The following is a 55,861-nucleotide window of genomic DNA, read 5'->3' as shown; positions in this document are numbered from 1 at the left end:
CATCGGGCAACATCGCGGCCGACCAGGTCGCCAAGGCCACCGACGACCACACGCTGGGCGTCGTCATCAACGGCAACCTGACCTCCGCCAAGCTGCTCTACCCCAAGCTGCCTTACGACCCGGCGAAAGATTTCACGCCCATCTCGCTGCTGGCCACCGCGCCGCTGGTGCTGGTGGCGCCCGTGGGCGAACCCGGCGGTGCCGACTTCTTCGCGGCCGCGCGCCAGGGCGGCAGCCGCTGGAACTACGGCTCGGTCGGCAACGGCTCGGTCGCCCACCTGGGCATGGAGCTGCTCAAAAGCCGCGTACCCGGCCTGACGCCCGTGCATGTGCCTTTTGCCGGCAATCCGCAGGTGGTCACCGCCATGCTGGGCGGGCAGATCCAGATGGCGCTGATCCCGCCCGGCGTGGCCATGCCGCATGTGCGCGCGGGCAAGCTTAAGGCCATAGGCCTGGCCGGCGGGCGTTCCTCGCTGGTGCCGGAAGTGCCGCCGCTGGCCGATGCCGGCGTCGCCAGCGTGAACCTTGAAGTCTGGACGGCACTGATCGGCCCGGCGAATCTCTCCAAGGCCGCGCAGGCGCGGCTGGCGCAGGAAGTGCCGCGCATCATCCGCGACGCCGACACGCGGCAAAAACTGTTCAACCAGGGCTGGCAGGCCGTGGGCACCTCGCCCGACGGCCTCAAAAGCCGCGTGAAGGAAGAAGCCGCCATCCTCGGCGGCATCATCCAGTCGCGTGGTATCAAACTTGAGTAAATGATGCCCCCACGTTCGCTCACTGCGTGTAGCTCTCTGCCCCCCGAGGGGGCCGCCCGCCTGCGGCCCGGCAAAGCCGGTTCCGCGGCTCATGCTGGGTTGAAGAGTTCAGTGGGCACGACCAGTGGGGGCCGCGGGACTGGCTTTGCCAGACCGCAGGCGCCGCCCCCTCGAGGGGGGAACAGGCTACACGCAGTGAGCCTGGACGGGGGTGTAACTTGATCACCGAAGCCGCGCGCAGCTTGCCTGTTTACGGCGAATTCGACGTCGTCGTGATCGGCGGCGGTCCCGCAGGCCTGGCCGCAAGCGCCAGCGCCGCGCGGCATGGCGCGCGCACCTTGCTGGTGGAGCGCTACGGTTTCCTGGGCGGCATGGGCACGGCCGGCGGTGTCACGAATTTCGCGGGCCTGTACGGCCGCAAGAACGGCCAGATGCGGCAGGTGGTGCGCGGCGTCGCCGACGACCTGCTGCAGCGCATCAACGCCCTGGGCGGCCTCAACGCGCCACAGGACGGCATGCAGGGCCGCATACGCGTGCGTTCTTACGACGTGTCGGCCTACAAATGCGCGGCCGACCAGTTGCTGGTGGCCGCCGACGTGAACATCCTCTTTCACGCCTGGGCCGCGGCCGTGGTGATGGAAGGCGAGCGCATCAGCGCCCTGGTGGTGGAAACCAAATCCGGCCGCCAGGCGGTACGCGCCACGCGTTTCATCGATTGCTCGGGCGACGCCGACGTGGCGAACTTTGCGGGCGTGCCTTTCGAGCTCGGCGACGGCCACGGCAGCGCGCTGTTTCCCTCGACCATGTTCCGCGTCGGCCATGTCGACGCCGAGCGCGCATTGGCCGCCGTGGGCGAGTTCAAGGCCATCAACACCCTGATGGCCGAGAGCCAGGCGCGCAACCCGGGCCGCTACCAGTTCCCGCGCGAAGGCGCAATCCTCAGGCCGCAGAAAAACCCCAGCGAATGGCGCGCCAACGTCACGCAGATCCGCAACGCCCAGGGCACGGCCATGGACGCCACCGATGCGCGCCAGCTCAGCGAAGGCGAACTCGAAGGCCGGCGCCAGATCACCGAATACTTCCGTTTCCTGCGCAGCGAAGTGCCGGGCTTTGCGGGCTCCGCCATCGTGGACATCGCGCCGCAAGTCGGCATCCGCGAAACGCGCCGAATCCAGGGCCTGTATGCGCTGAGCGGCGAAGACATCCTCTCCTCGGCGCGCTTTGACGACGCCATCGGCATCAACGCCTGGCCGATGGAGCTCCATGCCGACGGCCGCATCGACTGGCAATTCCCGCGCAATGTGGACGCCACCCAGGGCCGCGCCTACAACGAGCTGCCCTGGCGCATGCTGGTGCCGCAGGGCATCGCCAACCTGCTGGTGGCCGGGCGCTGCGCCTCGATGACGCACGAAGGCCAGTCGGCCGCGCGCGCCAGCGGCGGCTGTTTTGTGATGGGCCAGGCGGCGGGCACGGCGGCAGCCATGCCAGGCGCGGGCGCCTGTTTTGCCGATACCGACGTGAAGCAGCTGCAGCAGTTGCTCACGCGGGACGGCGTGTATTTCGACAATGACAACGACGGCGATCTTTAAAAAACCCTAGAGACTGGACACCCACCATGGACATGACGCCCCCTCCCACCCACGGCAAGCCCGCGGCGCCCAACGGTGCCGCACGCAAGGCTTTTTACGATGCCATCTCGGCGCACAGCATGACGCCGCTCTGGGAAGTGCTGCACGCGCTGGTGCCGCAGTCGCCCTGCACGCCCTGCAAGCCGGCGCTGTGGAAGTACGCCGACGTGCACCCCTTCCTGATGCAGTCGGGCCAGCTGATCACCGCTGAAGAAGCGGTGCGCCGCGTGCTGATCCTGGAAAACCCCGGCCTGCGCGGGCAGTCCTGCATCACGCAGTCGCTGTATGCGGGCCTGCAGGTCATCATGCCGGGCGAAATCGCGCCCAGCCACCGCCACACACAAAGCGCGCTGCGCTTCGTCGTCGAAGGCCATGGCGCGTTCACCGCCGTCGACGGCGAGCGCACGCAGATGAAACCCGGCGACTTCATCATCACCCCGAGCTGGACCTGGCACGACCACGGCCATGAGGGCCGCGTCGAATCCGACACGCCTGTCGTCTGGCTGGACGGCCTGGACATCCCCATGCTGCGTTTCTTCGACGCGGGCTTTGCCGAGAACGGCGGCGCCAGGCAGCAGGAAGTCACCAAGCCGCTGGGCATCAGCAGCCACCGCTACGGCGCCAACATGATGCCGATGCGCTACGACGCGCCCTTCGGCCAGACCTCGCCCATCTTCAGCTACCCCTACGACCGCACCCGCGAGACCCTGCACCAGCTGGAAACGCATGCCGACATCGATGCCTGGGACGGCGTCAAGTTGCGCTACGTCAACCCGGCCACCGGCGGCTCGCCCATGCCGACCATGGCGACCTTCATGCAGCGCCTGCCGGCCGGCTTTTCCGGCAAGTCCTGGCGCCAGACCGACGGCGCGGTGTTCAGCGTGGTCGAGGGTTCGGGCACCGTTCACATCGAGCGCAACGGCGAAACCGAAGTTTTCGAATTCGGCCCGCGCGACCATTTTGTGATTCCGTCGTGGCACACTGCGCAATTGCGATCGGCGCAAGGTTGTGTGCTGTTCAGTTTTTCAGACCGCCCGGTGCACCAAGCCCTGGGCATACACAGAGAAGAAAGGTTGTCATGAGTTTTGTCATCACCCCACCGGCCACGGTATCCGTTCCCGTCAACGGCACCCAAGAGCGTTTTCCGGTTCACCGCATTTACTGCGTGGGCCGCAACTACGAAGAGCACGCCAAGGAAATGGGCTTCACCGGCCGCGAGCCGCCGTTCTTTTTCCTGAAGCCCGCCGACGCCATCGTCGCTGTGGACAACGGCAGCACGGGCAGCATCCCCTACCCCAGCCTCACCAAAAACCTGCACCATGAGATCGAGCTGGTCGTGGCCATCGGCACCGGCGGCAAGAACATCAAGGCCGCCGACGCGCACAAGCACATCTACGGCTATGCCGTGGGCCTGGACATGACGCGCCGCGACCTGCAGGGCGAGATGAAAAAGCAGGGCCGCCCCTGGTGCATCGGCAAGGCCTATGACCATTCCGCGCCCATCGGCCCCATCACACCCGTGGCCCAGGCCGGCGACGTGAACAATGCCGAGCTGTACGTGCAGGTGAACGGCACGGACCGCCAGCGCAGCAACGTTGCCAAGCTGATCTGGAACGTCGCCGAAACCATCGAGCACCTGTCGGCCGCCTGGGAACTGCAACCCGGCGACCTGATTTACACCGGCACGCCCGAAGGCGTGGCGGCTGTGGTCTCGGGCGACACCATGGTCGGCAGCGTGGCCGGCCTGGGCACGCTGACCGTCAAGGTCGCGTAAGTACAGAAAGCGCATCAAGCTGCGTCCCTGCGCCTGTCACGCAGGCGGGGACGGCAGCGTGAACAAAGACAAACGGCCGCCCTGCGCGGCCGTTTTTTTTGGGCCGGCGGTTTGCGCGATGAACGCGCATCTGTTTTAATCACCGCGCAAATACCCCGGCCTCTTCGGGTAAGCCGCCTGCCCGTATCAAGCCGCAATTCTGATAATCGGCCCATGCGGCTTGGGGGCGTTCCCGAGACCCGTCCTGCCTTTCGGAGACCCTTCTTGAAAATCCTGCAGTCCCTTGCAAAACTCTGCGCCATTCTGGCGGGCGTGCTGCTCACCGCCATCACCCTGATGACCTGCGCCAGCCTGATAGGCCGCAACCTGCTGGGGGCCACCCTGGTCGGCGACTTTGAACTCACCGGCGTGGTCACCGGCGCGGCCATCGCGCTTTTCATGCCCTTTTGCCAGATCCAGCGCGGCAACATCATCGTGGACTTTTTCACCGCGAAGCTGAGCCAAAAATCCAATGACAGGCTGGACCGCTTCGGCGCGTTCCTGCTGGCCCTGGTGTTCGGCCTGCTGGCCTGGCGCACTGTGCTGGGCGGCCTCAATTCCTACAACACACATTCGGAAACCCAGATCCTGGGCTTTCCGGAATGGACGGTGTATGCCGCCATGGTCCCGCCCTTTGTGCTCACCTGCGTGATCGGTTTTTACCAGACCGTGTTCGGCTTCGGGGATGCCCATGAGCCGCACAATCCGCTGGACGAGCTGGAGGCGCACGTATGAGCTCCATCACGCTGGCCCTGGTCATTTTCGGCATCATGCTGGTCTTCATGGCCGTGCGTGTGCCCATCGCCGTCGCCATGTTCGCCGCGGGCGCCATCGGCTATGTGATGCAGACCGGCTGGGGCCCGTTCTCCAGCTTCCTCAACACCCAGGCCTTCGCGCGCTTTGCCAGCTATGACCTGTCGGTGATTCCGCTGTTCATCCTCATGGGGCATTTCGCGACGCAGGGCGGCATCAGCCGGGCGCTCTTCGGTTTCGCGGCGGGCGTGATGGGCGGCTTCAAGGGCGGGCTGGCCATGGCGTCGGTTCTCGCGTGCGCGGCCTTCGGCGCGATCTGCGGTTCCTCGGTGGCGACGGCCGCAACCATCACCGGTGTGGCGCTGCCCGAGATGAAGCGCCACGGCTATTCGGGCCGTCTCGCCACGGGCACGCTGGCGGCCGGCGGCACGCTGGGCATTTTGATCCCGCCTTCGGTGCCGCTGGTGATCTACGCCATCCTCACCGAGCAGAACATCGCCAAGCTGTTCGCCGCGGCCATGGTGCCGGGCATCATCGCGATGCTGGGCTATATGGTGGCCATCGCCATCTACGTGCGGCTGGTGCCCGGCCAGGCCCCCGAGGTGGACAAAGACAGGCCACCCATGACGCTGGCCTCCCTGCTGGGCATACTGCCCATCGCCGTCATTTTCCTGATCGTGTTCGGCGGCATCTACGGCGGCTGGTTCACACCCACCGAAGGCGCGGCCGTGGGTGCGGCCGCCACCTTTGTGGCCGCCCTGCTCAAGCGCGAGATCACCTGGGCCAAGTTCAAGCTGTGTTTTTATGCCACGGCGGAAAGCTCGGCCATGATCTTCCTGATCTTCATTGGCGCTGACCTGATGAACTCCGCGCTGGCTTTGACCCAGGTGCCCAACCAGCTCGCCGGCGTGGTCGGCGGCTGGGGCCTGTCGCCGCTGATGGTCGTCACGGCCATCCTGCTGTTTTACGTGGTGCTGGGCGCGGTGATGGACGAGCTGTCCATGCTGCTGCTGACCATACCGATCTTTTTCCCCATGGTGATGGGCCTGGACTTCGGCATGAGCAAGGAATCCACCGCGATCTGGTTCGGCATCATGGTGCTGATGACCGTGGGCTTCGGCATGCTGGCGCCGCCGGTGGGCCTGAACGTCTACGTCGTCAACGGCCTGGCCAAGGACGTGCCCATCAGCGAAAGCTACAAGGGCGTCATGCCCTTCCTGATCAGCGACACCATCCGCACCACCCTGCTGCTGCTGTTCCCGGGCATATCGCTGTGGCTGGTGAAGTACATCAGCTAGACCCAGGCTCCTAGGGCTTTCACCGCTTCCCAAACCCACCCGCTTGCCTTAAGTTAGCCATATTGGTTAGCCACATTGTTCACAGGAGACACGCCATGATTCAGCGACGAACCCTTCTTAAAACCGGCGCCGCCGCGGCGCTGGGCGCCCCGGCCCTCTCGGGCCTGGCCCAGCAGGCCGTGACCCTGAAGTTCCACACCTTCATGTCACCCTCGTCCAACGTCTGGCTGGCCATGCACAAGCCCTGGATGGACAAGGTCGAAAAAGAATCCGGCGGGCGCATCAAGTTTGAAGGCTACCCGGCCATGCAGCTGGGCGGCACGCCCGTGCAGCTCTACGACCAGGCCAAGGACGGCGTGGTCGACGTGGTGTGGACCCTGCCCGGCAACACCGCCGGCCGCTTCCCGCGCATCGAGGTGTTTGAGCTGCCCTTCATGATGTCGAACGCCGAAGCCACGTCCAAGGCCTATTGGGAATACGTGCAGACGGTCGCGCCCGATGAATTCAAGGACACCCAGGTGCTGGCGCTGCAGGTGCACGGCCCCGGCGTGATCCACACGGTGGACAAGCCCGTCAAGTCCATCGCCGACATGCGCGGCCTCAAGCTGCGCGCGCCGACGCGCCAGGTGACCAAGCTCATGGGCGTGCTGGGCGCCACGCCGGTCGGCATGCCGCTGCCGCAAATCCCCGACGCGCTGAGCAAGGGCACCATCACCGGCTGCGTGATTCCCTGGGAAGTCGTGCCTTCGGTCAAGGTCAACGAGCTCACCAAGTTCCACGCCGAGTTCGACCCCGCCGGCGGCAGCCTCTACACCACCACCTTTGTGATGGCCATGAACAAGGCCAAGTACAACTCGCTGGCGCCCGACCTCAAGAAGGTCATCGACAACAACTCCGGCATGGCCACCTCGGCCTGGCTGGGCAAGGTGCAGCAGGGCAACGACGTCCCCGGCCGCAAGACCGCCAGCGACCGCGGCAACACGATTTACACCGTGAGCGCCGCCGAAGCCCAGGAATTCCGCCGCAAATCGCGCACGGTGGAAGTCGAGTGGGTGGAAGACATGAACAAGAAGGGCTTCGACGGCAAGAAGCTGCTCGACACGGCGCGCAGCCTGATCGAAAAGCACACCAAGACGACCAAGGCCTGAGTGCCTGCCGCGCTTCGTGCGCACCCCCAAAAAACCGGGCCTGTGCCCGGTTTTTTGATGCCCCGGCCGGTCTGCGCCGGGCGAGCCGCCCCCCGGGGCGAAGCCGCTACACTCATTCGATGCACCGCCTTCCCCTGAAACACTGCCGTGTCTGCGGCACCGCCGTGGCCTACCGGCTGCCGGACGACGGCGACACCAAGGAACGCGCGGTCTGCCCGGCCTGCAACACCGTCCACTATGAAAACCCGCTCAACGTGGTGGGCACCGTGCCCACCTGGGGCGAGGACGGCGCGCAGGTGCTGCTCTGCAAACGCAACATCGAGCCGCGCTGGGGCAAGTGGACCTTGCCCGCCGGCTTCATGGAGCTTGGCGAAACCACTTCCGAAGGCGCGGCCCGCGAGACCGACGAAGAAGCCGGCGCCCGGTTTGAAATGCTGGGGCTCTTCACCGTGATGAACGTGGTGCGCGTCGGGCAGGTCCACCTGTTCTACCGCGCGCGGCTTTTAAGCGACGAGTTCGACCCCGGCCACGAAACCATAGAGGCCCGGCTGTTCACCGAAGCCGAAATCCCCTGGGACGAGATCGCCTTCAAAACGGTCAAGGAAACCCTTGAACATTACTTTGAAGACAGGCGTAAGGGCACCTTCGGCATCCACACGGTGGATATCACATAAACCCCGGCCGCGCGCGCAGCGGTCCCCGGTAGAATTTCCCGCATACCCGCGAATCCTCACAAAGGCCTTCGCTTGCAGCCGGCCCCAGGGCCAGTCTCCCTTCCTCCAACACCCTCCCCGGAATCCATGTTCACTACCGCGATTTTTTTCCGCATTGCCGAAGATTTTGTGTTGCCGCCCCTGGAGGCCCTCGAAGAAATTTTCCAGTCCCACCGTTTTGTGCCCTGCGGCGCGACCGAGCCCGAGTCCAGCGGCTGGGTGCCGCCGCGCGGCAACAAAAGCACCGTGCTGCTCGAAAGCGTGGGCCGCTCCGTGATCGCGCGCCTGTGCACCGAACGCCGGCCCGTACCCTCCTCGGCCGTCAAAGCCGCGGTGGACGAACGCATTGAAAAATACAAGGAAGAGACCGGCCGCGAACGTGTGGGCGCCAAGATCAAGAAAGAGTTCAAGCAGGAAGTCATGCTGGACCTGCTGCCGCGCGCCTTCACCAAGCGATCGACCACCACGCTGTGGATAGACCCGGTGAACAAATTCCTGGTCGTCGATTCCGGCAACCTCACGGGCGCCGACAAGGTCATCAGCTACCTGGTGGAAGCCCTCAGCGAAATCCCCGGCGCCCTGCCGGGCCTGAAGGCCAGCCCCATCCAGACGCAGATGTCGGCCGCTGCCGCGATGTCGCACTGGCTGTCGACGCGCGAAGCGCCCTACAACTTCACCGTCGACCGCGACTGCGAACTCAAGACGCCCGACGACCAGAAGGCGACCGTGCGCTATTCGCGCCACACGCTGGACATCGACGAAGTGGCCCAGCACATCGCCGCGGGCAAAGTGCCCACGCAGTTGGCCATGACCTGGAACGAGCGTGTGTCTTTTGTGCTCACCGAAACCGCTCAGCTCAAAAAACTCAAGCTGCTCGACGTGGTGCTGGACGGCGTGCAGGACAGCGGCAAGGACGACGACGGTTTTGACACCGACGCGGCCATCATCACCGGTGAGCTGGCCTCGCTGATCCCCGACGTGCTGGACGCGCTGGGCGGCGAACTGGGCGATGGCGAAGCCGACGCCGCGCAGCCTGCGTCGGAACCCGCGCCCGAGCCGGCCTAAAGCCGCACGCCGTCTTCCTTCAGAAGGCGGAGCATGCTATCCAGGTGCGCCCGCGCGCTGGCCGGGTCGCCCACCCGCATCTGTTCATAGGCGCGCTGCGCCACCTCGTGGGGAATGCCGCGCAACGGCCGCCCGGTGCTCATGGCCTTGAGCTGGACTTCGGCGGCGCGCTCCAGGTAATAAAGATCGTCCCAGGCTTCGGCAACCGTCGGGCCCGTCACGATCACGCCGTGGTTCTTGAGAAACACCACGTCGGCGTCGCCCAGGGTGGCGCTGATGCGGTCGCCCTCGGAGTTGTCGAGCGCCAGGCCGTTGTAGTGCTCGTCAACGGCGACACGGCCGTAGAACTTCAGGGCAGTCTGGCCCAGCCACAACAGCGGCGGGCCCTCCAGCATGCTGAGCGCGGTGGCGTTGGGCATATGGGTGTGAAAGGCGACGCGGACACGCGGCTGCAGGCGGTGCAGGCGCGCATGGATGAAAAACGCGGTCGCTTCGGGCTGGCCCTCACCGTCCAGCACATTGCCGTCAAAGTCGCAGACCAGCAGGCGCGACGCGGTGATTTCGCGAAAGGCGTAACCGAAGGGGTTCACGAAGAACAGGTCGTCATGGCCCGGCACCAGCGCGGAGAAGTGATTGCAGATGCCTTCTTCAAAACCAAACCTGGCCGCGAGCTGGAAGCAGGCGGCAAGCTCCATGCGGGTTTGCCGGACGGCGTCGGAAGACAGGTCAACACGCCTGCCTTTCGCCGGCGCGGCTACTGAGAGGGTATGGGCCATCTGAAAATCTCCTTCGTGTTTACCCGTTAGCGTTTACCAGCCGAGCTTCTGGAACAGGCCCGGCACTTCATCCAGCCTGGACAGTGTTGCATCGGGCGTGTAGTCCGGCAAGGGGGCCCTGACGCTGCGGTCTATCCACACGCAGCGAAAACCCATGTCGCGCGCCGCCGCATGGTCGAGATGGGGACTTGCGCAGATGTGCACGACGTCGTCCTTGCCCACGCCCAGTTCGGCATGGGCATAGTCGAACAGGCGCCTTGCCGGCTTGTAAGCGCCGGCCTGCTGGGCCGTGATGACGCGGTCTATCGTTCCGCCCAGCTGCGCCACGTTGCCGGCAATGATGTCGTCGTCGGTGTTGGACACGATGCACAGCTTGAAGCCGAGCGCCTTCAAACGCTCAAGCGTGCCGACGACCTCGGGAAACGGCGGCATTGCGCCTATGCCGTCGGTCAGGATGCGGCCGTCTTCCGCGTCGCTGGGCAAGCCCAGTGCCTGCAGCGCCATTCGGAGCGACTGGTCGGACACCTCGCGAAACGAGCGGTGCGGCTTTTCCTGTTCGAGCTGGTGCTCATAGCGGTCATGCAAAGCGATCAGGCTGGCCGGCGCGACGTCGGGCGCGCCCTTGAGCCGCAGGATTTTCTGGACCGCCGCCCGCAGGCCTTCATCCCACTGAATCAAGGTGCCGTAACAGTCAAAGGTCAGCCAGTCCGGCTTGGGTGTGTTTTCAAGTGCCATGCCGCAGACTGTGCAACTCCCACCAGATATTTGCAAATTAAATTATCATTTAGATATCAGTTGATTTACGAATAAGCCTCTCATGCTGGATCTCGAACTCCTCAAAACCCTGGTCTGCGTCGTTGATGAAGGCAGCTTCACGCGCGCCGCCGAACGCGTGCACCGCACCCAGTCCACCGTCAGCCAGCAAATCAACAAGCTGGAAGAAAACGTCGGCCGCGCGCTGCTGGTCCGCGACCGGACCGGCAAGCGCATCAGCCCCACCGAGCATGGCGAGATCCTCGCGGCCTATGCGCGCCGCCTGCTGGCCATCGCGCAGGAGGCCGAGGACGTCCTGTCGGCGCCCACGGCATTGACGCCAGTCCGTGTGGGCGTGCCCGAAGACTTCAATGCGCAGCGGATGTCGGCGATGCTGTCGGACTTCCTGGCCATCCACCCGGGCGTGCGGCTGGAGACCGTCAGCGGCATGAGCACCGACCTGCACCACAAGCTGCAGCAGGGCGAGATCGACATCGCCTTGGTCAAACGCGAACCCGGCAGCGCGGAGTGCATCGCGTCGTGGCCTGAATCCCTCGTATGGGTCGCCGGCAAGGCCGCGATGCACGGCGAACAAGAAAAAGAAGAGGTGCCGCTGGCGGTGTTTCCGCAAGGCTGCGTCTACCGGCAACGCGCCATCCGGGCGCTGGACAAGATCGGCAAACGCTGGCGCGTGGTGTTCGGCAGCCACAGCCTCACCGGCATCCAGGCCGCCGTCGCCTCGGGACTGGGCATCACCGTGCTGCCCACGACGGCGGTCCTGCCGGAGCATCGCGCGCTGGGCGAGGCTGACGGCTTCCCCCCGCTTCCGCCCACCGAGCTGGCCTTGATCTCGTCGCCCGGAACTCCCAATACAGCCCAACGCCATCTGATTGAATTTCTGGTGAACTCCATCAACAAGCCTGCTGCGAAACCGGCAATCGGGCTTGCCCGTTAACGTAAATCACAACGACTTATGAACACCATGCCCAAACCCCAGCACATCGGCATCGTCGGCTGCTCCGCGGAAGGCGCGGCGCTTTGCTACCAGACCATTTGCAGCGAAGGCGCAAAACGCCTGGGCCCGCACACCCATCCAGAGGTGTCCATGCACACGCCCTCGCTCTCCGACTACATGGCCTGCATTTACCGCGACGACTGGCGTGGCGTCGGCGACCTCATGCTGGCATCGGCCCACAAGCTCGCGGCGGCGGGCGCCGATTTCCTGGTCTGCCCCGACAACACCATTCACCAGGCGTTTGACTATGTGCTGGAGCGCTCGCCCCTGCCCTGGCTGCACATCGCGGAAGTCGTGGCCGAAGAAGCCGCGCAGCGCGGCTACAAGCGCATCGGCATCACCGGCACACGCTGGCTGGTGGGCAGCGAGGTCTACCCGGAAAAATTCAACGCGCGCGGGCTGGACTACCTGCGCCCTACCGACATCGAACGCGACGAGGTCAACCGCATCATCATGGACGAGCTTGTGTACGGCGTCTTCACGCCCCAGGCGGTCGCGTATTTCCAGCAGGTCATGGCACGCATGAAAAGCGAAGGCTGCGATGCCGTCGTGCTGGGCTGCACCGAAATCCCGCTGATCATGAGTGATGCGAATTCACCCCTGCCGACGCTGGACTCGACACGCCTGCTGGCGCGGGCCGCGCTTGGTCGCGCGGTGCGGGGCGCTACGCCCCCGGCCTGACCCAGCGTCTCCGTTTCGCCGGGCCGTTGCGCTTGCCACGGGCCGAGATTTGGCCTAATATGAATTTCAATTCACTTTTAATGAATTCCAATTCACAAACCCATGCCAGCAGCAAACCACCGTATCGAACGGCTCCAGGCCACCAAAACCGCCATCCTGGAGGCGGCCCGTGACGCAGTCGCCCTGAGCGGCTGGAAGGACGCGCAGATTGCCCTGATCGCCGCCAAGGCCGGCGTGGCCACCGGCAGCGTTTACCGCTACTTTGATTCCAAGGCCGACCTGTACGCGCAGGTGCTCGCGCTGGTCTCGCAGCGCGAGGTCGACGTGGTCCGGGAGATCGTCGACTCCGAAGGGCCGGCCGCGCAGCGCCTGGTCGACGCAATCTACAGCTTCTCGTTGCGGGCCATGCGCGGGCGCCGGCTGGCCTACGCCCTGATCGCCGAACCCTGCGAGCCCGAGATCGACATGGCGCGCCTGCAATACCGCGCGGCGTTGAGCGACCAGATCGCGCGGCTGGTGGTGCAAGGCATTGCCAGCGGCGAGTTCATCGAGGTGGACCCCGGCGTGGCGGCCTCGTGCGTGACGGGCGCCTTCATGGAGGCGCTGGTGGGGCCGTTGGCGCCCGAAGCTGTGCCTGATTCGGACTCGGCCAAATCCATCGCCCAGACCACGGCCAGCCTGTCGGCGCGCATGCTGTTTCGCCATGCGGCGCCCAAGCTCAAATTGATTTCGAAGGATGCGCCATGAACAAACCTTATGAGCCGCCTTTCACGGCGCGGCCTTCCCCAACGGCGGCAACGCATGAGGTCCTGAACCAGGCCGCCCCGGCCACCGGCTTCAACGCCTTCGAAGGCGACGAGGCCTTGCGCGGCCTTGTGATGAAAATCGCGCCCTGGGCCGCCGGCAAATGCAGTGCACTCGGTGCACTGGCCGGCGACGAAGCCCTGCAGGACGCCGCGCGCCTGGCCAATGAATTCGAGCCGCAGCTGCGCACCCATGACCGCTTCGGCCAGCGCATCGACTGGGTGGAGTTCCACCCGGCCTGGCACCAATTGATGGCCGCGGCCTTCGGCCATGAGGTGCACAGCCTGGCCTGGACCACGGAGAACGGGAATGGCCACTTTGCGCGCGCCGCCTTGAGCTACCTGTGGAACCAGGTCGAGAACGGCGTGGGCTGCCCGACCGGCATGGCGTATGCGGCGGTGGCGGGTTTCACCGGCAAAGCACCCTTCGAGAAATGGCGGCGCATGACCCTGGCGGCGGACTACGACCCGCGCCGCCTGCCGCTTGAGCAAAAACGCGCCGCGGTGATCGGCTACGCCATGACCGAAAAACAGGGCGGCTCCGACCTGCGGCAGACGCAAACCACGGCCGAATTCGCAGGCAGCGGCGCGGACGGCGACATTTACAGCATCACCGGCCACAAGTGGTTCTGCTCGGTCCCGGTGGCCGACGGCTTCTACACGCTGGCGCAAACCCGCTCGGGTGTGAGCTGCCTGTTTGTCCCTCGCTTCCGGCCGGATGGAAGCCTGAACAATTTCTTCATCCAGCGGCTCAAGGACAAATGCGGCAACCGCTCCAACGCCTCCAGCGAGATCGAGTACCGCGACACCTGGTCCATGCTGGTGGGCGAAGAAGGACGCGGCATACGCGAAATCCTTTCGCATGCGCATTTGACGCGGCTGGACTTCGCGGTGGGCTCAGCCGGGCTGATGCGCCAGGCCCTGACGCTGGCGCTGAACCACGCGCAGACACGCACGGCCTTCGGCAAGCCCATGGCCGAGCTGCCCATGCAGTGCAACGTACTGGCCGACCTGGCGATCGACAGCGAGGCAGCCATGCTGGGTGCACTGCGTGTGGCGCGCGCGGCGGACGGCATGGAAACGAACGAGCATGAACGCCTGCTCTCGCGCGTGGCGACGCCGGCCATGAAATTCTGGAACTGCCAGCGCGCACCGGCCTTTGTGTATGAATGCGTGCAGGCCCATGGCGGCAACGGTTTCATCATGGAGAACCCGGTGGCCCGGCTGTACCGCGAGGCGCCGCTCAATTCAATCTGGGAAGGCACCTCCAACATGATGTGCATGGACGTGCTGCGCGCCATGGACAAGGACGGCCGCTGCCGCGACGCCCTCGTCGAAGAGCTGCGGCTGCACCGGGGCGCGAATGCCGCTTACGACCGTTTCACCGACGACCTCGCCGGGCGCCTGGCCCTCGCCTACCCGCACGACGGCCACGCGCGCATGCTGGTCACACGCATCGCGCTGGCCTTGCAAGCCGGTGAAATGCTGGCGCACGTCACGCCGGACGCCGCGGAGCTTTTCATCGAATCACGCCTGGCAGGCGGCGGCATGCATGTGTTCGGCGCCCTGCCCGATTCGCAGGCCCTGCCCGCCATCGTGCGGCGGGCCGCCGTGGTGAGGCACTGAGTTAGCCGCCAGCGAGCCACCATGACTGCCGTGCTCACGCTCCCCGAGGCCGAACTTCGCGGTCATGTGAGCGACGTGGAATGGGCGACGCGCGTCGAACTCGCGGCCTGCTACCGCCTGCTCGCCGTTTACGGCATGACGGACCTGATCTACAACCACATCAGCGCGCGTATCCCGGGCAGCGAAGGGCAGTACCTGATCAACCCCTACGGCATGCTGTATGAGGAGATCACGGCTTCCAGCCTGGTGAAGATCGACGTGCAGGGCAACACCCTGCTGCAGCCCGACCATGGCTACAGCGTCAACGTCGCGGGTTTTTACCTGCACGCGCCCATCCATGTGGCACGGCCTGACGTGCAATGCATCATCCACACGCACACCCGGGCCGGCACGGCGGTCAGCGCGCTCAGCGAGGGATTGCTGCCGCTGTCGCAGACCGCGATGCGGTTTTACGGGCGCGTGGCGTATCACGACTTCGAAGGCCCGGCGATCGACGGCGACGAGTGCGGCCGCGTGGTGGGCGACCTGGGCCCGCACAACGTCCTTATCCTGCGCAATCATGGCTTGCTGGTGTGCGGCGCCGGCATCGCGCAGGCCTTCAACACCATGTACTGGCTTGAAAACGCCTGCCGCATCCAGGTGGACATCCTGGGATGCAACCGGGCCATCCACCACCCGGGGGCATCGGCTATCGCCAACACGGTCAGCTGCTTTTCGGGCGAAGAGATCACACTCGCCAACGAGGCGCAGACCAACCCTGTGTTGAACCCTTCCGCGCAAGTGCGGCACGGCGGCTACGGCAGCCTGGAGTGGCCCGCGCTGCTGCGCAAGCTGGATCGCCTCGACGCGTCTTACAAGGACTGACCATGCGCAGCAAGGACAGCACCATGGGTTTTATCGGCTGCGGCCGGGTGGGCAGGACGCTGGCCCGCGCCCTGGCGAATGCCGGCTACCGCGTTTCGGCGGCCTGGACACGCGACCCGGCAGCCCTGCAACGATTCACGGACGAAGTGCCCGGCGTGATCCCGTGCCAAGCGGCGCAGGAGGTCGTCGAGCTCTGCGACTTTGTCTGGATCACGGTGGCCGATGATGCGATTGAAGCCGTCGCACAATCACTCCAGTGGTCGCCGCACCACCGCGTCGTGCATTGCAGCGGCGCCACCGGACTGTCGGCATTGGAAAAAGCCGGACACGACGGCGCCCGGACCGGCGGCTTTCATCCTCTGCAGATGTTCGCCAACCCCGAGGTTGCCTTGCGCGGCCTGCCGGGCTGCACCGTCGGCATCGCGGCGGATGGCGGCTTCGCGGCGGAGCTCGGCGAGATCGCCACACGACTCGGCTGCGTGCCCTTTCAGGTGCCCGAGGGCAGCCGGGCGCTGTACCACGCGTCAGCCTATTACGTGGGGCCTTTCCTGATCGCGCTGCTGCGCGAGGCGTCCCTGCTCTGGAAGTCCTTTGGCGGCACCGAGCAGCAAACGCTGGATGCCTTGCTGCCGCTGCTGGCCGGCACCGTCGCCGCCGTGAAAGACGCGGGGCTGGCCAAGGGCATGGGCGGCTGCGTGGCGCGTGGCGACGTGGGCACGGTCGGCAAGCACCTGGATGCGCTGCACGAACTCTCCACCGATGCGCAAGCGCTCTACCGCGACCTTGCGCTGCGCACCCTGCCTATGGGGCTGGAACGCGGGACGCTGAACAAGGATGCCGCCGCGCGCATTCATTCGGTGCTGCGTGAAGCGCCGGCATCGCGCAAGGCACACCGGGTGAAGGCTTATCTGTGAGCGTGAGCCTGGTTCAGGTTAACGCGCAATATCTTGAGCCTGGAACGCCGCAATCGCCTCGTCGCCATAGCCCAACTCCGCCAGCAAATCCCGCGTGTGCTCGCCCAGCCGCGGCGGGCTCATGCGGATGCCCGGGCGTTCGCCGCCCAGGGTCAGGGGCATCAGCACCGTGGGTGCCGTCGTGCCGGCCCGGGGGCCATCGCTCAGTGTGATGGGCGCGAGACCGCCGGTGGCGATAAGGTGCGGGTCATCAAACAGGTCTTGCGGCCGCGTGATGGGCGCGAAGGGCAAGCCGTTGGCCTCGAACACGGCGCTCAGTTCGGCTGCGTCGCGGTCGGCCAGGTGCGAGCGCAGCAGGGGCATCAGCCATTCGCGCGCGCGCACACGATCATTGTTGGTGGCCAGGCGCGGGTCGGCACGGAGTTCGGCCAAACCAAAGGCTTCGCAGAAGACGGCCCATTGCGTGTCGCTGACGACCGCCAGGAAAACCTGCGCGCCGCCCTTGACGGTGAACACATCGTAAATGCCCCAGGCTGAAATCCGGCTGGGCATGGGCGCGGCCGGCTGGCCGGTCACTGCGAACTGCATCATGTGCTGGGCCACCAGGAAGACATTGTTTTCAAACAGCGCGGCTTGCACTTCCTGGCCTTCGCCGGTTTTTTCCCGGGCGGCCAGGGCGGCCATGGCGCCGATGGCGCCGAACATGCCGCCCATGATGTCGTTGACGCTGGTGCCGGCGCGCAGCGGATCACCGGCGCGGCCCGTCATGTACGCCAGGCCGCCCATCATCTGCACCACCTCGTCCAGCGCGGTGCGGTGGTCGTAGGGGCCGGGCAAAAAACCCTTGTGGCTCACGTAGATCAGGCGCTTGTTGAGCCTGGACAGCGTGGCATGGTCCAGGCCCAGTTTTTTCATGGTGCCGGGCTTGAAGTTTTCGCTCACGATATCGGCAGTGGCGATCAGCTTGAGCGCGAGTTCGCGGCCCTCGGGCTTTTGCAGGTCCAGCGCAATGCTCTTCTTATTGCGGTTGAACATCGGGAAAAAACCCGAGCCCGAACCGATCAGCCTGCGGGTGTTGTCACCGGCCAGTGGCTCAATCTTGATGACCTCGGCGCCCAGGTCGGCCAGCAGCATGCCGCAGGTCGGCCCCATCACCATGTGCGTGAACTCCACCACCCGGATGCCGGCGTAGGGCAAGGGTTTCGGCGGAGTTGCGCCTTGGGCCTGTTCTTCGGAACCGCTCGATTTCACCGCTTCAGACATTCATGTTTCCTTGTACAAATCCTTTGGGCAGGCCCGCTTCCGGTGTCATGCCATAGACCGGCTCGCCCGGCAGCCCGGCCATCAGCGGCAAACGCGCCGCCATGAGTTTTTCAAGGTCGACGCCGGTGCTGACGCCCATGGCTTCAAACATGAACACCAGGTCTTCCGTGACGACGTTGCCGGACGCGCCCGGCGCATAAGGGCAGCCGCCCAGGCCGCCCAGCGACGCATCGAAAGTGCGCACGCCTTCTTCGTACGCAGCCAGGCAGTTGGCCAGGCCCAAGCCGCGCGTATTGTGCATGTGGGCCGCGCCGGCATGGCCGCCGATCTCGGCGCGCAGGCGCCTGAACAGGCGCCGCACCTGCGCCGGGTTGGCGTAACCGACGGTGTCGGACAGGCCCGATTCGTCGGCACCGGCTTCAATGCACTGGGCCGCCAGCCGGATGACTTCGTCCTCGGGCACCTTGCCCTGCAGCGTGCAGCCGAAGGCGGTCGAGATGCCGGCTTCCAGCCTGACATGCGGCGCCATGGCGCGGCGCAGGTCCGAGATGGCGCGCACTTCTTCGACCATTTCTTCCCGCGTCTTGCGCACGTTGGCCAGTGAATGCGCCGCGCTGGCCGACACCGGCACGGTGAGCTTGTGAACGCCGGCGGCCAGTGCCGCTTCGGCGCCGCGGCGGTTGGGCACCAGCGCCATGACGGTCAGCCCCGGCAATGTGAGGGCGTGGCGCACGACCTCCGCCGCGTCGGCCATTTGCGGCAAAAGCTTCGCCGGCACGAAGGAGGCTACTTCAATCTCGCGCAGGCCCGCGTCATAAAGCGCGGTGATCCAGCGCATCTTGTCGGCGGTGGGCATCGTCGCCTTGACCGACTGCAAGCCGTCGCGGGGGCCGACCTCGCTGACCAGGATGGAATTATCGGATGAATTCATATTTTTAGAATAATGTTCTTTCTGTCAGAATGATCGTTCGACAACCCGAAATTGTCAAGTTCGGGGCGTTTTTCCACCGCCTGAAAGAGGTTTATCCATGCCGCGCAAAGCCCAGACCGAATCCATTGCCGACGCCGACGCGGCACCCGGCGGCGCTGCCGCGGTAGACCGCGCGCTGTCGCTGCTGGCGGCCTTTCGCCAAGGCGACAAGTCACTCACCTTGTCAACATTGGCCGAGCGCACCCTGCTCTACAAAAGCACCGTGCTGCGCCTGCTTGCATCGCTGGAGCACGGCGGCATCGTGCAGCGCCTGGAGGACGGCCGCTACACACTCGGCCCCGAGATTGCCCGCCTGCACGCGGTGTATGCGTCCTCGTTTTCACTTGACAGGGTGATGCTGCCCGCCCTGCGCGAACTGGTCAGCCTGACGGAGGAAAGCGCGGCCTATCACGTGCGGCAGGGTAATGCCCGGCTCTGCCTTTACCGCGTGGATTCGCCGCATCCGGTGCGCGACCACATCAAGGCAGGCGACGTATTGCCTGCCGACCGCGGCACCGGCGCGCGGGTGCTCAATGCCTTTGGCGCACCGGCCCTGCGCGCGGGCACGGAAGCCGAGCAGACGCTGTACAACCGGATTCGCCACCAGGGCTACCACGCAGCCACCGGGGACCGCCTGGCGGAAGTCGCGGGCATCTCCGCCCCGGTGTTCAAGGCGGACGGCACGCTGGGCGGCGCGCTGACGTTGACCATGCCAAAAAGCCGCTATGACGAAAAACATATCCAGGCAGTGCTGGCTGTGGCCTCGGGCCTGAAAGGTCGGGTCTGACCCCAAAGTCCGTCAGGGCCGTGAGACGACCTCCCCAGGTTGAGAGATGCGCAGTCAGGCATCCGCACCCGTGCAGCCCCTCTTGACAGGCGTTAATGCCTGGATAGAATTATAGAACTATGTTCCGTAAGATAGAACAATAATTTTCGATTCAACAAATAACTGGAGACAAGACATGGATTCATTCAAGCCAACAAAGCCAACACCCCCCACTTTTTTGTTGGGCCGCCGCCAACTGTTGGGCATGACGGGCATCGCACTGTCGGCGCCTTTTGCCGCTTCCCGCGTTTTTGCCCAGGGCGACTGGCCGGCCCGCGCGGTGAAGTTCGTCGTGCCCTTCTCGGCCGGCGGCGCCGCCGACACCGCGGCGCGTGCCGTGGGCACCAAGGTCGGCGACATCCTGGCGCAGTCCATCATCATTGACAACCGCACGGGCGGCAACGCGGTTGTCGCGGCCAATGCCGTGCTCGGCGCGCCGAAAGACGGCTACACCTTCATCTGGGACGCCGCCAACCAGCTCACCAACCCCATGCTGGTCAAGGACCTGCCCTTCAATTACCAGAAGGCATTCGTACCCATCACCATGGCCGTGAAGGTGTCGCAAGCCCTGGTCGTTCGCAATGACTTTCCGGCAAAGACGGTCGAAGAATTCCTTGACTACGTCCGTTCCCATCCCGGCGCGGTGTCCTGCGGCACGCCGCCTTCCGGCGCAATGGGCCACCTCGCGCTGGCGCTGTTGCAGCAGCGCGCCAACGTCAAGCTGATCCACACGCCTTACCGCGGCGGGGCCGATGCGGCCCGCGACCTGATGGGCGGGCAGATCGACTCGGCACTGATCACGACGTCCACCGCGCGCGGCGCGGTGTCGGCAGGCAAGGCGCGCATCCTGGCGCTGACCAGCGCCCAGCGAAACCCGGCCTATCCCGATGTACCGACGCTGGCCGAGCGCGGCTTTCCCAAATACGACATGGACGACTGGTTTGCGCTGTTTGCCGCCGCCGGAACGCCGCAAGCCATCATCACGCGCCTGCAGCAGGCCGTGGCGCAGGCCGCGCGCGATCCGGGCCTGACCACCATCCTCGCGCCGCTGGGCGCCGTGGCGGTGGCCAGCACACCGCAAGAGTTCGCAAGCTTTCTGGCCCAGCAACGCGAGGTGCTCGAAAAAGTCATCCGCGAAGCCAACATCACACTCGGTTAAAAAGCAGGATTCCCCAAAAAGCCATGACGCTTCCAGATACCAACCGCCAGATTATTTTCGCCAGGCGTCCCAACGGCGTTCCCACGCCGGACTGCTTTGCGCTGGTCACCACACCCATACCGTCGGTGGGCCCGGCTCAGGCGCTGATCCGCAACGACTTCCTGTCGGTGGACCCGTACATCCGCATGCGGATGGAAGAAAAGGACTCGTACGCGCCCGTGATGGCCATCGGCGAGACGCTCGTGGGCCGCACCGTGGGCCAGGTCGTCGACAGCCGGATTGACGGTTTCGCGGCGGGCGACTGGGTGGTTGGCCGGCTGGGCTGGCAGGACTACAGCGCGGCGAAAGCCGCCGACCTTCAGAAGATTGACCTGGCAGCGGCGCCGGCCACCGCCTACCTGGGTGCGCTGGGCTCCACCGGCATCACCGCCTGGGTCGGCCTGATGACCTTCGGCCGTCCGCAAGCGGGTGAAACGGTGCTGGTGTCGGCCGCGTCCGGCGCGGTCGGCAGCGTGGTCGGGCAGCTTGCCAGGCTCCAGGGTTGCCGCGCGGTCGGTATTGCCGGCGGTGCGTCCAAATGCGCGCTGGTCAAGGATGAGTTCGGCTTTGACGACTGCATCGACTACAAGTCCCCCACCTTTGTCGAGGACCTGGCCCGGGCCGTGCCTGAAGGCGTGGACGTGTACTTTGACAACGTCGGCGGCCCGATCCTGGACGCCGTGTTGCCGCGGCTCAACAACTTCGCGCGCATTCCGCTGTGCGGCCTGGTGTCGCAGTACAACGCGACCGAGCCTTACGGCGTGAAGCACCTGCGCGAGGTCTTCAACCGGCGCGTGACCCTGCGCGGTTTTGTGCTGTCGGACCACAAGGACTTGTGGCCTGCCGCCACGGCGGCGCTGGCCAACGCCTATGGCGCCGGACGGCTGAAATACCGCGAGACCATCACCGACGGACTCGAGAACGCTCCGCAGGCCTTTATCGACATGCTGGGCGGCTCCAACATCGGCAAACAACTGGTGCGACTGCGAGCGGCCTGAGCCTGGCCTCGCGCGCGCTCTTTCTCTCGCTCTCTTTCTCTCTCGACTCATCCAACCCTGACGGGATCCCATGGAACAAGCGTTTTCAATCATCAGCGGCAAGCGCTGGTCCAGCCCCGGCCTGCGCACGGCAAACGTGCTCAATCCGGCCAACGAAGAAATCATCGGGACGGTCGAGCTGATCGATCCGGCCGGCCTGGACCAGGCGCTGGCCGCGGCCGCCCGCGGATTCACCGTGTGGAAAAACACCTCGGCCTATGACCGCGCCACGGTCATGCGCAAGGCCGTCGCCCTCATCCGTTCACGCAAGGACGAGATTGCCCGTGTCATGACGCTTGAACAAGGCAAACCGCTGGCCGAGTCGCTCGGCGAAGTGGCCGCCAGCGCGGACAACATCGAGTGGATGGCCGAAGAGTGCACACGCGCGTACGGCCGGCTGCTGGTGCCGCGCACCCCGGGCGTCAACCAGCTGGTGCGCCGCGAGCCGATCGGGCCGGTTGCCAGCTTTTGCCCCTGGAACTTCCCCGCGCTGACGCCGGCCCGCAAGATCGCGGGCGCGCTCGCCGCTGGCTGTTCACTGATCCTCAAGCCGGCCGAAGAGACCCCGCTGACGGCAGCCCTCATCGTGCAGGCATTCCATGAAGCCGGTGTTCCGCCGGATGTGCTGAGCCTTGTCTACGGCGAACCCCGCCAGGTGTCCGCGCACCTGATTGCATCGCCCATCATCCGCAAGATTTCCTTTACCGGCTCCACGCCGGTCGGCAAGCTGCTGCTGACGCTGGCTGCGCAGGGCGTGAAACGCGCCACCATGGAACTCGGGGGCCATGCGCCGGTGGTGGTGTTTGACGATGTGGATCCTGTCAAGACCGCACAGCAGGCAGTGGCCGCCAAGTTCCGCAATGCGGGCCAGGTCTGCACCAGCCCCACGCGCTTTTATGTGCAGGCAGGCATCTACCCGCAATTCGTCAAGGCCTTCGCGGAAGCAGCGCGCGCACTGCGTGTGGGTGACGGCATGGACGCCACCGTGCAGATGGGCCCGCTGGCCAACAGCCGGCGCCTTGATGCCATGGCAGCCATCACGGCTGATGCGCTGGCCGCAGGCGCCAGGCTTGAATGCGGCGGCGAGCGCATCGGCAGCCGCGGGTATTTCTTTGCGCCCACCGTGTTCTCCGATGTGCCTGAAAGCGCCCGCATCATGCAGGACGAACCCTTCGGCCCGATCGCGCCCATCGCACCGTTCAACACGCTGGAAGAAGTTGCAGAACGCGTGAACGGCCTGCCTTTTGGCCTGGCGGCCTATGCGATGACATGCTCGCTGGCCCGCGCCACCGCCATCAGCGAGTTGCTGGAAGCCGGCATGGTCGGCATCAACCACTACACCGTGTCCACACCGGCATCGCCTTTCGGCGGCGTCAAGGAAAGCGGATACGGCTCTGAAGGCGGCACCGAAGGGCTGGACGCTTACCTGGTGACCAAGTCTGTCACCCAGCGCTCATCCGGCGCCGACCTTGGCCCGCTTTGAAACCTTTTCCTGCATCCTTTAAATGACCACACTTCTATTCGGCACAGCCGTGCAATTCGGCCACGGTTTTCGGCGCACCCTGCCGGCCGAACTGGCCAAGGCCCGCGTCAAAAAACCGCTGTTCGTGACGGACAAGGGCGTGCGCGCCGCAGGCGTATTCGCCAAGGCGGTGGAGGCTGTCGCGAATGCGGCCGGCCTGCCGGTTTTTGATGACGTGCCGCCCAACCCCACCGAAGCGGCAGCGGCAGCCGGCGCCGCCCTCTACCGGGCAGCCGGCTGCGACGGCGTGGTGGGCATAGGCGGCGGCGCGGCGCTGGACCTGGCAAAGGCCATAGCCATCCTTGCAAGCAATGCGCCGCCCCTATGGAACTACTGCAACCGGCATGCCGCGCCGCAAACCATCGTCAATGCGCCGCCGCTGATCCTGATGCCCACGACCTCAGGCACAGGCAGCGAAGTCGGCCGCTCGGCGGTGATCATTTTCGACAACGGCATCAAGGCCGGCGTGCGCTGCCCGGAAATCATCACCGCCGCCATCTGCGACCCTGAACTGACGCTGGGCCTGCCCGCCAGCATCACGGCCACCACCGGCATGGACGCGCTGTCGCATTGCATCGAAACCTTTTGCTCTCCGGTGGTCAACCCGCCCGCCGATGCGATTGCGCTGGATGGCATGCAACGCATCTTCGCCAACCTGGAACGCGCGTTTGCCACCGGCAGCGACGCCGAAGCCCGCTGGAACATGATGATGGGTTCGCTCGAAGGCGCACTGTGCTTCCAGAAGGGCATGGGTGCGGTGCATGCGCTATCGCACCCGCTGGGCGCGCTGGGCCACCACCACGGCACGCTGAACGCCATCCTGTTGCCGCATGTGCTGGCCTACAACGTCGAGGCGCTGGGCCGCAAGGCCGATCAGATTCGCCGCCAGGCCGACCTGCCCGCGGGAGCTGACGTGGCCGAAGCCGTGGGCGCCCTGGTATCGCGGCTGGGCATCCCGACCAGACTGAGCGAACTGGGCCTGAGCTGGCAGCAACTTGAAAACATTCCAGGGGCGGCGATGGAAGACAACGCCCACAAGACCAACCCCAGGCCGATGAAACAGGCGGACTACGAAACGCTGCTGCAGTCCGCCTTCTGAACGGGCTGCGCAGTGGATGCGCCCGGAGTCAGGGCCGCATCGCTTCTGGCGCAGAGCGGCCAGGTTCTTTGCACGGTATCTGCTGACGATCGTGGGCTTGTCACTGGATTTCAGTGTGCGCCCCGGACATCCATTGCCCTGCCGCCCCAATGAAAAAGGGCGTCCGGTTTATTCAAACGGACGCCCTTGGACATTCATATGGTCGGTGTGAAAGGATTCGAACCTTCGACCCCTTGCACCCCATGCAAGTGCGCTACCAGGCTGCGCCACACACCGACAAGCCTCAGATTATAGCCTGCCGCGATGCTCTCTCAGAGGTTGTTTCCAAGGAGATCGCGGATTTCGAACAACTCGCGGCGCACGAGCAGCAATCTTTGCTGCGCGGCGGTGCCGGTGGGCAAGTCAGATCCCTCACTGTCTTCGAAATCGGAGTGGTCCCTCGAGTCCTCAAAATCGTCGAGTACTGAATCACCGCCCTCAAGCAGCGACTCACCGCCTTCGAGCACCTCAACGCCCTCGAGCATGACCTCGCCGTTGCGGCGCTTGTCGCGTTCGATCTGGACGATTTCCTGGAGTTTGTTGCGCGCGCCGCTGATGGTGAAACCCTGGTCATAGAGCAGGTCGCGGATGCGGCGGATCATGAGCACCTCATGGTGCTGGTAATAGCGGCGGTTGCCGCGTCTTTTCATCGGGCGCAGCTGCGTAAACTCCTGCTCCCAATAACGGAGCACATGAGGTTTGACGCCGCACAAATCACTGACTTCACCGATAGTGAAATAGCGTTTCGCCGGAATGGGTGGAAGGGTTTTCTCCAATTAAATCAATGCGCTAAGGAGGAAACCTCCAAATCTACTCTAAGTAGAAAGTTAGCGCAAAGAGTTGCTGGGGTTTTTTGAAATGTGTTGTTACGTCACACAAATGACGCCCCGTTACCAAACCGCTTTCGCGGTGTAATAAAAAAGGGCTCTTTAGCGAAAATCCGCTAGCTGCTCTGTTCAGCCGCGTTTTCACCCTGGATCTGGTCTTTGAGCTTGTGGCTGGCGTGGAAGGTGACCACGCGGCGGGCCTGGATGGGAATGGCTTCGCCGGTACGGGGATTTCGGCCGGGGCGTGGCGCCTTGGTGCGGATCTGGAAATTACCAAAACCGGAAATTTTTACATCATTGCCGTCGACCAGGCTGTCTGAAATCAGGTCAAAAAACGCGTCGATCATGTCTTTCGATTCGCGTTTGTTGAGCCCGATCTGTTCAAACAGCAATTCGGCGAGGTGCGCTTTGGTCAGCGCCGGGGTTTCCAGGCTTTCTACAGAAAATTCCATGCGGCAGTGCTCCTGGCGTTTTTATTTTGGGAAGTTTTCGTGGAAGCTTCAGGCACGCAAACGTGCCCCGAGCTGACCTTGCAGATTCGCGAGAACCGCCTGAACGGCCGCCTCAATCTCCTCGTCAGTCAGTGTAGCGGCGCCACTGGAAAGCACCAAGCGCACGGCCAGGCTTTTTTCACCCATTTGCATGCTGGCGCTGGCCTGCTGCGGCCGGTAGACGTCGAACAATGTGGCGCCCTTGAGCAAGCCTTGCGTGGCCGCGCCATGGATCGCTGCCATCAAGGCGGCGTGGGTGGTGCTTTCCGGCACGATGACGGCGATGTCGCGCTCCACGGGCTGGAGCTTGCTCACCGGCTTGAATTCGGGCACCGGGCGCTGCAGCACCGCGTCGAGTTCCAGCTCAAACAGCACAGGCGCTTGGGCCAGGTCATAGCCCTGGCGCCACTGCGGATGCAGCTCGCCCACAAAGCCGATGGCCTTGCCGCCCACAGACACGCTGGCGCAGCGGCCGGGGTGCATGGCGGGATGCGCCGCAGGTGCGAAGACCGCCTGAAGCGGTGCCAGCAAAGCCTCAACGTCGCCTTTGATGTCGAAGAAATCCACCGCCTTGTCAGGCTGGCTCCAGTTCAGGGCTGCCCGCGGGCCGTAGGCCAGGCCTGCCACGCGCATGGGCTGGTTGAAGCCGGCAACGGTGGTGTCGGTGTTCTGGACCTCGGCGTCGCGCAGAAAAACACGGCCCAACTCAAACACGTTCACGCGCGGAGCCTTGCGGTCCAGGTTGAACTTCAGCACCTGCAGCAGCGAACCGAGCAAGGAGGAGCGCATGACGCTCATCTGGCTCGCAATCGGGTTGAGCAGCTTGATGGGATTCGGGTTGCCGGCGAGTTCATGCTCCCAGCGCTCTTCCACAAAACTGAAATTGATGGTCTCCTGGTAGCCCAGCGCGGCCAGCGCGCGGCGCACGGCAAACGGGCTGCGCTCGGCTTCGACGCGCAAGCTGGCGGTGATGGGTGCCAGCGGCGGGGTGTCGGGCAGTTGCTGGTAGCCCACCATGCGCACGACTTCTTCGATGAGGTCTTCCTCAATTTGCAGGTCGAAGCGATAGCTGGGCGGCACGACCGTGAGCGTGCCCTCACCCTGCTCCACCGGCAAACCCAGGCGCTGGAGCGCGCCCAGGCACTGCGCCTGCGTGAGCGGCATGCCGATCACTTTGGCGGCGCGCGCCACGCGCAAAGTGACGGGCGTTGCCTTGGGCACATTGACCTGCTGGTCGTCCATCGGGCCGCACGCGGTGTCCGGCGTGCCGCAGATGTCGATGATCAGCTGGGTGATGCGCTCGATGTGTTCCACGGTCTGGCCGGGATCGACGCCGCGCTCGAAGCGGTGGCCCGCGTCGGTCGAGAAGTTGTAGCGGCGCGAGCGGCCGGCGATGGCTTTGGGCCACCAGAAAGCGGCTTCGACATAGACGTGCCTGGTGTCGTCCGACACGGCGGTTGCGTCGCCGCCCATGATGCCTGCCAGCGACTCGACCTGCGCGTCGTCGGCGATGACGCCGACTTTTTCGTCGACCGTCACGGTGTTGCCGTTGAGCAGCTTGAGCGTTTCGCCGGGCTTGCCCCAGCGGACATCGAGCCCGCCGTGGATTTTGTCGAGATCAAAGATGTGCGAGGGACGGCCCAGCTCGAACATCACGTAGTTGGAAATGTCCACCAGCGCTGTCACACTGCGCTGGCCGCAGCGGGCCAGGCGGTCCACCATCCATTGCGGCGTGGCGGCTTTGGTGTTGACGTTGCGCACCACGCGGCCCGAAAAGCGGCCGCACAGGTCGGGCGCACTGATCTTCACGGGCAATTTGGTGGCATCGCTTGCAGCCACAGTCGGGAAGGCCGGGGCCTTAAGCGGCGCGCCCGTGAGTGCGGCGACTTCGCGCGCGACGCCGTAGACGCTCAGGCAATGCGCGAGGTTGGGCGTGAGCTTGAGGGTAAACAAGGTGTCGTCAAGCCGCAGGTGCTCGCGGATGTCCTGGCCCAGCGGCGCGTCGGCGGCCAGTTCGAGCAGGCCGCCGTGGTCTTCGGAGAGCTTGAGTTCGCGCGCCGAACACAGCATGCCCTGGCTTTCCACGCCACGCAGCTTGCCGACCTTGATGAGGAAAGGCTTGCCATCCTCGCCGGGCGGCAACTCGGCGCCGACCAGGGCACAGGGCACCTTGATGCCGACGCGCGCATTGGGTGCACCGCAAACGATGTTGAGCAGGCTGCCCTGTCCCACATCGACCTGGCAGACGCGCAGGCGGTCGGCGTCAGGGTGCGGGACGGCTTCCTTGATTTCACCGACGACGATTTTCGTGAAGGGCGGCGCCACCGGCTTAAGTTCTTCGACCTCCAGGCCGGCCATGGTGAGGGTGTCGGCAAGTTGCTGGGTGCCAATAGTCGGGTTGCAGAATTCGCGCAACCAGGATTCTGGGAATTGCATGGTGATACCTTGTTGTTCTTGTTCTTCTGGCTTATGACTGGAACTGCGACAGGAAGCGGATGTCGCCGTCGAAGAACAGGCGCAGGTCGTTGACGCCATAGCGCAGCATGGTCAGCCGGTCAGGGCCCATGCCGAAGGCAAAGCCTATGTATTTTTCAGGGTCCAAGCCCATGTTGCGCACCACGTTCGGGTGCACCTGGCCTGAGCCGGCCACTTCCAGCCAGCGGCCGGCAAGCGGGCCGGTCTGGAACTGGATGTCAATCTCGGCGCTGGGCTCTGTGAAGGGGAAAAAACTGGGCCGGAAACGCAGCACCAGGTCGTCGCTTTCAAAGAAGGTGCGGCAGAAGTCGGTGAAGACAAACTTGAGGTCCTTGAAGCTCACGTTCTCGCCTATCCAAAGGCCTTCGCACTGGTGGAACATGGGCGAATGCGTGGCATCGCTGTCGACGCGGTAGGTACGGCCCGGCGCGATGACGCGGATCTCGGGCATGCGGCCGCCGGCATCGATGAGCGCGCGGTGCTTCTTGACATGCTGGACCGCATAGCGGATCTGCATGGGGCTGGTGTGGGTGCGCAGCAGGTTGGGTGCAGCCTCGCTGCCGCCTTCAACGTAGAAGGTGTCGTGCATCGAGCGCGCGGGATGGTCTTCCGGCGTGTTGAGCGCCGTGAAGTTGAACCAGTCGGTTTCAATCTCGGGGCCCTGGGCCACGTCGAAACCCATGGAGCCGAAAATGCCTTCAATGCGCTCCAGCGTCAACGACACGGGGTGCAGGCCGCCCTGCGTGCGCTGGCGGCCGGGCAGGCTCACGTCGAGCGCTTCGGCTTTCAGTTGCTTTTGCAATTCGGCATCGGCCAGCGCCTGGCGGCGCTCATTCAGCGCGGCTTCGATGGCCTGCTTGGCCAGGTTGATGGCGGCGCCGCGCGATTTTTTCTCTTCGACGCTGAGGGCCGCCATGCCCTTCATCAATTCGGTGACGCGGCCGGCCTTGCCCAGGAACTGCGCCTTGGCGTTTTCCAGATCGGCGGGCGTATTGGCCTGCGCAAAACTGGCCTGGGCGCTGCTGACCAGTTCTTGGAGGGCATCAAGTTGAGTCATGTGTTCTCTTGTTCGAAATACAAAACAGCGAAGGCGCTTTCGGCAGCACTCCCACCATACGGGTGAGCCGTGAGCACTGCGGAAAGGGCCATGAAAAAGGGCCAGAGCCTTTTCAAGCTCCAGCCCTTATTTTCTTGCGTCGGCAGTTATTGATTGGATAGTGTCAACACCGCCTGGCCTGAAAATCAGGCGGCCAGCTTGGCTTTCACCTGGTCAACGATAGCGCCGAAAGCGGCGCTGTCATGGATGGCCATGTCGGACAGAACCTTGCGGTCGATCTCGATGCCGGCTTTCTTCAGACCGTTGGCAAACTGGCTGTAGGTGAGGCCGAACGAACGGCTTGCAGCATTGATACGGGCGATCCACAGGCGGCGGAACACGCGTTTCTTGGTACGGCGGTCACGGTAGGCATATTGCCCAGCCTTCATTACCGCTTCTTTGGCGATACGGAAAACATTACCGCGGCGGCCGCGGAAACCTTTTGCAAGGGCTAAAACTTTTTTGTGGCGGGCGCGAGCCGTTACACCACGTTTGACGCGAGGCATGTGTGTACTCCTTGTTCGTCTTTAATTAAATGCCCTGGCCTGGGAGCATCTGTGCCATGTGACCCATATTGGTCTCATGAACAGTCACCGCACCACGCAGATGGCGTTTGTTTTTGGTGGTCTTCTTGGTCAGGATGTGACGTTTGAAGGCTTGGCCGCGCTTGACGGTACCACCCGGACGAACGCGGAAACGCTTTTTAGCGCCGCTCTTGGTCTTCATTTTGGGCATGTGAATGCTCCTTTTCATTTGTGCTCGTGAGGCGCTGCGAACCTTCCGCAGACTTGATGGCCCCGAGCCACTTGTAGCGGCGAGGTATCACCCTTGCCACTGCCGGCGACGCCTTGCGGCATTCGCTGGTCGCGACGGGTTTGACCCCGTCACTTTCGGAAGAAAGGCTAGTTGCCTCCCCTCGCTGGAAAATGCATTGCAGCATCCTCCTTAACGACCTGCCGGATAACTCCGGCAAGCCAATATTCTTTTAACTACCCTCAGGCCGCAGCCGAAGGGACCGGTGCCACCGCAGTTTCCGCTGCCGGCTTGGCACCGGGTTTCTTGCGGCCCGGCGCGATCATCATGACCATCTGCCTGCCTTCAAGCTTGGGGAACTGCTCCACCACAATCAAATCCGCCAACTCGTCGCGAATACGCGCCAGCAGGGCCAAACCCAGTTCCTGGTGCGTGATTTCGCGGCCACGAAAGCGCAAGGTAATCTTGCACTTGTCGCCTTCTTCCAAAAAGCGCTTGATGTTGCGCAATTTGATGTTGTAGTCCCCATCGTCAGTGCCGGGCCGGAATTTGACTTCCTTGATCTCGATCACTTTTTGCTTGGACTTCGCTTCCGCCGCCTTTTTCTGCTCGGCGTACTTGAACTTGCCGTAATCCATCAACCTGCACACCGGGGGAACCGCTGTGGGGGAGATTTCAACAAGGTCCACGTCGGCCTCACCTGCCAGGCGCAAGGCCTCCGTGATGCTGACAATGCCCAAAGGCTCGTTGTCCGGCCCGCTCAGACGTACTTCGGGGGCCATGATTTCACGGTTCAAGCGGTGCTTGCGTTCTTCACGGTGACGGCGGTCACGAAATTCAGTAGCGATGGTGCTGTCCTTTAACTCTTGCTATAAAAGCTATAGCGGCTTGCGCCCGTCCTACAGGGACGAGAAGCTTTAGTGCCAAAAAATTCAGGTGAATTCGCCGGCGGTTCAGGCTTTTTGTGCGATGTCAGAGGCGATTTGCTTGGCAAACGCATCGAGGGGCATCACTCCAAGGTCTTTGTTACCCCGGGCGCGCACTGCAACGGCTCCGTCTGCCTTCTCCTTGTCGCCCACGACCAGGATGTAAGGCAGCTTCTTCATCGAGTGCTCCCGTATTTTATACGTAATTTTCTCATTGCGCAGGTCCAGGTTGACCCTAAGCCCTTGATTTTGCAGCGTTTTGGCCACTTCCCGGGCATATTCGGCCTGGGAATCGGTGATATTGAGCACCGAAACCTGCTCCGGAGCCAGCCAGGTCGGCAGCGCGCCAGCATGTTCCTCGATCAAAATCCCGATAAAACGCTCCAGGCTGCCCACAATCGCGCGGTGCAACATCACCGGGCGGTGGCGGTTGCCGTCTTCGCCCACATATTCAGCATCCAGGCGTTCCGGCATCGAAAAATCCACCTGCATGGTGCCGCACTGCCATTGGCGGCCGATGGCGTCTTTCAGCGTGTATTCGATCTTGGGCCCGTAAAACGCGCCGTCCCCGGGGGCGATTTCGAACTCGCAGCCGGACGCGCGCAGGCTTTCCATCAGCGCGTTTTCGGCCTTGTCCCAGCTTTCGTCCGAGCCGATGCGCGCCTCGGGGCGCGTAGCGACCTTGTAGATGATGTTCTTGAAGCCGAAATCGGTATAGACCTTCTGCAGCAGGGTGGTGTAGTCCACGCATTCCTTGAGGATCTGGTCCTCGGTGCAGAAAATGTGGCCGTCGTCCTGCGTGAAGCCGCGCACCCGCATGATGCCGTGCAGCCCGCCCGAAGGCTCGTTGCGGTGGCACTGGCCAAATTCGCCGTAGCGCAGCGGCAGGTCGCGGTAGCTCTTGATGCCCTGCTTGAAGATCAGGATGTGGCCGGGGCAGTTCATGGGCTTGAGCGCATATTCGCGCTTTTCGCTTTCGGTTGTGAACATGTTGTCGCGGTACTTGTCCCAGTGGCCGGTTTTTTCCCACAGCGTCTTGTCGATGATCTGCGGGCCCTTGACTTCCTGGTAACCGTTGTCCTGGTAGACCTTGCGCATGTACTGCTCCACGCCCTGCCAGATCGTCCAGCCCTTGGGGTGCCAGAACACCAGGCCGGGCGCGTGGTCGTCGATGTGGAACAGGTCCAGTTCCTTGCCGAGCTTGCGGTGGTCGCGCTTTTCGGCCTCTCCCAACATGGTCAGGTACTGTTGCAGCTCGTCTTTGGTCGCCCACGCCGTGCCATAGACACGCTGCAGCATCTCGTTGCGGTGGTCACCGCGCCAATAGGCGCCGGCCACCTTCATGAGCTTGAAGAACTTGAGCTTGCCCGTGCTGGGCACGTGAGGCCCGCGGCACAGGTCTTCAAAGGCGCCCTCGCGGTAGAGCGACACATCCTCATTGGCGGGAATGCTGGCGATGATCTCGGCCTTGTAGTGCTCGCCTATGCTCTTGAAGTGCGCCACGGCTTCGTCGCGCGGCAGTACTCGGCGCGTCACCGGCTCGTCCTTGGCGGCGAGCTCTGTCATGCGCTTTTCAATCGCCACCAAGTCCTCCGGCGTGAACGGGCGCTTGTACGAGAAGTCGTAGAAGAAGCCGTTTTCAATCACGGGGCCGATGGTGACCTGCGCATCCGGAAACAGCTCCTTGACGGCGTAGGCCAGCAAGTGGGCGGTGGAGTGGCGGATCATGTCCAGGCCATCGGCATCTTTGGCCGTGATGATGGAGAGCGCACTGTCCTTGTCGATCAGGTAACTGGTGTCGACGACCTTGCCGTCGACCTTGCCGCCCAAGGCGGCTTTGGCCAAGCCGGCGCCAATCGAGGCGGCAACTTCGGCCACCGTGACGGCTTGCGGGAATTCGCGCTTGGAAGCATCGGGGAGCGTGATCTGGATCATGGGATGAACTTTTAAGGCAACAAAAATGAGGAGGACAAAACAAAAAAGCGCGGAACAGGCCGCGCTTTGATGGGGAAATTTGGATTTAAGCTATGAATCGTGTAGCTAACAATCACCAAGGGGTGCGGACTAGCGCCCTGGATGACTCCAGAAAACGGACGAGGATGTAGTTCGCGGTGTCATAACCCGAACGATCCTTCCTGTTTCCAGTTTGATTGATTGCATCCGTCTATTTTACGGCAGGTTGGCGGACTTGTTGAGAAGACGCCTGCCGGAGGTGCCAAAAGCGCGACTACGACGAACCCGGCGGCAGAAATCCCAAGCCAAGGCAACGCGGGCATTCGGTAATGATGGTCTGCTTCTCAACTTCGAAATGCTCGTTGATGTTCTCGCTCTCAATGCGCAGTTCGCCGGAGCCCTCGCAATCGGGACACGAAATACGCTTGAAACCCACGGTTAAGTCCGACACGGCAGCCCTCCTCCAGTTGATGTTCAAAGCCTGTTTTTGTAACAAATCGCACTCTACGCGAAAAAGCACCCGCAAAAAAGCCCGGACAGGCCCTATGTTCCTGTCCGGGCTAAAGCCGCGCCCCTGAAGGCACCAGCGTCTGGGTAATCGTTGGAATGAAGCTAGTTCAGTGGAACTGTTCTTCTTCAGTGGAACCTGTGAGCGCGGTCACGCTGGACTTGCCGCCCTGGATCACGGTGGTGACTTCGTCGAAGTAACCGGTGCCGACTTCCTGCTGGTGCGACACAAAGGTGTAGCCGCGGTCGCGTGCCGCGAATTCGGGCTCCTGGACTTTCTCGATATAGGCCGTCATGCCGCGCTTCACGTAGTCCTGTGCCAAGTCGAACATGTTGTACCACATGGAGTGGATGCCGGCGAGGGTGATGAACTGGTACTTGTAGCCCATCGCACCCAGCTCTTTCTGGAACTTGGCGATGGTCGCGTCGTCCAGGTTTTTCTTCCAGTTGAAGGACGGCGAGCAGTTGTAGGCCAGCATCTTGCCGGGGTGCACCTTGTGCACGGCATCGGCAAACTTTTTGGCGAACTCCAGGTCGGGCGTGCCGGTTTCGCACCACACCAGGTCGGCGTAGTGGGCGTAGGCGATGGCGCGGCTGATGGCCTGGTCGATGCCTTTTTTGGTTTTGTAGAAACCTTCGGACGTGCGTTCGCCGGTGATGAAAGGCTTGTCGTTTTCGTCGTAGTCGCTGGTCAGCAGATCGGCCGCTTCGGCGTCGGTGCGGGCAATCACCAGTGTGGGCACGCCGCAGACGTCGGCGGCCATGCGCGCGGCCACCAGCTTTTGCACGGCTTCCGCGGTGGGCACCAGCACCTTGCCACCCATGTGGCCGCATTTCTTGACGGATGCCAACTGGTCTTCCCAGTGCACGCCGGCGGCGCCGGACTTGATCATGGCCTTCATCAACTCGAAGGCATTGAGCACGCCGCCGAAACCGGCTTCGGCATCGGCCACGATGGGCGCGAAGTTGTCGATGTAGCCCTTGTCGCCGGCATCGATGCCCTTGGCGTGCTGGATCTCGTCGGCACGGCGGAAGGTGTTGTTGATGCGCTCGACGACGGTGGGCACCGAATCAACCGGGTACAGCGACTGGTCGGGGTACATGGAGGCGTAGCTGTTGTTGTCGGCGGCGACTTGCCAGCCCGACAGGTAGATCGCCTTGACGCCGGCCTTGACCTGTTGCATGGCCTGGCCGCCCGTCAGCGCACCCAGGCAGTTCACGTAGGGCTCGTTGTTGACCAGGTCCCAGAGTTTTTCTGCGCCACGGCGCGCCAGCGTGTGCTCGATCGGGAAGGAGCCGCGCAGGCGGACAACGTCGGCGGCGCTGTAGCCGCGCTTGATGCCCTTCCAGCGGGGGTTGGTGGCCCAGTCTTTTTCCAGGGCGGAAATCTGCTGGTCGCGGCTCAGTTGTTCAGTGAGGGTTTGTGGCATGGTGGGCTCCGTGGGTTGAAGATTGAAGAAGAGAAAAAGTGGTGAATGCGATGAAGTCACTTTAAGTCTTCTACAAGACCATTGGAAGCTCTTATGTCTTATATAAGATAAAAATTAAACCCAATAAAATCAAATACATTTTCACGAAATACCACAATACAAAAATCACTCTCTCATATTGAGAAATATTGCGGCAGCGCACCATTCACTATTTTCGTATAGTGAAATGAATTTATTGGATCGTGAAATAAGGCGATATTCCTGTGGCCTGCAATCGACGGCCATAAAGGGAGCACTCTCAGAACTGGTGTACGCGGGCTCAGGGCTCGCGGCCGGTTCGGTGCAACACCCAATCGCCGCTGGCGATGACGGGCTTTCCTTCGGTGCGCTCCGGTGCGATTTCATAGAGGACGCACAGCAGTTCGGGCAATGGCTCATCCGGTTCTCCGGCAGCGGAGTCGGCGTCTCCTTGTTCCAGTTGCACCGTCACCTCCCGCTTTGCGTATTCACCGGTTTGTTGCGGCCAGACTTCTTCGATCTCGTCGAGCACCCGCTCCAGTTCGGCACTGACCGCATACACCTCTCCGTGCACCGTGCCCGGCGCGCCTAAAACCAAGCCTGGGTAGCGGCCCAGATGATGCATGACCCCACCCACGCTCGCCCTGCCTACCCACTTTGGCACGGGCTGCAAGCGGTTGATGTCGCGCTCCTCCCCCTTGCGCAAGGTGCCGTAGACAAAAACATGGCGGGTGGAGGGTAGCGGCATCGCGTGAAATCCTGGGTGTCGGGAACTCTGGAAGGCTTGAATCCGGTCCTGGGAATTGAGGCATGATTCCGGCCTGCCGGCCAAATCCAGCCGGCGGGCCGCAGGGCCTTCAACATCAGGAACTCCCAGTTTAATGAATCGCATCGTGGCTTATGCCTGCCTCGCGCTCAGCATGTCTTTGGTGGGCAGCTATGTGGCGCTGTCCAAACCCCTGGCCGCCGCCCTCCCCGTCTTTCTGCTCGCCTGGCTGCGCTTCGGCATAGGCGGCGCAGCCATGCTGCGCTGGCTGAAAAAACCCGCCGACGAGATTCCGATGAGCGGGCCGACCCGCCGGTTGCTGTTCGTGGAATCCTTCCTGGGTAACTTCCTGTTTTCCATCTGCATGCTGTTCGGCGTGAGCATGACCAGCGCCGTTGCGGCTGGCGTGATCATGGCGTCCATCCCTGCCGCCGTTGCACTTATGAGCTGGGCCTTCCTGCGCGAGCGCATCGGCCTGCGGGTGTGGGGCGCGGTGGCCTGTGCGGTGATAGGCATCGCCCTGGTTTCGCTGTCCAAAAGCGGGCTGCCCGTGCAAGCTGAGCTGGAAACGGGATCGCAGTACACATGGCTGGGCAACCTGCTGCTGGTGGGCGCGGTCCTGTGCGAAGCCGCTTATGCGGTGATCGGCAAGAAGCTCACCGGCGTGCTCAGTCCCAAGCGCATCTCGGCCTTGATCAACCTCTGGGGCTTTGTGCTCGTCACCCCGCTGGGCCTGTGGATGGCCTGGAGTTTTAAGTTCGGCCGGGTGGCGCCCTCCACCTGGTTGCTGCTGCTGTTCTACTCGCTGGCCGCCAGTGTGTGGACGGTCTGGCTCTGGATGACCGGCCTCAAGACCATCCCGGCCAACGAGGCCGGCGTATTCGCGGTGCTGCTGCCCATCAGCGCCGCCGCGGTCGGCGTGATCGTGCTGGGTGAAACGCTGAACCCCACGCAGATCGGCGCCTTCGGCATCGCGCTGGCAGGTGTGGTGCTGGCTACTTTGCCGGGGCGGGGTCTGGAAAAGCCTGTTCCGGTCGAGCCGCCGCACTGATCTCGCGGTCCAGCCGTTTTTGCCGGCGCATCACGTAGATGCTGTAGGCGATGATGCCCAGCGACACCACCGTGATCAGGATCGTCGCCGCCGCGTAGATCGACGGGTTCACGCCGCGGCGGGCGTAGCTGAAGATGACCTGCGGCAAGGTCGTCACGCCCGGCCCCGACAAAAACTCCGAAATCACCACATCGTCAAACGAGAGCGTGAAGGTCAGCAGCCAGGCCGACACCAGGGCCGGCGCGATGTTGGGCAGGGTCACGAGAAAAAACACTTGCATGGGTCGGCAGCCCAGGTCCATCGCGGCCTCTTCGATGGTGCGGTCCATTTCACTGAGGCGCGACTGGATCACCACCGTGGCATAAGCCATGCCCAGCAAGGTATGGCCGGTCACGATGGTGATGAACCCGCGATCCGGCCAACCCACAGTGCGTTGCACCGCCACCATGAACAGCAGCAGGGACAGCCCGATGATGACCTCGGGCATGACCAGCGGTGCGTTCACCAGCCCATAGAACAGCGTGCGCCCGGTGAAGCGCAGATAGCGCACCAGCACAAAGGCGGCAAAGCTGCCCAGCACCACCGACAGCGTGCCGGTGATCAGCGCCACCTTGAGCGACAGGAAAAAACCCTCGACCAGGCGCGAGTCCGCCAGCAGCGCCTCGTACCAGCGCGTCGAGAAACCGGTGAAGACACCGTCCTGCCGCGTGCTGTTGAAGGAGAAGACGATCAGGAAAAACAGCGGAATGTAAAGAAACAGGTAGACCAGCCCCATCCAGAGCTTGCCCACGTTGTTTTCCACCAAGCGCAAAACGCCACGCATGCTGGTTTTCATCTCAGTGGCCTCCCTGCGCGTCACGGTCGCTGCTGGAGCGGTAATAGAAGGCCAGCGGCACCAGGATCAGCAAGATCATCACCACCGCCAGCGCGGAGGCGCGCGGCCAGTTGTTGCTGCTGAACATCTCGTCCCACACCACGCGGCCGATCATGATGTTTTCAGCACCGCCCAGCAGCGACGGAATCACGAACTCACCGACGCTGGGAATGAACACCAGCATGGAGCCGGCCACGATGCCCGACTTGCTGAGCGGCACGGTGATCAGCCAGAAGGCTTTCCAGGCGCTGGCGCCCAGGTCGTGGGCGGCCTCCAGCAGGCGGAAGTCCATCTTCACCAGGTTGGCATACAGCGGCAGGATCATGAAGGGGCAGTAGACATAGGTCATGCCCACCAGCATGGAGACGTCGGTGTAGAGCATCACCATGGGCTCCTGGATGATGCCCAGCGACAGCAGCAGGTTGTTGAGCACGCCCTGGTCGGCCAGGATGCCCTTCCAGGCATAGACCCGCAGCAGGAAAGAGGTCCAGAACGGCAGCATCACCAGCATCAGCAAAGCCGGGCGGATTGCGGCCCGTGAGCGCGCAATGAAATACGCGAAGGGGTAGCCGATGACCAGGCAGGACAGCGTGGTCAGCAAGGCGTATTTCAACGAGGTCTTGTAGGCCTCCATGTAAATCGTGTTGCCGAAGCCGCCCACGGCGTCCTGTGCGCTGTCGATGAAGATGGACGCGTAATTGTTGTAGCGCAGCAGGACGTGCCACGAACCCTGCACCGTCTCGATCAGCGGCGCGAAGGGATCGACGCCGTTGCCCATGTCCGTCACGCTGATCCGCAGCAGGATCAGGAAAGGCACGACAAAAAACAGCAGCAGCCAGACGTAAGGCACGGCGATGACGAAGCGCCGCCCGAGGTTCAGCTGGAGCCAGGAAGGAATGTTCATGCCGGGCCGCTCACTGCGTCAGCACCACCGGCGCCGAATCGTCCCACCAGAAGAACACCGGGTCTTCCCAGGTGATGGTGTCGCTTTCATGGCGTGTGGTGTTGGTCTCGGTGATCTTGAGCCTGCGCCCGCCGGCCGCTTCGACGATGAAAGTGTTGTAACTGCCGAAGTAGGCAATCTCGCGCACCTTGCCGGTGAACAGGTTGGCACTGACCCCGGGCGGCCGGGCCTTGGCGATGTGGATTTTCTCGGGCCGCACAGCCACCGCAACCGACATACCCTGCGTGCCGCTGATGCCGTGCCCGACGCTCACCACGCCCTGGTCGGTGGTGACTTCGCAGCGGTCGGCCTCGTCCAGCGTGAGTTCGCCTTCGAGCATGTTGACGTTGCCTATGAAGTCGGCCACAAAACGGCAGTTGGGGTGCTCGTAGATTTCCTTGGGCGTGCCGACCTGCAGCACGCGGCCGTGGCTCATCACCGCGATACGGGAGGCCATGGCCATGGCTTCTTCCTGGTCGTGCGTCACCATGACGCAGGTCACGCCGACGGATTCAAGGATGTTGACGAGCTCAAACTGCGTGCGCTCACGCAGTTTTTTGTCGAGTGCACCCAGGGGTTCGTCGAGCAACAGCAGTTGCGGCCGCTTGGCCAGGCTGCGCGCCAGCGCCACGCGCTGCTGCTGGCCGCCCGAGAGCTGGTGCGGCTTGCGTTTGGCAAAGGCCTCGAGCTGGACCAGCTTGAGCATCTCCTGCACGCGCGCCGCTATCTCCGCCTTGGGCATGCCTTCGCGCTTGAGGCCGAAGGCGATGTTGTCCCAGACCGTCAGGTGCGGGAACAGCGCATACGACTGGAACATCATGTTGATGGGCCGCTCGTAGGGCGGGAAGGACGCGATGTCCACGCCGTCGAGGATGACCGCGCCGGAGGTCGGTTTTTCAAAACCCGCCAGCATGCGCAGCAGGGTTGATTTGCCGCAGCCGGAACTGCCCAGCAGAGCAAAGATTTCGCCCTTGTGGATGGACAGCGACACATCGTCGACCGCCGCCACGCCGTCAAAGCGCTTGACCAGCTGGTCGGTCCGCAGATAGCCATCGCCAGGCGATAGGGGCAAGTTCATGAACAGCGCTTCCCGTCGTCTCAAGATGAAAAAAAGCTGCGCACGCAAAACATTGCATGCACAGCCGGGTTCGAACTCACTCTCGTCAGTTCAAGACAGCAAAAACCTCACTTGCCTTTTTTGAAGGCGGTGAAGACATTGCTCATGGACTCGCGCGCTTCATTGCTGAAGCTGGCCGGAGAGACCATTTTCTTCAGGTTGTCCGCATCGGGGAACACGGCCTTGTCCTGGGCGATTTCAGGCTTGACGTTGGCCAGGCTGGCCTTGTTGGCAGTGGCGTAGCCCAGCTCGTTGGTCAGCGAGGCCGACACCTCGGGGCGCAGCGAGTAGTTGATGAAGGCCAGCGCATTGTTGGGGTGCTTGGCATCTTTGGGGATGGCCAGGGTGTCGAAGAAGATCAGGCCGCCGGTGCTGGGCAGCAGGGCTTCGACGTCGTTGCCGCTCTTGTTTTCAATCGCGCGGCCGCGGGCGATGTTGATGTCGCCGGCCCAGGCGAGAGCCACGCAGGCCTTGCCGCCGGCCAGGTCGTCAATCATGGTGCTGGAGAACATGCGGATGTGCGGACGCACCTTGGCCAGCATCTCGGCCGCCGCCTTGTGGTCGGCCGGGTCGTTCGAATACGCGTTCTTGCCCAGATAGTGCATGGCGGGCGGCAGCACTTCGGTCGGCGAGTCGAGGTAAGCGATGCCGCAGGACTTCAGCTTGGCGGTGTAGACCGGGTTGAACACCAGTTCCCAGGCGTTTTCGGGCATGGGGGTGGAGCCCAGGGCCTTGGTGACCTTGGCTTTGTTGATGCCGACCGTGGTGAAGCTCCAGGCCCAGGGCACGAGGTAGGCGTTACCCGGGTCAATGGTGCCCAGCTTTTCCATGATGGCCGGGTCCAGGTTGCCGTAGTTGGCGATCTTGGTCTTGTCGAGCTTGGCGAGCAGGCCGCCGTCGATTTGCGGCTTGGCGAACACGGCGCCGGGCACGACGATGTCATAACCCGTGTTGCCGGCCACCAGCTTGGCGTGCAGGGCTTCGTTGTTTTCAAAGGTCTGGTAGTTGACCTTGATGCCGGTTTCTTTCTCGAAATTGGCGATCATGTCTTTGGCGACGTAGTCGGGCCAGTTATAGACATTGAGGACTTTCTCCTCGGCGGCTACAGGCGCCGGTGCGCTTGCGGCGGCAGCCGGTGCCGCGGCGGCGGGCGCCTCTTCTTTTTTACCGCAGGCCGTCAGTGCCGCGACCAGCATGGCCGAAAACGCCCAATACCCAAGATGCTTTTTCATAATGTCCTCAACTCCTCTTATAAAACTTGGAAGTAAAAACCAGGAAACACTAGCAAAAATCAGACCGGAGCAATTGTATAAGAGGGCTGAAAGTGCGGGAACCTTTCTTATGCGGCCTTTGCATGAAGCCTGCCGCCCGCCGCCTGGCAAATCCGCCTACAGCCAGACGGGCCGAGCGGCCCTAGGCGCCGGGCCGCGCACTGCGTACGCTGGACCCATCTTTACTTCCCTCCGGAGACAACATGGGATTTGCCCACTGGCTAGGCCAAGCCGCCATGAAACCCTTTGCCCAGGCCCTGCCCGTGATGGGCGACACAGAACGGGCCGCACTGGAAGCGGGCACCGTCGGCTTTGAAGGCCGGCTGTTTTCCGGCCGGCCCGACTTTGACACCCTGCTCGCCGCCGGGCCCAATGTGCTCACAGCCAAGGAACAAGCCTTTCTCGACACGGAAGTCACCGCACTGTGCACCATGCTGGACGATTTCGCGATCGACCAGGCCGGCGACCTGCCGGCTGAAGTCTGGGCTTACCTGCGTGAGCACCGTTTCTTCGGGATGATCATCCCCGAGGAGCACGGCGGGCGGGGTTTCAGCCACTACGCCCACGCCACCGTGGTGACGCGCATCGCCACGCTCAACATTTCCGCAGCAGTGACCGTCATGGTGCCCAACTCCCTGGGCCCGGCCGAACTGCTGCTGCGCTACGGCACGGATGCCCAGAAGCAGCACTACCTCCCGCGCCTGGCCGACGGCCGCGACCTGCCCTGCTTCGGGCTGACCTCGCCGTATGCGGGCTCGGACGCGGCGTCCATCCCCGACAGCGGCGTGCTGGTCGAGCGCGAGATCGACGGCGCCATGGTGCGCGGCTTCAGCGTGAATTTCTCCAAGCGCTACATCACCCTGGCGCCGGTGGCCACCGTCGTCGGCTTGGCTTTCAACGCGATTGACGAAAGTCTCCCCGAAGGCCAGCGCAACCTGGGCATCACCTGCGCACTGATTCCGGTGCCGCAGCCCGGCATGGAGATAGGCAGGCGGCACCGCCCCATGGATGCGGCTTTCATGAACGGCCCCATCGAGGGGCGTGAGGTTTTCATCCCCATGGACTGGGTCATAGGCGGTGAGCCGCGCGTTGGCCACGGCTGGCGCATGCTGATGGAATGCCTGGCGGCGGGCCGCGCGATTTCACTGCCGGCGCTGGGCGCGGCCATGCAGCAAACCTCGCTCTTCGTGGCCAACGGCTACGGCCAGGTGCGCGAGCAGTTCGGCCTTCCCATTGGCCGCTTCGACGCGATTGCCGGCGTGATCGCCGAAATGACCTGCGAACTCTACGCAACGGATGCCGCACGCCGCTACACGGCCGCCGCGCTCGACCACGGCGAGCAGCCCAGCGTGGCCAGCGCCATCCTGAAGGTGCACCTGACAGAAGCCGGCCGGCGCGCCGTCAACCACGGCATGGACATCCTGGGCGGCAAGGGCATCATCCAGGGCCCTTCCAACCTGCTGTCGGTGGCTTACCGCGGCGCACCCATCGCCATCACCGTAGAAGGCGCCAACATCCTGACGCGCTCGCTGATCATCTTCGGCCAGGGCGCGGTGCGCTGCCACCCTTACGTCATGAAGGAAATGCAGGCCGTGCAGGACAAAGACGCCGAGGCGCTGGGCCAGGCCTTGATAGGCCACGGCGGACACCTGCTGCGCAACTTCTGGCACAGCATCGCGGGCGCACCGCTTTTGGGCACGCCGCCCGAGGGCCTGGAAAAGGAGGCCCGGTTGATCGCCCGCCTGAGCAGCCAGTACGCGCTCACCTGCGACCTGGCCATGGGCCTGCTGGGCGGCAAGCTCAAGCGCATGGAACTGCTGTCGGCCCGGCTGGGCGATGTGCTCGCTCACCTCTACATAGCCAGCGCCTGCGTCTGGCGCTACGCGATGGAAAAAGATACGGACATGCTGCCGGTGGCAAGGGCCGCCATCCGCATGCAGCTCGACCAGGCCGGCAATGCGCTGGAAGCGCTTTACGCCAACTTTCCCTCGCCGCTGCGACGGGTGGTCGGCGCGCTGGTGCTCAACCGCAGCACGCGGCTGGCGCCGCTTCGGGACGTGCAGTTGCTGGAACTGGCCAAACTGCTGCGCACCAACAACGCGCTTGTGAAGCGCCTGTGCCCCGACCTGGCCATGCCGGCCGGCGGCGGCTTGCGCGATTTGATGGATGCGCTGGCCCTGGCTGCGCAACTGGGTGAAGAAACGGTGACGCTTAACAAGGCCGTTCGCCGCAGCCAGTCGATGGAGCGCGCCGCGCAGGCCTCCAGCCGGCCCGAGCTGGCGCTGGCCTACCTGCGCGCGGCGGACAAGGTCATCCAGGTCGACGACTTCGCGCCGTAGACGCCGTTACTCAAGCGAACAGGCCCTTGTACTGTTCGCGCAGCAAATTCTTCTGCACCTTGCCCATGGTGTTGCGCGGCAGTTCGCCGACCACAAAGCACTGCTTGGGAATCTTGAAGTTGGCCAGTTTGGACTTCAGCTCGCCCACAATCTGGCCGGCTTCCAGCGAGGCGCCCGGCTTGGCAATTACCACGGCCACGCCGACCTCGCCGAAATCCGGGTGCGGCACGCCGACCAGGGCGCTTTCGGCCACGCCCGGCATGTCGTTGATGTAGCCCTCGATCTCCGCGGGGTAGACGTTGTAGCCGCCACTGATGATCAGGTCCTTGCTGCGACCCACAATGACGATGTAGCCGCGCTCGTCAACCTTGCCGACGTCGCCGGTCTTGAAGTAACCGTCCGCCGTGAATTCCTCTTTCGTCTTCTCCAGCATGCGCCAGTAACCCTTGAAGACGTTCGGGCCCTTGACCTGGATGCCGCCTATCTCGCCGGCAGGCAGTGATTTACCGTCGTCGCCCTGCACACGCAGGCTGACACCGGGCAGCGCAAAGCCCACGGTACCGCCGCGCCGCTCGGCGCCCTGATAAGGGTTGGAGGTCAGCATGACGGTCTCGGACATGCCGTAGCGCTCCAGGATCGTGTGGCCGGTGCGTTCCTGCCATTCGTTGAAGGTTTCGATCAGCAGCGGCGCCGAACCCGCGACAAAGAGGCGCATGTTGCGGCAGGCCTCGCGCGTCAGGCCCGCCTCGGCCAGCAGGCGCACGTACAGCGTGGGCACGCCCATGAAGACCGTGGCCTCGGGGAGTTTTTTCACCACCAGCTTGGGATCGAATTTCGAGAGCCAGATCATCTTGCTGCCGTTGACCAGCGCGCCGTGGATGGCGACAAAGAGGCCATGCACATGAAAAATCGGCAGGGCGTGGATCAGCACGTCGCCCTTCTTCCAGCCCCAGTAGTCTTTCAGCACCAGCGCATTGCTCAGCATGTTGCCGTGCGTCAGCATCGCGCCCTTGCTGCGGCCCGTGGTGCCGCTGGTGTAGAGGATGGCGGCCAGGTCGTCGGCCTTGCGCGCCACGGCCTCATGCTTGTCGCTGCAATGCGCGGCGCGGTCCAGCAGCGAGCCGGTGCGGTCATCGTCAAGCGTGAAGACGTTTTGCGTGTCGGCCTTGAAGGCGATCTTGCTGACCCAGCCGAAGTTCTTGCCGCTGCACACCATCACCGAAGGCTCGGCGTTGCCGATGAAGTACTCGATCTCGGCGCTCTGGTAAGCGGTGTTGAGCGGCAAAAACACATAACCGGCGCGCAAGGTCGCCAGGTACAGCATCATGGCCTCCACCGACTTTTCGACCTGCACCGCCACCCGGGCGCCCGCGGGCAAACCCAGAGAGACCAGCAGGTTGGCCATCATTGCGGTGCCGCGTTCGAGGTCGCGCCACGAATAACTCAGGCCGTTGTCGGTTTCGACGGCGACTTCATCCAGCGAAGAGGGAAAGGCGGCTCGCAGCGCCGCGAACAGGTTGTGGTTTTTCATGGATTAGCTGTCGGTGTTGGTCGTTGCCGCAGCCCGGGCGTCAAACCGGGGTTGGCGTTTTTCAATGAAGGCCATGACGCCTTCCCGGTGTTCGGGTGACGCGGCGTAGCGGTAGGCGCCTCTTATCAAATCTGTCATGGCTTGCGTGCCGTGGGCCCCGGCCAGTGCCCGAAACGCCTGCTTGTTCAACCGTGCCGCAATGGGTGCAAGCGCCGCGCTGCGTTCCACACAGGCCATGGCCGCAGCGCCCGCCTCATTGGCCGGCACAACATGATTAAGAAAGCCGCGCTGCTTCATCTCGGCGGCCTCCAGCACGGCGGCCGACAGCAGTATCTCGCGCGCAGTCAACTCACCCGCCGCGCGCATCACCAGCGCCGCCTCGCGCGGCGCCATCGGAAAGCCGAGTTTGGCGATAGGCGCGCCGAACTTCGCCGTGTCGCCGGCGATGCGCATGTCGCAGCAACTGGCGATTTCCAGGCCGGCGCCCATGCAGTTGCCCTCAATCTGCGCGAGGACGGGGACGTCGCAGTCCAGCATGGCCTGCAGGCCTCCCCAGACCTCGTCTTCGTGAAACTCGCGCAAGCCGGCCTCTTCAAAACGGAAACCGGCGTATTCAGAAATATCACCGCCCGCGCAAAAATGCCCGCCCTCCCCGCGCACCAGCACGCAGCGCAGGGTTGCTGTTTGCTGGATGCGCTCAAACGCCGCGCGCAGCTCGCGCCACATGGCGCGGCTCATGGCATTGAGCTTGCCGGGGTGGGAAAGGGTCACAAAGGCAAGAGGGCCCTTCACCTCCAGCAAGACGGCACCGGTCATCAGGACGTCAATCGAGTTTTGCGCCGGAGGTCTTCACCACAGCCGCCCAGCGCTTGACTTCGCCGCTCACGAAGGCGCCGAACTGCTGGGGCGTGAGGTTGCCGAACTCCGCGCCATTGTTGGCCCAGATGCTCTTGAGCTCGTCGGTGGCTGCCGCCTTGCGCAGGTCTTCGACGATGCGCGCCTGCACGTCGGCGGGCGTACCCTTGGGCGCCCACATGCCGTACCAGGTGGTTACGGTGTAGTCGGGCAAGCCCAGTTCGCCGGCGCAGGGCACGTCCGGGAAGGCGGGGTTGCGCTTGGTGCCGGACACCATCAGCGCCTTGATACGCCCGCCCTTGATGTGCGTGGCCGAAGAACCCAGGCCGTCAAACATCATGTCGACGTTGCCCGAGATCAAATCCTGCAAAGCCGGGCCCGCGCCGCGGTAGGGAATGTGCGTGATGAAGGTCTTGGTCTGCTGCTTGAACAGTTCGCCCGCCAGGTGGTGCGAAGTGCCCGCGCCGGCCGAGCCGTAGTTGTACTTGCCCGGCGCCTTGCGCACGGCGTCGATGTAGGCCTTGAAATCGGCAAACGGCATGTTGCGCGGGTTGACCACCAGCACCTGCGGCACGTTGGCCATCAGGGCCAGGGGCACAAAGTCTTTTTCGATGTCGTAGTCCAGCTTGGGGTACATCGAAGGCGCAATCGTGTGGTGCACGGCGCCCATGAACAGCGTGTAGCCGTCGGGCTGCGCCTTGGCCGCGATACTGGCGCCCAGCGTGCCACCGGCGCCACCGCGGTTGTCGATGATGAGCTGCTTGCCGGTCAGCCTCGCGAACTGGGCGGACAGGGGACGGGCAAAGGCGTCGGTGCCGCCGCCGGCCGGAAAGGGCACGATCACCGTCACGGGTTTGGTGGGCCAGGCCGATTGGGCGTAGCTGCCAAAGGACAGTGTGGCGGCGCCGGCTGCCGCGGCACGCAAGATGTTGCGCCGGGAAGCCGTGGCATGAAAGCTGAATGTCATTGTTGTCTCCTGTCGTTGCTAAAACCAGAAAAAGCAAGCCGAAAGTTCACACGGGGTGGACCCAGGCTGCCGCTACGCAAACTCATCCCAAGTACGCTCTTAAGTACACGTTCAAATGTACAAATCTTCGATGTCGCCCGACACGGGGATTTCCCCCTGTGCGAGTTGCGCGCGGTGCCGGTCCAGGCGCTTGAGGTCATAGAGGTAATTCACCATCAGGCCGTAGGACTGCTTGAGCCCCTTGGGCGTCGGGTCACCCGCCCAGTTGATGCGCTCTATGCGCGCGCCGTTGCCCAGGTGAAAGCGCGCCACCGGGTCCAGCGGCTTGCCCTCTTCCATGGTCCGCCCGAGGTAATGGGCGGCGCACTGCAGCAGCATTTTGCGCACCGGTGATTTTTCGCCGAGCGAAAGAGGATCCTCGATCGCCGTGAAGAAATGCCCGGCACCCGGCGGCTCGAAGCCCACGGCCCGGCCCAGCGCGCTGCGCTCCTTGTCGCCCAGTTTCTCCAGCATGGCAGCTGCATTCTTGCCGAGCCAGTTGCGAAAACCCGGGATCGGCGACAGCGTGGCGAAGGTCTTGAGCTTGGGGAATTCTTCCTTCAGGCTTTCGACCACGCGCTTGATCAGTGAATCGCCAAAACTCACGCCGCGCAGGCCGGCCTGGGTGTTGCTGATGGAATAAAAAATCGCGGTGGTAGCGCGGCTCAGGTCGGAGGGCGCGGCCAGTTCGTCAAGCAGCGGCATGATGTCACCCGCGATGCGCTCGACCATCGCAACTTCGACAAAAATCAGCGGCACCTCAGGCAGGCGCGGGTGGAAGAAGCCGTAGCAGCGCCTGTCGCTGTCGAGCCGGTTCTTCACGTCGGCCCAGCCCTTGATATCGTGCACTGCTTCGTACTTGATCAGTTTTTCAATCAGCGAAGCCGGTGAATCCCAGGTGATGCGGCGCAGGTCGAGAAAGCCCACGTCGAACCAGGTGGAGAACATGTATTCCATCTCGACGTCGAGCGCCAGCAGGCGCTTGTCGGCCTTGAGGCTGGGCTGCATGTCGGCGCGCATGTCGACCAGGAACTGGATGCCGCCAGGGTAGACGCTGAAGCGCTGCAGCAGGCGCCGGCGCGGCGACACCGTGGCGCGCCGGTAGCGCACCTCGGCCACCGCCTCTTCGGGTGTGCCTACCGCGGCCGCGAACTGCGCCTGCGCGGCCTTGACCTTTTGCGGGTTGGCGACGAACTGTTCGCTCATCAGCATCCACAGGTCGCGCCGGCGCGCCGGCGTGGCGCCCTCGTACCAGGCCGCGATGGCCATGGCACGGCGGCCGCCCTCGACCTCGCTGACGCGCGGGTCGATGATGGCCTGCAGCTCCTGCAGGGTGCGGCGCAGCACGCGCGGCGACAGCGCTTCGTCTTTCTGGCTCAACGTCGCCTGCAGCCGTTCGTGGGTGCTGCGCTCGGGCAGCGCGGCTGCCGCCGCCTTCTTTCCGGCGGCCTGTGCGCGTTCCGCAGGCGCACCGGCCTTGTCGCTCGCCGTGAAGCGCGAGACGTTGCGGCTGAGCCATTCGGCGGCGCTCATGAGGCCACCCGCGAGCGCTGGTTGCGGGCCAGGTCGCGCAGCGCTTCGCGCTGGCGCGTCAGGTGTGTGCGCATGGCGGCTTCGGCGCCTTCGCTGTCGCGAGCCTTGAGGGCGGCGAACACGGTCATGTGCTCCGACAGGCTTTGCGCCAACCGGCCCGGCGCGTGCAATTGCTGCAGCCGCGCCAGTTTCAGGATCTTGCGCAAGTCGGCGATCGCCTGGGCCAGCCAGCGGTTGCCAGCCAACAGGATGATGGCCTCGTGGATCGCGAAATTGGTGGCGTAGTAATCATTGATTCGGCCGGCCTTGGCATGGCTGTTGAGCCGCTCATGCAAGGTGGTGAGCGCCGCCAGGTCGGCATCGGTGGCATTGCGGGCCGCCTCGTAGGCGCAGCGCCCTTCCAGCAGCGCGATCACAGGGAAAATGTCGTCGAGGTCCTTCTCGGTCACTTCGTTGACGAAGCAGCCGCGCCGCGGCTCGTGGCGCAGCAGGCCTTCCGAGGTCAGCACCTTGAGCGCCTCACGCAGCGGTGTGCGCGATATCTCCAGCCGTTCACACAGCGCGACCTCGTCCAGGAAGCTCCCGGGCGCCAGCAGGCCCGCGAAGATCTGCTCCCGCAGCGTATCGGCGACTTCCTGGTGCAGTGAACTCTGGACAAGACGCATGGCATGACCCTTTGGCTGACCCGCCGCCGAAATGGCGAACCTTGCTGGAACATCACCCCGCAGTGACGATTTGATCGTTCAATCCGGCAGTAATTTCAAGTAATTACGTGTAATTATGAAAAACAAAGCCTGCACAATCAAGTAGCTTGTGCCTGAAAACGACAGGGAGAAACCCGTAAGCGGGCGGCAATGCGCGCAAAGCCCGGTTATCGCGGCTGGCGGCGGAACCAGCCTGCACAGCCCGCCGCCACGAACAAGCGCTTGCTACTCCGCCTGGACAGGATCAGCGCGCTTTGTCGCCCACACCCAGAGCCACGCGCCGCCAACAATCATGGGAATGCACAGCCACTGGCCCATGCTCATGCCCAAGGCAAGGATGCCGAGAAACTCGTCGGGTTCGCGGAAGAACTCGGCGATGAAACGGAACACGCCATAGCCCAGCAGGAAAGCGCCGGAGACCTGCCCCGTCTTGCGCGGCTTGCGCGCGTACAGCCACAGCAGCACAAACAGCAGCAGGCCTTCCAGCAGGAACTGGTAGACCTGCGAGGGATGGCGCGGCTGCATGGAGCCGCTGCCCGGAAACACCATGCCCCAGGGCAAGGCCGGGTCGCTGAAGCGCCCCCACAACTCGCCGTTGATAAAGTTGCCGACACGACCCGCCGCCAGCCCGGTCGGCACGCACGGCGCCACAAAATCCATCACCTGCAGCCATGGCCGGCGGCGCGAGCGCGCGAACCACCACTGCGACGCCAGCACGCCCAGCATGCCCCCGTGAAAACTCATGCCGCCCTGCCACACCGCCAGGATTTCCAGCGGATGCGTGAGGTAGTGCCCAGGCTTGTAAAAAAGGCAGTAACCCAGCCGCCCGCCTATCACCACGCCCATGACACCCAGGAACAGCATGTCTTCAATGTCCTTGCGCGCCCAGGCGCCCGGGCCGGTGATGGAGGCATAGGGCTGGTGCCGCAGCCGCCGCGTGGCCAGGAAGAAGAACAGGCCGAAGGCCGCCAGGTAGGTCAGGCCGTACCAGTGGATGCCGAGCGGGCCGAGCTGGAGCGCGACGGGATTGATTTGGGGATGGATGAGCATGGGCGGTATTTTGCACGCAAGCTTCGTAGGAAAAAGCCTACGCGAGCCCTAAACTACTTGCAACGCCGTACCGGACTCCACCATGCGCCACGCTTTCCGCCCTGCCCTTGTTGCCAGCTCGCTGGCCCTGCTCTTCATGCAACACGCCGGGGCTCAGGTTTACCAATGCCTTGATAAGACCGGCAAAAAAGTGTTTTCACAAATGCCGTGCGCGGCCCAGGGCGGTAACGACGAAACACTCATCATGCGCGCCCCCGCCGGTGCCGCGCCCGTGAAAAGCGAGCCTGGCGCGCTTTACGGCAACAGCGGCGCCGCCCCCGCACCCAAGGATTGGGCGGCGGAAAACGCGGCGGCGAATGCGCGGGCGATGGCCCCGGAGATATCCGGCGGCGGCTCGCGCCAGGCGCCTTCCGCTTTGGGGGGCCTGCGAAAGTCAACGCCGACCGGCGCCGGCGCCACCAACCAGCAAATCATCGCCAACTGCGAGGCCAACCATGGCGCGCGCTGCAACAGCCCAGGCGAGATCGCCCAGCGCAGGATGGAGCAACGCGAACTCAGCCCGGCGGAACGGCAACAGCAGCAAAACGCGGTGGCGGCGCGGCGCCAGCGCGAACAGGAAGAAGCCTTTAACCGGTCTACTCGCCGATAAAGGCCATGAAGCGCGCCAGTGCCGGGTTGGCATTGGCGGCCGGCCAGACCAGGCTGGTTTCGCAGCCCGGCATGGCGGGCGCCCGCGTCTTTCCGGATCGGACCGCCGGCACGCTGCGATAAACCACCCCCGGCCGCTGGAATTGCCGCACGCTTTCAGGCACCCAGGCAATGCCCAATCCCGCTGAAACCAGGTTCACGATGGTCTGCATCTGGATGGCTTCCTGGGCAACCTGCGGCAAATACCCGGCTGCGTGGTACATCGCAAAAATGGCATCGTAGAGCGAGGGAACGATGCGTCGCGGAAAAATCACCAGTGGCTGGCCCAACAGGTCTGCCAATGCCACATCCGCCTTGCCCGCCAGCGCGTGCTGCCCCGGCACGGCCACCACCAGCGGCTCCTGGCTGATGCGCCGGCAAGCCAGGCCGGTGGGCGCGAAACCGGGGGAATGCAGCATGAAGCCGGCATCGATCTCGCCGCGCTCAAAAGCCTGCAACTGCACGTCGCCGGTCGCCTCGATCAGCTCCAGCTGGACCTTGGGATAGTGCGCGCGAAAGGCCAGCACCCAGCGCGGCAACAGTTCAAAGCCCACCGTGGAGACAAAGGCCAGCCGCAGGCGCCCGGCCTCGCCATCGGCGCTGGCACGCGCATACGCCGGCAAGGCCTGGGCGCGCGCCAGCAGGTCGCGCGCCTCTGGCACCAGGGCAGCGCCCGCCGCCGTGAGCTGCACGCTGCGCTTGGTGCGGTCGAAAAGCCGGACGCCGAGCAGCACCTCCAGCTGCGCGATCGCCTGCGTGAGCGGCGGCTGGGTCATGTTCAGGCCGCGCGCTGCGCGGCCAAAGTGGAGCTCCTCGGCGACAGCCAGGAACTGGCGCCACAGGCGAAGCTCGATCAGGGGCGGTTTGCGGGAAGCCGTGTCCACGGTGCTGCTGGCGTCTTTCATATGCCATACATATTAATAGATGATAAATAATGGATTGGAAAGAATCAGTCAAAGCACGCATACTTTGCTTCTCCGATAACAGCCCTGGACCGCATCAAGGCAGGGCATGGCAGCCATCACCACGAGAGACACCCCATGAACACCAAAACCGTCAACATCGTCGCCAATCCCCGCAGCAGGAACATCACCGAAGGCAAATCGCGCGCGCCCAACCGCTCCATGTACTACGCCATGGGCTATGAGGCCGACGACTTCAAGAAGCCGATGATCGGCGTGGCCAACGGCCACAGCACCATCACGCCCTGCAACAGCGGCCTGCAAAAACTGGCGGACGCGGCGATTGCCGGCATCGAAGAAGCTGGCGGCAACGCCCAGGTGTTCGGCACGCCCACGATTTCCGACGGCATGGCCATGGGCACGGAAGGCATGAAATATTCCCTGGTGAGCCGCGAAGTGATCTCGGACTGCATCGAGACCTGCGTGCAGGGCCAGTGGATGGACGGCGTGCTGGTGGTCGGCGGCTGCGACAAGAACATGCCGGGCGGCCTGATGGGCATGCTGCGCGCCAACGTGCCGGCGATCTACGTCTACGGCGGCACCATCCTTCCGGGCACCTACAAGGGCAAGGACCTCAACATCGTCAGCGTATTTGAAGCCGTCGGTGAAAACGCCGCCGGCCGCATGAGCGACGAAGACCTGCTGCAGATCGAGCGCCGCGCCATTCCCGGCACCGGCAGCTGCGGCGGCATGTACACGGCCAACACCATGTCCAGCGCCTTCGAGGCGCTGGGCATCTCGCTGCCCTACTCCAGCACCATGGCCAACCCGCACGACGAAAAAATGAACTCGGCCAGGGAGTCGGCCAAGGTGCTGGTCGAAGCCATCAAGAAAGACATCAAACCGCGCGACATCGTCACCAAGAAGGCGATTGAAAACGCGGTCGCCGTGATCATGGCCACCGGCGGCTCCACCAATGCCGTGCTGCACTTCCTGGCCATCGCCCACACGGCGGGCGTCGAGTGGACGATTGACGACTTCGAGCGCGTGCGCCAACGCACCCCGGTGCTGTGCGACCTCAAGCCCTCGGGCAAATACCTCGCCGTCGACCTGCACCGGGCCGGCGGCATTCCGCAGGTCATGAAGACCTTGTTGGCTGCCGGCCTGCTGCACGGCGACTGCTTGACGATCTCCGGCCAGACCATCGCCGAGACCCTCAAGGACGTTCCTGAAGTCCCTCGCGCCGACCAGGACGTGATCCGCCCCATCGACAGGCCCATGTACGCCCAGGGCCACCTGGCCATCCTCAAGGGCAACCTCTCCCCTGAAGGCTGCGTCGCCAAGATCACGGGCCTGAAGAACCCCGTCATGACCGGCCCGGCCCGCGTGTTTGACGACGAACAGTCGGCCCTGGCAGCCATCCTGGCCGGCAAGATCAAGGCCGGCGACGTGATGGTGCTGCGTTACCTCGGCCCCAAGGGCGGCCCCGGCATGCCTGAAATGCTGGCGCCCACCGGCGCGCTGATAGGCGCCGGCCTGGGCGAAAGCGTGGGCCTGATCACGGACGGGCGCTTCTCCGGCGGCACCTGGGGCATGGTGGTCGGCCATGTCGCACCCGAAGCGGCGGCGGGCGGCAATATCGCTTTCATCAACGAAGGCGATTCCATCACCATCGATTCAAAACAACTGCTGCTGCAGCTCAACATCAGCGATGAAGAACTGGCAAAACGCAAAGTCGGCTGGAAGGCGCCGGCGCCGCGCTACACGCGCGGCGTGCAGGCCAAGTTCGCGTTCAACGCGTCCAGTGCCAGCAAGGGCGCCGTGCTGGACGACTATTGAGCTTCTGACTACGGTCCGCTGAAATGACAAGAGCCCGTGAAGTTACACACTTCACGGGCTCTTTGCTTTGGGACACCTCGCCTTTGACACGAGGCGGATAAATTGAATGCGTGTCTGGAATGAAAGGACTTGATGCAGCGAGGCTTACCAGGCTTACTTCTTCCGCTTCTTGGCCGAGAGCATGCCCATGGCGTCACGCTGTTTGTCGATGCGGTCCTGCTTGCGCTTTTCCATTTTTTCAATTTCCTTGCGCTTGGTGTAGCCCGATGCGTCAGCCCAGGCCCACCAGACGACGGCAAGCGCAAACGGCGACAGCACGATGAACCAGCTCAAGGTGGCAACCGGCCCGATTTCCAGGTATTTGAGCAGCAGCGCGGCAATACCAATCAATAACAAATACATGTTTCTCTCCAGAAAATTTCGGTCAGCGCCCAAGGGGTATCCCCTTGAAACAAGGGTCAACCGGCACCACTACAATCACGTTGATTGACTGTAACCGAATCCATAACTTCCCCCACGAGGACAATCCATGAAACGCATTCTTTCGGTAATCGCTTTTATGACCACGGGTTTTGCCGTGTCGACGCCCGCCCTGGCCGACCTGCAACTGGCCACCGCCAAGAACTGCATGGCTTGCCATGCCGTCGACAAGAAGCTGGTAGGTCCTTCCTACAAGGATGTCGCCGCCAAATACGCCGGCCAGAAAGACGCCGCCGACAAACTCGCCGCCAAGATCATCAAGGGTGGCTCGGGCGTCTGGGGCCCCGTGCCCATGCCCGCCAATGCACAGGTCAATCCCGAAGAAGCCAAGAAGCTCGCGGCCTGGGTCCTGGCAACCAAATAAGCGGCTCGCCAGCCCACAAAAAAGCCCGTCGTCGACGGGCTTTTTTTATGCCTGGTTCAGATTCGCATCATTGCTTTTCGGACAGCTGATCGAGAATCGCTGGATTCTCAAGCGTAGAAGTGTCCTGCGTAATAGCCTCGCCCTTGGCGATGCCGCGCAACAGGCGGCGCATGATCTTGCCGCTTCGCGTCTTGGGCAGGTTGTCGCCGAAGCGGATGTCCTTGGGTTTGGCGATGGGGCCGATTTCCTTGCCAACCCAGTCGCGCAATTCTTTGGCGATGGCCTTGGCCTCTTCGCCCGTGGGGCGTGAACGCTTGAGCACCACGAAGGCCACGATGGCCTCGCCGGTCAGGTCGTCGGGGCGGCCCACCACGGCGGCTTCTGCCACCAGTGCGGAGTGCGCGACCAGGGCCGATTCGATTTCCATGGTGCCCATGCGGTGGCCCGAGACGTTCAGCACGTCGTCGATACGGCCGGTGATGCGGAAGTAGCCGTTCTCGGCGTTGCGCACCGCACCGTCGCCGGCCAGGTAGATCGTGCCGCCCATTTCTTCGGGGAAATAGCTCTTCTTGAAACGATCCGGGTCGTTCCAGATGGTGCGGATCATGGACGGCCAGGGGCGCTTGACGACCAGCATGCCGCCCGATCCGTTGGGCAGGTCCTTGCCGGTTTCATCGACGATGGCGGTCATGATGCCGGGCAGCGGCAAGGTGCAGCTGCCGGGCACCAGCGGCGTGGCGCCGGGCAACGGCGTGATCATGTGGCCGCCGGTCTCGGTTTGCCAGAAGGTGTCCACAATGGGGCAGCGCTCGCCGCCCACGTTTTTGTAGTACCACATCCAGGCTTCGGGATTGATGGGCTCGCCGACCGAGCCCAGGATGCGCAGGCTGCTCAGGTCGGAGCGGGCCGGATGCACTTTCTCGTCGGCCTCGGCGGCCTTGATCAGCGAGCGGATGGCCGTGGGCGCCGTGTAGAAAATCGTGACCTTGTGCTTTTCGATCATCTGCCAGAAGCGGCCGGCGTTCGGGAAGGTCGGGATGCCCTCGAAGATGATCTGCGTCGCACCGGCGGCCAGCGGGCCGTAGGCCACGTAGGTATGGCCGGTGATCCAGCCGATGTCGGCCGTGCACCAGAACACGTCGGCGGGCTGGATGTCGAAGGTCCAGTCCATCGTGAGCTTGGCCCACAACAAATAGCCGCCCGTGCTGTGCTGCACGCCCTTGGGCTTGCCGGTCGAGCCCGAGGTGTAGAGGATGAAGAGCGGGTGCTCGGCGCCGACGAATTCGGGCTCGCACACCGGCGCCGCCTTGGCGGTGATTTCGTGCATCAGGCTGTCGCGCCCGGCCACCATGTTGCAGGCCGTGGCTGTGCGCTGGTAAACGATCACGTTCTTGATTGACTCACAGCCGCCCATGGCGATGCCTTCGTCGACGATGGCTTTGAGCGGCAATTCCTTGCCGCCGCGCAGCTGGTAGTTCGCGGTGATGACGGCCACCGCGCCGGCGTCCTGGATG

Annotated in this window: 53 protein-coding genes and 1 tRNA gene (1 of these 54 cut by a window edge); 25 read left to right on the top strand and 29 right to left on the bottom strand. The window is 63.7% G+C overall.

What is annotated here, in order from left to right; all coding sequences use genetic code 11:
- The 9 genes from ACLV8F_RS10775 to ACLV8F_RS10735 all read left to right on the top strand — a co-directional run.
- On the top strand, positions 1–755 hold the 3' portion of the coding sequence (locus tag ACLV8F_RS10775; RefSeq protein ID WP_411884216.1) for a Bug family tripartite tricarboxylate transporter substrate binding protein. Its footprint begins 226 nt before the window's first position; only the last 755 of its 981 coding nucleotides appear in the window; its start codon lies off the left edge, out of view; it ends in the stop codon at positions 753–755.
- Positions 756–973: 218 nt separating this feature from the next.
- A complete protein-coding gene (locus ACLV8F_RS10770; protein ID WP_411884215.1) occupies positions 974–2,344 on the top strand; it encodes an FAD-dependent oxidoreductase in 1,371 nt (456 codons plus the stop codon).
- Between the two features lie 26 nt (positions 2,345–2,370).
- On the top strand, positions 2,371–3,465 hold the full coding sequence (gtdA, locus tag ACLV8F_RS10765) for a gentisate 1,2-dioxygenase (RefSeq protein ID WP_411884214.1): 1,095 nt from the start codon (positions 2,371–2,373) through the stop codon (positions 3,463–3,465).
- Positions 3,462–4,157 carry a fumarylacetoacetate hydrolase family protein gene (locus ACLV8F_RS10760; RefSeq protein WP_411884213.1) on the top strand — a complete coding sequence of 232 codons (696 nt, stop codon included), beginning with the start codon at positions 3,462–3,464 and terminating at the stop codon, positions 4,155–4,157. Before gtdA ends, ACLV8F_RS10760 begins: the two co-directional genes overlap by 4 nt.
- Positions 4,158–4,421: 264 nt before the next feature.
- A complete protein-coding gene (locus ACLV8F_RS10755) occupies positions 4,422–4,931 on the top strand; it encodes a TRAP transporter small permease (protein ID WP_411884212.1) in 510 nt (169 codons plus the stop codon).
- The gene (locus ACLV8F_RS10750) at positions 4,928–6,247 is read left to right on the top strand and encodes a TRAP transporter large permease (RefSeq protein WP_411884211.1); all 1,320 of its coding nucleotides are present in this window, start codon (positions 4,928–4,930) and stop codon (positions 6,245–6,247) included. The genes ACLV8F_RS10755 and ACLV8F_RS10750 overlap by 4 nt, the downstream gene beginning before the upstream one ends.
- 95 nt (positions 6,248–6,342) lie before the next feature.
- Positions 6,343–7,395 carry a TRAP transporter substrate-binding protein gene (locus ACLV8F_RS10745; protein ID WP_411884210.1) on the top strand — a complete coding sequence of 351 codons (1,053 nt, stop codon included), beginning with the start codon at positions 6,343–6,345 and terminating at the stop codon, positions 7,393–7,395.
- A gap of 119 nt (positions 7,396–7,514) precedes the next feature.
- Positions 7,515–8,069 (top strand): NUDIX hydrolase, encoded by a 555-nt coding sequence (locus ACLV8F_RS10740; RefSeq protein ID WP_411884209.1) that lies wholly within the window; start codon positions 7,515–7,517, stop codon positions 8,067–8,069.
- A 126-nt stretch (positions 8,070–8,195) separates the two neighbouring features.
- Positions 8,196–9,173, top strand: coding sequence for a recombination-associated protein RdgC (locus ACLV8F_RS10735; protein ID WP_411884208.1), 978 nt, complete (start codon positions 8,196–8,198; stop codon positions 9,171–9,173).
- Here the strand turns inward: ACLV8F_RS10735 and ACLV8F_RS10730 are convergent.
- Together ACLV8F_RS10730 and ACLV8F_RS10725 are read right to left on the bottom strand one after the other, a co-directional pair.
- Positions 9,170–9,949, bottom strand: a complete 780-nt coding sequence (locus tag ACLV8F_RS10730) for an aldolase (protein WP_411884207.1) — start codon at positions 9,947–9,949, stop codon at positions 9,170–9,172. The two genes, ACLV8F_RS10735 and ACLV8F_RS10730, sit on opposite strands and share 4 nt — an antisense overlap.
- Positions 9,950–9,982: 33 nt before the next feature.
- Positions 9,983–10,684 (bottom strand): haloacid dehalogenase type II, encoded by a 702-nt coding sequence (locus tag ACLV8F_RS10725; RefSeq protein WP_411884206.1) that lies wholly within the window; start codon positions 10,682–10,684, stop codon positions 9,983–9,985.
- 82 nt (positions 10,685–10,766) lie between these two features.
- Between ACLV8F_RS10725 and ACLV8F_RS10720 the strand changes: the two genes are divergently transcribed.
- From ACLV8F_RS10720 to ACLV8F_RS10695, 6 genes are all read left to right on the top strand, one after another.
- Complete coding sequence (locus ACLV8F_RS10720; RefSeq protein WP_411884205.1) at positions 10,767–11,657, top strand: LysR family transcriptional regulator; 891 nt, start codon at positions 10,767–10,769, stop codon at positions 11,655–11,657.
- Between the two features lie 27 nt (positions 11,658–11,684).
- Positions 11,685–12,398 (top strand): aspartate/glutamate racemase family protein, encoded by a 714-nt coding sequence (locus ACLV8F_RS10715; protein ID WP_411884204.1) that lies wholly within the window; start codon positions 11,685–11,687, stop codon positions 12,396–12,398.
- 102 nt (positions 12,399–12,500) lie between these two features.
- A complete protein-coding gene (locus ACLV8F_RS10710; protein WP_411884203.1) occupies positions 12,501–13,145 on the top strand; it encodes a TetR/AcrR family transcriptional regulator in 645 nt (214 codons plus the stop codon).
- Positions 13,142–14,827 (top strand): acyl-CoA dehydrogenase family protein, encoded by a 1,686-nt coding sequence (locus tag ACLV8F_RS10705; RefSeq protein ID WP_411884202.1) that lies wholly within the window; start codon positions 13,142–13,144, stop codon positions 14,825–14,827. The genes ACLV8F_RS10710 and ACLV8F_RS10705 overlap by 4 nt, the downstream gene beginning before the upstream one ends.
- Before the next feature lie 21 nt (positions 14,828–14,848).
- Entirely contained in the window at positions 14,849–15,691 is an 843-nt protein-coding gene (locus tag ACLV8F_RS10700) for a class II aldolase/adducin family protein (protein ID WP_411884201.1), read from the top strand.
- Between the two features lie 2 nt (positions 15,692–15,693).
- Complete coding sequence (locus ACLV8F_RS10695) at positions 15,694–16,605, top strand: Rossmann-like and DUF2520 domain-containing protein (RefSeq protein ID WP_411884200.1); 912 nt, start codon at positions 15,694–15,696, stop codon at positions 16,603–16,605.
- Positions 16,606–16,623: 18 nt separating this feature from the next.
- Here the strand turns inward: ACLV8F_RS10695 and ACLV8F_RS10690 are convergent, their stop codons facing one another.
- Positions 16,624–17,763 (bottom strand): CaiB/BaiF CoA transferase family protein, encoded by a 1,140-nt coding sequence (locus tag ACLV8F_RS10690; RefSeq protein WP_411884263.1) that lies wholly within the window; start codon positions 17,761–17,763, stop codon positions 16,624–16,626.
- A gap of 97 nt (positions 17,764–17,860) precedes the next feature.
- Positions 17,861–18,799: a hydroxymethylglutaryl-CoA lyase gene (locus tag ACLV8F_RS10685; protein ID WP_411884199.1), complete on the bottom strand. Its 939-nt coding sequence runs from the start codon at positions 18,797–18,799 to the stop codon at positions 17,861–17,863.
- 97 nt (positions 18,800–18,896) lie between these two features.
- On the opposite strand from ACLV8F_RS10685, the gene ACLV8F_RS10680 reads away from it, so the two are divergent.
- The 5 genes from ACLV8F_RS10680 (at position 18,897) to ACLV8F_RS10660 (ending at position 24,520) form a co-directional block, all read left to right on the top strand.
- Positions 18,897–19,625 carry an IclR family transcriptional regulator gene (locus ACLV8F_RS10680; protein WP_411884198.1) on the top strand — a complete coding sequence of 243 codons (729 nt, stop codon included), beginning with the start codon at positions 18,897–18,899 and terminating at the stop codon, positions 19,623–19,625.
- Positions 19,626–19,869: 244 nt separating this feature from the next.
- The gene (locus ACLV8F_RS10675) at positions 19,870–20,823 is read left to right on the top strand and encodes a Bug family tripartite tricarboxylate transporter substrate binding protein (RefSeq protein WP_411884197.1); all 954 of its coding nucleotides are present in this window, start codon (positions 19,870–19,872) and stop codon (positions 20,821–20,823) included.
- Between the two features lie 23 nt (positions 20,824–20,846).
- Positions 20,847–21,860 (top strand): NADP-dependent oxidoreductase, encoded by a 1,014-nt coding sequence (locus ACLV8F_RS10670; protein ID WP_411884196.1) that lies wholly within the window; start codon positions 20,847–20,849, stop codon positions 21,858–21,860.
- Positions 21,861–21,930: 70 nt separating this feature from the next.
- Positions 21,931–23,382, top strand: a complete 1,452-nt coding sequence (locus ACLV8F_RS10665) for an NAD-dependent succinate-semialdehyde dehydrogenase (protein WP_411884195.1) — start codon at positions 21,931–21,933, stop codon at positions 23,380–23,382.
- A 22-nt stretch (positions 23,383–23,404) separates the two neighbouring features.
- Positions 23,405–24,520 carry an iron-containing alcohol dehydrogenase gene (locus ACLV8F_RS10660; protein WP_411884194.1) on the top strand — a complete coding sequence of 372 codons (1,116 nt, stop codon included), beginning with the start codon at positions 23,405–23,407 and terminating at the stop codon, positions 24,518–24,520.
- A 199-nt stretch (positions 24,521–24,719) separates the two neighbouring features.
- On the opposite strand, the gene ACLV8F_RS10655 is transcribed toward ACLV8F_RS10660, so the two are convergent.
- The 12 genes from ACLV8F_RS10655 to ACLV8F_RS10600 form a co-directional block, all read right to left on the bottom strand.
- Positions 24,720–24,796: transfer RNA gene (locus ACLV8F_RS10655), tRNA-Pro, on the bottom strand.
- Between the two features lie 35 nt (positions 24,797–24,831).
- Positions 24,832–25,335, bottom strand: coding sequence for a MerR family transcriptional regulator (locus ACLV8F_RS10650; RefSeq protein ID WP_411884193.1), 504 nt, complete (start codon positions 25,333–25,335; stop codon positions 24,832–24,834).
- A gap of 167 nt (positions 25,336–25,502) precedes the next feature.
- Positions 25,503–25,838, bottom strand: a complete 336-nt coding sequence (locus tag ACLV8F_RS10645; RefSeq protein ID WP_411884192.1) for an integration host factor subunit alpha — start codon at positions 25,836–25,838, stop codon at positions 25,503–25,505.
- Positions 25,839–25,886: 48 nt separating this feature from the next.
- Positions 25,887–28,313: a phenylalanine--tRNA ligase subunit beta gene (pheT, locus tag ACLV8F_RS10640; RefSeq protein ID WP_411884191.1), complete on the bottom strand. Its 2,427-nt coding sequence runs from the start codon at positions 28,311–28,313 to the stop codon at positions 25,887–25,889.
- 31 nt (positions 28,314–28,344) lie between these two features.
- A complete protein-coding gene (pheS, locus tag ACLV8F_RS10635) occupies positions 28,345–29,409 on the bottom strand; it encodes a phenylalanine--tRNA ligase subunit alpha (RefSeq protein ID WP_411884190.1) in 1,065 nt (354 codons plus the stop codon).
- A gap of 185 nt (positions 29,410–29,594) precedes the next feature.
- On the bottom strand, positions 29,595–29,954 hold the full coding sequence (gene rplT / locus ACLV8F_RS10630; RefSeq protein WP_411880982.1) for a 50S ribosomal protein L20: 360 nt from the start codon (positions 29,952–29,954) through the stop codon (positions 29,595–29,597).
- A gap of 25 nt (positions 29,955–29,979) precedes the next feature.
- Positions 29,980–30,183: a 50S ribosomal protein L35 gene (gene rpmI / locus ACLV8F_RS10625; RefSeq protein ID WP_007870723.1), complete on the bottom strand. Its 204-nt coding sequence runs from the start codon at positions 30,181–30,183 to the stop codon at positions 29,980–29,982.
- Between the two features lie 260 nt (positions 30,184–30,443).
- Positions 30,444–31,049 carry a translation initiation factor IF-3 gene (gene infC, locus ACLV8F_RS10620; RefSeq protein WP_411884262.1) on the bottom strand — a complete coding sequence of 202 codons (606 nt, stop codon included), beginning with the start codon at positions 31,047–31,049 and terminating at the stop codon, positions 30,444–30,446.
- A gap of 105 nt (positions 31,050–31,154) precedes the next feature.
- On the bottom strand, positions 31,155–33,062 hold the full coding sequence (thrS, locus tag ACLV8F_RS10615; RefSeq protein WP_411884189.1) for a threonine--tRNA ligase: 1,908 nt from the start codon (positions 33,060–33,062) through the stop codon (positions 31,155–31,157).
- Between the two features lie 292 nt (positions 33,063–33,354).
- Positions 33,355–33,558 (bottom strand): hypothetical protein, encoded by a 204-nt coding sequence (locus tag ACLV8F_RS10610; protein ID WP_411884188.1) that lies wholly within the window; start codon positions 33,556–33,558, stop codon positions 33,355–33,357.
- Between the two features lie 139 nt (positions 33,559–33,697).
- Positions 33,698–35,017 (bottom strand): isocitrate lyase, encoded by a 1,320-nt coding sequence (aceA, locus tag ACLV8F_RS10605; protein WP_411884187.1) that lies wholly within the window; start codon positions 35,015–35,017, stop codon positions 33,698–33,700.
- 319 nt (positions 35,018–35,336) lie between these two features.
- Entirely contained in the window at positions 35,337–35,783 is a 447-nt protein-coding gene (locus tag ACLV8F_RS10600) for a gamma-glutamylcyclotransferase (protein ID WP_411884186.1), read from the bottom strand.
- A gap of 133 nt (positions 35,784–35,916) precedes the next feature.
- Here ACLV8F_RS10600 and ACLV8F_RS10595 point away from each other — a divergent pair, with 133 nt between their 5' ends.
- The gene (locus ACLV8F_RS10595; protein WP_411884185.1) at positions 35,917–36,852 is read left to right on the top strand and encodes a DMT family transporter; all 936 of its coding nucleotides are present in this window, start codon (positions 35,917–35,919) and stop codon (positions 36,850–36,852) included.
- On the opposite strand, the gene ACLV8F_RS10590 is transcribed toward ACLV8F_RS10595, so the two are convergent.
- The 4 genes from ACLV8F_RS10590 to ACLV8F_RS10575 form a co-directional block, all read right to left on the bottom strand.
- Positions 36,797–37,675 carry an ABC transporter permease gene (locus tag ACLV8F_RS10590; RefSeq protein WP_411884184.1) on the bottom strand — a complete coding sequence of 293 codons (879 nt, stop codon included), beginning with the start codon at positions 37,673–37,675 and terminating at the stop codon, positions 36,797–36,799. The two genes, ACLV8F_RS10595 and ACLV8F_RS10590, sit on opposite strands and share 56 nt — an antisense overlap.
- Positions 37,676–37,688: 13 nt before the next feature.
- On the bottom strand, positions 37,689–38,630 hold the full coding sequence (locus tag ACLV8F_RS10585) for an ABC transporter permease (RefSeq protein WP_411884183.1): 942 nt from the start codon (positions 38,628–38,630) through the stop codon (positions 37,689–37,691).
- A 10-nt stretch (positions 38,631–38,640) separates the two neighbouring features.
- Positions 38,641–39,747: an ABC transporter ATP-binding protein gene (locus ACLV8F_RS10580; protein WP_411884182.1), complete on the bottom strand. Its 1,107-nt coding sequence runs from the start codon at positions 39,745–39,747 to the stop codon at positions 38,641–38,643.
- Positions 39,748–39,854: 107 nt separating this feature from the next.
- Positions 39,855–41,018, bottom strand: coding sequence for an extracellular solute-binding protein (locus ACLV8F_RS10575; protein ID WP_411884181.1), 1,164 nt, complete (start codon positions 41,016–41,018; stop codon positions 39,855–39,857).
- A gap of 242 nt (positions 41,019–41,260) precedes the next feature.
- Between ACLV8F_RS10575 and ACLV8F_RS10570 the strand changes: the two genes are divergently transcribed.
- Positions 41,261–43,396: an acyl-CoA dehydrogenase gene (locus ACLV8F_RS10570; RefSeq protein WP_411884180.1), complete on the top strand. Its 2,136-nt coding sequence runs from the start codon at positions 41,261–41,263 to the stop codon at positions 43,394–43,396.
- A 10-nt stretch (positions 43,397–43,406) separates the two neighbouring features.
- Here the strand turns inward: ACLV8F_RS10570 and ACLV8F_RS10565 are convergent, their stop codons facing one another.
- The 6 genes from ACLV8F_RS10565 to lgt form a co-directional block, all read right to left on the bottom strand.
- Positions 43,407–44,927, bottom strand: a complete 1,521-nt coding sequence (locus tag ACLV8F_RS10565) for a malonate--CoA ligase (protein WP_411884179.1) — start codon at positions 44,925–44,927, stop codon at positions 43,407–43,409.
- A gap of 3 nt (positions 44,928–44,930) precedes the next feature.
- Entirely contained in the window at positions 44,931–45,743 is an 813-nt protein-coding gene (locus ACLV8F_RS10560) for an enoyl-CoA hydratase/isomerase family protein (RefSeq protein WP_411884178.1), read from the bottom strand.
- 7 nt (positions 45,744–45,750) lie between these two features.
- Positions 45,751–46,749, bottom strand: coding sequence for a Bug family tripartite tricarboxylate transporter substrate binding protein (locus tag ACLV8F_RS10555; protein ID WP_411884177.1), 999 nt, complete (start codon positions 46,747–46,749; stop codon positions 45,751–45,753).
- A gap of 111 nt (positions 46,750–46,860) precedes the next feature.
- Positions 46,861–48,321, bottom strand: a complete 1,461-nt coding sequence (locus ACLV8F_RS10550) for a malonyl-CoA decarboxylase domain-containing protein (protein WP_411884176.1) — start codon at positions 48,319–48,321, stop codon at positions 46,861–46,863.
- Positions 48,318–48,986, bottom strand: coding sequence for a GntR family transcriptional regulator (locus ACLV8F_RS10545; RefSeq protein WP_411884175.1), 669 nt, complete (start codon positions 48,984–48,986; stop codon positions 48,318–48,320). The genes ACLV8F_RS10550 and ACLV8F_RS10545 overlap by 4 nt, the downstream gene beginning before the upstream one ends.
- 264 nt (positions 48,987–49,250) lie before the next feature.
- On the bottom strand, positions 49,251–50,075 hold the full coding sequence (gene lgt / locus ACLV8F_RS10540) for a prolipoprotein diacylglyceryl transferase (protein WP_411884174.1): 825 nt from the start codon (positions 50,073–50,075) through the stop codon (positions 49,251–49,253).
- Positions 50,076–50,157: 82 nt separating this feature from the next.
- Here lgt and ACLV8F_RS10535 point away from each other — a divergent pair, with 82 nt between their 5' ends.
- Complete coding sequence (locus ACLV8F_RS10535) at positions 50,158–50,724, top strand: DUF4124 domain-containing protein (protein ID WP_411884173.1); 567 nt, start codon at positions 50,158–50,160, stop codon at positions 50,722–50,724.
- Here the strand turns inward: ACLV8F_RS10535 and ACLV8F_RS10530 are convergent.
- A complete protein-coding gene (locus ACLV8F_RS10530; RefSeq protein WP_411884172.1) occupies positions 50,711–51,667 on the bottom strand; it encodes a LysR family transcriptional regulator in 957 nt (318 codons plus the stop codon). The genes ACLV8F_RS10535 and ACLV8F_RS10530 overlap by 14 nt on opposite strands.
- Before the next feature lie 135 nt (positions 51,668–51,802).
- Between ACLV8F_RS10530 and ilvD the strand changes: the two genes are divergently transcribed.
- Complete coding sequence (gene ilvD / locus ACLV8F_RS10525; protein WP_411884171.1) at positions 51,803–53,503, top strand: dihydroxy-acid dehydratase; 1,701 nt, start codon at positions 51,803–51,805, stop codon at positions 53,501–53,503.
- A 153-nt stretch (positions 53,504–53,656) separates the two neighbouring features.
- Here the strand turns inward: ilvD and ACLV8F_RS10520 are convergent, their stop codons facing one another.
- Positions 53,657–53,905 carry a TIGR04438 family Trp-rich protein gene (locus tag ACLV8F_RS10520; protein WP_411881002.1) on the bottom strand — a complete coding sequence of 83 codons (249 nt, stop codon included), beginning with the start codon at positions 53,903–53,905 and terminating at the stop codon, positions 53,657–53,659.
- Between the two features lie 127 nt (positions 53,906–54,032).
- Between ACLV8F_RS10520 and ACLV8F_RS10515 the strand changes: the two genes are divergently transcribed.
- Positions 54,033–54,347 carry a c-type cytochrome gene (locus ACLV8F_RS10515; RefSeq protein WP_411884170.1) on the top strand — a complete coding sequence of 105 codons (315 nt, stop codon included), beginning with the start codon at positions 54,033–54,035 and terminating at the stop codon, positions 54,345–54,347.
- Between the two features lie 67 nt (positions 54,348–54,414).
- Here the strand turns inward: ACLV8F_RS10515 and acs are convergent.
- The coding region (gene acs / locus ACLV8F_RS10510) for an acetate--CoA ligase (protein ID WP_411884169.1) at positions 54,415–55,861 on the bottom strand (1,447 nt) is incomplete at its 5' end.

Source organism: Polaromonas sp. YR568 (assembly GCF_943369675.1).
Taxonomy (GTDB): domain Bacteria; phylum Pseudomonadota; class Gammaproteobacteria; order Burkholderiales; family Burkholderiaceae_C; genus Polaromonas.
Note: the sequence above shows the minus strand (reverse complement) of the source record. Positions and strands in the feature narration are given on the sequence as shown.

Bases quoted from the DNA above. Each gene is read 5' to 3' on its own strand.
- gtdA (WP_411884214.1), top strand. From the start codon at position 2,371: ATGGACATGACGCCCCCTCCCACCCACGGCAAGCCCGCGGCGCCCAAC.
- ACLV8F_RS10760 (WP_411884213.1), top strand. From the start codon at position 3,462: ATGAGTTTTGTCATCACCCCACCGGCCACGGTATCCGTTCCCGTCAAC.
- ACLV8F_RS10750 (WP_411884211.1), top strand. From the start codon at position 4,928: ATGAGCTCCATCACGCTGGCCCTGGTCATTTTCGGCATCATGCTGGTC.
- ACLV8F_RS10745 (WP_411884210.1), top strand. From the start codon at position 6,343: ATGATTCAGCGACGAACCCTTCTTAAAACCGGCGCCGCCGCGGCGCTG.
- ACLV8F_RS10740 (WP_411884209.1), top strand. From the start codon at position 7,515: ATGCACCGCCTTCCCCTGAAACACTGCCGTGTCTGCGGCACCGCCGTG.
- ACLV8F_RS10735 (WP_411884208.1), top strand. From the start codon at position 8,196: ATGTTCACTACCGCGATTTTTTTCCGCATTGCCGAAGATTTTGTGTTG.
- ACLV8F_RS10730 (WP_411884207.1), bottom strand. From the start codon at position 9,949: ATGGCCCATACCCTCTCAGTAGCCGCGCCGGCGAAAGGCAGGCGTGTT.
- ACLV8F_RS10725 (WP_411884206.1), bottom strand. From the start codon at position 10,684: ATGGCACTTGAAAACACACCCAAGCCGGACTGGCTGACCTTTGACTGT.
- ACLV8F_RS10720 (WP_411884205.1), top strand. From the start codon at position 10,767: ATGCTGGATCTCGAACTCCTCAAAACCCTGGTCTGCGTCGTTGATGAA.
- ACLV8F_RS10715 (WP_411884204.1), top strand. From the start codon at position 11,685: ATGCCCAAACCCCAGCACATCGGCATCGTCGGCTGCTCCGCGGAAGGC.
- ACLV8F_RS10710 (WP_411884203.1), top strand. From the start codon at position 12,501: ATGCCAGCAGCAAACCACCGTATCGAACGGCTCCAGGCCACCAAAACC.
- ACLV8F_RS10705 (WP_411884202.1), top strand. From the start codon at position 13,142: ATGAACAAACCTTATGAGCCGCCTTTCACGGCGCGGCCTTCCCCAACG.
- ACLV8F_RS10700 (WP_411884201.1), top strand. From the start codon at position 14,849: ATGACTGCCGTGCTCACGCTCCCCGAGGCCGAACTTCGCGGTCATGTG.
- ACLV8F_RS10695 (WP_411884200.1), top strand. From the start codon at position 15,694: ATGCGCAGCAAGGACAGCACCATGGGTTTTATCGGCTGCGGCCGGGTG.
- ACLV8F_RS10690 (WP_411884263.1), bottom strand. From the start codon at position 17,763: ATGGTGATGGGGCCGACCTGCGGCATGCTGCTGGCCGACCTGGGCGCC.
- ACLV8F_RS10685 (WP_411884199.1), bottom strand. From the start codon at position 18,799: ATGAATTCATCCGATAATTCCATCCTGGTCAGCGAGGTCGGCCCCCGC.
- ACLV8F_RS10680 (WP_411884198.1), top strand. From the start codon at position 18,897: ATGCCGCGCAAAGCCCAGACCGAATCCATTGCCGACGCCGACGCGGCA.
- ACLV8F_RS10675 (WP_411884197.1), top strand. From the start codon at position 19,870: ATGACGGGCATCGCACTGTCGGCGCCTTTTGCCGCTTCCCGCGTTTTT.
- ACLV8F_RS10670 (WP_411884196.1), top strand. From the start codon at position 20,847: ATGACGCTTCCAGATACCAACCGCCAGATTATTTTCGCCAGGCGTCCC.
- ACLV8F_RS10665 (WP_411884195.1), top strand. From the start codon at position 21,931: ATGGAACAAGCGTTTTCAATCATCAGCGGCAAGCGCTGGTCCAGCCCC.
- ACLV8F_RS10660 (WP_411884194.1), top strand. From the start codon at position 23,405: ATGACCACACTTCTATTCGGCACAGCCGTGCAATTCGGCCACGGTTTT.
- ACLV8F_RS10645 (WP_411884192.1), bottom strand. From the start codon at position 25,838: ATGGAATTTTCTGTAGAAAGCCTGGAAACCCCGGCGCTGACCAAAGCG.
- pheT (WP_411884191.1), bottom strand. From the start codon at position 28,313: ATGCAATTCCCAGAATCCTGGTTGCGCGAATTCTGCAACCCGACTATT.
- pheS (WP_411884190.1), bottom strand. From the start codon at position 29,409: ATGACTCAACTTGATGCCCTCCAAGAACTGGTCAGCAGCGCCCAGGCC.
- rplT (WP_411880982.1), bottom strand. From the start codon at position 29,954: ATGCCTCGCGTCAAACGTGGTGTAACGGCTCGCGCCCGCCACAAAAAA.
- rpmI (WP_007870723.1), bottom strand. From the start codon at position 30,183: ATGCCCAAAATGAAGACCAAGAGCGGCGCTAAAAAGCGTTTCCGCGTT.
- thrS (WP_411884189.1), bottom strand. From the start codon at position 33,062: ATGATCCAGATCACGCTCCCCGATGCTTCCAAGCGCGAATTCCCGCAA.
- aceA (WP_411884187.1), bottom strand. From the start codon at position 35,017: ATGCCACAAACCCTCACTGAACAACTGAGCCGCGACCAGCAGATTTCC.
- ACLV8F_RS10600 (WP_411884186.1), bottom strand. From the start codon at position 35,783: ATGCCGCTACCCTCCACCCGCCATGTTTTTGTCTACGGCACCTTGCGC.
- ACLV8F_RS10595 (WP_411884185.1), top strand. From the start codon at position 35,917: ATGAATCGCATCGTGGCTTATGCCTGCCTCGCGCTCAGCATGTCTTTG.
- ACLV8F_RS10590 (WP_411884184.1), bottom strand. From the start codon at position 37,675: ATGCGTGGCGTTTTGCGCTTGGTGGAAAACAACGTGGGCAAGCTCTGG.
- ACLV8F_RS10585 (WP_411884183.1), bottom strand. From the start codon at position 38,630: ATGAACATTCCTTCCTGGCTCCAGCTGAACCTCGGGCGGCGCTTCGTC.
- ACLV8F_RS10580 (WP_411884182.1), bottom strand. From the start codon at position 39,747: ATGAACTTGCCCCTATCGCCTGGCGATGGCTATCTGCGGACCGACCAG.
- ACLV8F_RS10575 (WP_411884181.1), bottom strand. From the start codon at position 41,018: ATGAAAAAGCATCTTGGGTATTGGGCGTTTTCGGCCATGCTGGTCGCG.
- ACLV8F_RS10570 (WP_411884180.1), top strand. From the start codon at position 41,261: ATGGGATTTGCCCACTGGCTAGGCCAAGCCGCCATGAAACCCTTTGCC.
- ACLV8F_RS10565 (WP_411884179.1), bottom strand. From the start codon at position 44,927: ATGAAAAACCACAACCTGTTCGCGGCGCTGCGAGCCGCCTTTCCCTCT.
- ACLV8F_RS10560 (WP_411884178.1), bottom strand. From the start codon at position 45,743: ATGACCGGTGCCGTCTTGCTGGAGGTGAAGGGCCCTCTTGCCTTTGTG.
- ACLV8F_RS10555 (WP_411884177.1), bottom strand. From the start codon at position 46,749: ATGACATTCAGCTTTCATGCCACGGCTTCCCGGCGCAACATCTTGCGT.
- ACLV8F_RS10550 (WP_411884176.1), bottom strand. From the start codon at position 48,321: ATGAGCGCCGCCGAATGGCTCAGCCGCAACGTCTCGCGCTTCACGGCG.
- ACLV8F_RS10545 (WP_411884175.1), bottom strand. From the start codon at position 48,986: ATGCGTCTTGTCCAGAGTTCACTGCACCAGGAAGTCGCCGATACGCTG.
- lgt (WP_411884174.1), bottom strand. From the start codon at position 50,075: ATGCTCATCCATCCCCAAATCAATCCCGTCGCGCTCCAGCTCGGCCCG.
- ACLV8F_RS10535 (WP_411884173.1), top strand. From the start codon at position 50,158: ATGCGCCACGCTTTCCGCCCTGCCCTTGTTGCCAGCTCGCTGGCCCTG.
- ACLV8F_RS10530 (WP_411884172.1), bottom strand. From the start codon at position 51,667: ATGAAAGACGCCAGCAGCACCGTGGACACGGCTTCCCGCAAACCGCCC.
- ilvD (WP_411884171.1), top strand. From the start codon at position 51,803: ATGAACACCAAAACCGTCAACATCGTCGCCAATCCCCGCAGCAGGAAC.
- ACLV8F_RS10520 (WP_411881002.1), bottom strand. From the start codon at position 53,905: ATGTATTTGTTATTGATTGGTATTGCCGCGCTGCTGCTCAAATACCTG.
- ACLV8F_RS10515 (WP_411884170.1), top strand. From the start codon at position 54,033: ATGAAACGCATTCTTTCGGTAATCGCTTTTATGACCACGGGTTTTGCC.